Genomic DNA, 57,341 nt, shown 5'->3' on the forward strand with positions numbered 1-57,341 from the left:
TGAGCGAACTGTGAATGCGCTCCGCAGCCCCAAGCAGCACCTTCCGTACTAGGCTGGATGCCAGACCAACCCGCCCTCACAGGGCCCCCAACCTAAGGAGAGTCATGGCAGGCGAATCCACATTCGACGTCGTCAGCAAGGTAGACAAGCAAGAGGTCGCCAACGCACTGAACCAGTCTCAGAAGGAAATCGCGCAGCGATACGACTTCAAGGGCGTTGGCGCGGAGATCGACTTCAGCGGCGAGAAGATCCTCATGAAGGCCAACTCCGAGGACCGCGTCCTTGCTGTCCTGGATGTTTTCCAGTCCAAGCTGATCAAGCGCGGCATCTCGCTCAAGTCCCTGGACCAGGGCGAGCCCTTCCCCTCCGGTAAGGAATTCCGACTGGAGTGCACCATCAAGGAAGGCATTGCCCAGGACATCGCCAAGAAGATCAACAAGATCATCCGCGATGAAGCCCCCAAGTCCGTCAAGTCCCAGATCCAGGGCGACGAACTCCGCGTGACCTCCAAGTCCCGTGACGACCTTCAGGAAACCATGAACATCCTGAAGAAGTTCGACGAGGCCGACCTGCAGTTCGTGAACTTCCGCAGCTAGTCCCAGCACCGTCCGAAAAGCCGGCGTGCAGCCCCACCCAGGGCCTGTACGCCGGCTTTTTGCTGCCCAAAGTACACCGACTGTCGTAATGAGCGCGCGCATTAGCACATGATTACTTTGCGTAATAGTCAAGTCACAGTATTCTTCATCCTTAGGTGAGCCTAAGTACGGCTCCCTTAGCGAAAGAAAATCCATGACCGCCAATTACCTGATCGGCCTGCGTGAAGGCCTTGAGGCATCACTGATCGTGGTGCTCCTGATGGCCTACCTCATCAAGACAGGCAGGCGGCACCTGATCTCCCGGGTGTGGATGGGCGTCGGCCTCGCCATTGCCATTTCGCTTGGCTTCGGCGCGCTGCTGACCTTTGGCCCACGCGGCCTCACGTTCGAGGCCCAGGAAGCGATCGGTGGCGGCTTGTCCATCGTGGCCGTCGCCTTGGTGACCTGGATGGTTTTCTGGATGGCCCGGACCGCTCGCAGCCTCGGCGGTGAACTCCGCTCGCAGGTAGACAAAGCGGCCGACGGCGCCGCCTGGGGCCTTGTGGTAGTTGCGGCACTGGCCGTGGGCCGGGAAGGCCTCGAAACAGCGTTGTTCATCTGGGCTGCAGCCCAGGCTACCGGCGAAACCACTTTGCCCCTGCTCGGCGCACTACTGGGCCTCATCACGGCAGCCGGCTTGGGATACCTCCTGCATCGGGGTGTCCTGAAAGTGAACCTCGGCCGCTTCTTCACCTGGACCGGCGTGGGCCTGATCATCATTGCCGGCGGCGTCCTGGCCTATGGAATCCACGATCTCCAGGAAGCCGGCATTCTGCCCGGATTGAACAACCTGGCCTTCGACGTCTCAGCCGCCATTCCGCCGTCGTCCTGGTACGGCACCCTGCTCAAGGGCACCCTGAACTTCTCCCCCGCCACCACTTGGTTGGAAGCGGCGGCCTGGGTGCTCTACGTCGTCCCGGTCCTGTTCCTCTATCTCAGGGCCAACCGTTCATCGCCGCCCAAGGCCGCCAACACGTCAGCCCCGGCTGTCGCAACGCAGGCCTGAAGCACCCGAGATTTCCGGGTCACTCCGGCAGCCCGCTTACCCTCAACATAAAGGACCCACTCATGCTCGGATCGCCCACACTTCGCCGGACCCTCGCCGTGATCGGCGCGGCCGCAGCTGTGCCCTTGGTACTTGCCGGCTGCACAGACAACACCAAAACCACAGGCGCCACCGACGGGCCCATCCAGGTCAGCAGCACCGCCAACGAGTGCAAGGTGTCTACGGGAACAGCGCCCAGCGGCAACCTCACCTTTGCCGTGAAGAACGAGGGCACGGAGGTCACCGAGTTCTACCTGCTGGCCGAGGACGGCCTGCGGATCCTGGGCGAGGTGGAGAACATCGGTCCCGGCATCACCCGCAACCTGGTGGTCACGGCGCCGGCCGGCAAGTACAACACGGCGTGCAAGCCCGGGATGCAGGGCGAGGGTATCCGCGCTTCCTTCGAGGTCACCGAATCCGGTACCAAGCCCAGCGTGGATGCCGACTTCCAGAAGCTCCTGGACAACGGATCCCAGCAGTACGCCGCCTACGTCAAGGACCAGACCGAGCAGCTGATCGTGGGCACCAAGGCCTTCGCCGAGGCTTTCGCCTCCGGTGACGCAGCCAAGGCCCGCGACCTCTACGCTTCCACCCGCATGCACTGGGAGAGAATCGAACCGGTAGCCGAATCCTTCGGTGACCTGGACCCCAAGCTTGATGCCCGCGAGGCAGACCTTGAGCCCGGCCAGGAGTGGACCGGCTGGCACCGCGCCGAGAAGGACCTCTTCCCGCCGGCCGAGTACACCGCCATGACCCCCGCCGAGCGCACCGCCATTTCCACGCAACTGGTGACCGACACCGAGGACCTGGTCACCCGCACCCGCACGGTGGAACTGACCCCGGACAAGCTCGGCAACGGCGCCAAGGAACTGCTCGATGAAGTTGCTACCGGCAAGGTCACCGGCGAAGAGGAGATCTGGTCCCACACCGATCTCTGGGACTTCCAGGCCAATGTTGACGGCGCCCGCATCGCTTTCGAGAACTTGAGGCCGGCTCTGGAGCAGAAGGACGCTGAACTCGCCAAGTCCTTGGACGAGAAGTTCACGGCCCTGCAATCCGAGCTCAAGAAGCACGCCAAGGGCGACGGCTTTGTCTACTACAACGAGCTGAGCCAGGAGCAGGTCCAGCAGCTCGCGGCCTTGGTCGATTCGCTGGGTGAGCCCCTCTCCAAGCTCACCGCAGCCGTGGTGCTGTGAGCGGCTGCCCCTTCGGGCACGCTGGCGGCAACCCCGGGGACGCTGAACACCCCGGTGAGGCCGTCGGCGTCGAACGTTCCCGCGAGTCGACCGCCGTCGTAACTTCCCGGGAAGCGTCCGACGGCGGTTCGGTAGCTTCCGCTGCTGCGGGCAGTTCCCGTATGTCGCGTCGCGGCCTGCTCTCGCTGGCTGGAGTGGGCGGTGCAGGAGCAGTGGCTGGATTGGCCGCTGGATTCCTGGGGCATGACGCTTTGACGGCAGGTGCCGCGGCTGCGGATACCGGTGCCGGCGAGGCCGTGGTGCCGTTCTTCGGCGATCACCAGGCCGGTATCACTACCCCGGCCCAGGACCGCCTGCACATGGCTGCCTTCGATGTCACCACTGAGGACCGCAAGGAACTCATCAAACTCCTCAAGGACTGGACGGTCGCGGCTGAAGCCATGACCACCGGAAACCCCACGGGCAGGACAGGCGCCGTCGACGGACCGTACGATGCCCCTCCGGAAGACACCGGCGAGGCGTTGGACCTTCCCGCGGCAAAACTGACCCTGACGTTTGGTTTTGGTGCGGGGCTGTTCGAAAAAGACGGGAAGGCACGGTTTGGCTTGGATGGCCGGCGTCCGGAGGCTTTGATCGATCTCCCGCATTTTCCCGGCGACGACCTTCAACCCGGGCGTACTGGTGGCGACATCGTGATCCAGGCGTGCGCGGACGATCCCCAGGTTGCTGTCCACGCCATCCGCAACCTTGCCAGAATCGGTTTCGGCAAGGTGCGGGTTCGGTGGTCGCAACTGGGCTTTGGACGCACCTCTTCCACGTCGCGCGCGCAGGTGACACCCCGAAACCTCTTCGGTTTCAAGGACGGCACCAACAACCTCAAGGTCGAAGACAAAGCGCTGCTTGATGAGCACGTGTGGGTTCCATCCGACTCCCGGCCCAGCGAGCAATGGATGACCGGCGGCAGCTACCTGGTGGCCCGCAGGATTCAGATGCACATCGAAATTTGGGACCGTACGTCGCTGCGCGAACAGGAAGGGCTGATCGGCCGGACCAAGGGTGTGGGCGCCCCACTGTCGGGCGGGGACGAATTCACCACCCCCGATTTCGCGTTGGCGGGCCGCGACGGTGATCCGCTGATCGCCATGGACTCCCACATGCGGCTGGCCCACCCGGACCAGAATGCCGGCGTGAGGATGCTGCGGCGCGGCTACAACTTTACGGACGGCTCGGACGGGCTGGGCCATTTGGACGCCGGGTTGTTCTTCATCGCGTTCGTGAAGGACCCACGGACCCACTATGTCCCGATGCAGCTGGCCTTGGCCAAGAGCGACACCCTGTCCGTGGAGTACTTGAAGCACACGGGCTCTGGACTCTTTGCCGTGCCTCCGGGTGTCCGGCAGGGTGGCTTCATCGGCGAGGGGCTGTTCGCGTAGTCCGGGCGGACCGGTTCACAATGAACCCAGGACAGTGGGGAACCTAGAACAGCGGGCGGCCTAGGACAGCGGGCGGCCTAGGACAGCGGGCGGCCGGCCATCCGTTCCAAGCGGCTGATCCGTTCTTTCATGGGCGGGTGGGTGGAGAACATCCGCCGCATGCCGCCGCCGCGGAACGGGTTGGCGATCATGAGATGCGACGCGTTGACGAGCTTCTGGTCCTGCGGGAGCGGCAGCTGGGTGACGCCGGACTCGATCTTGCGCAGGGCTGAGGCGAGTGCCAGCGGATCGCCGGTGAGCTCGGCGCCGTCCTCATCGGCGTCGTACTCCCGAGTGCGGGAGATGGCCATCTGGATCAGCGAAGCCGCGAACGGCGCCAGCAATGCCATGGCGATCGTGGCCAGCGGGTTGGCGTTGCGTCGGTCCCCGCTGCCGAAGATCAGCAGCATTTGCCCCACGGAGGTAATGACTCCGGCCACGGCAGCAGCCACCGACGAAGTCAGGATGTCGCGGTTGTACACGTGCATCAGTTCATGCCCCAACACTCCCCTGAGCTCACGTGCGTCCAGCAGATGCAGGATTCCTTCGGTGCAGCACACGGCGGCATTTTTGGGGTTGCGGCCGGTGGCAAAGGCGTTGGGGGTCATGGTGGGCGACAAATAGATCCGCGGCATTGGCTTGTTGGCCCTGACGGAGAGCTCCCTGACGATCTGGTACAGCTGAGGGGCCTGGGCTTCGGTGACCGGGTAGGCGGCCATGGAACGGATGGCGATCTTGTCGCTGTTCCAGTATCCGTAGGCGGTGGTGCCGACGCCGATCAAGGCCATGATCCAGATGGGCGTAGTGCTGCGCGTTCCCGCTGCGATGATGGCACCCAAACCCAACAACACCGCCCACAACACACCGAACAGCGCCGCGGTCTTGAGTCCATTGTTGTGTCGATGCACTGTTGTCTTGCCTCTTCCGTCGGCTCCAGCAGGTTCTGTACGGATTAACGCCGACGCCGGTCGTCGTGTTCCGTTCCCAGCCTACGGTGGCGGGGTGACCCGTTAGCGCTAGGGCACCGGATGCTTGGCATCGTAGGCAACAAACCCGGGTTGGAGTCGCGAAGCCACCCACGCCAGGACGATGCAGAGCAGCCCGCCCAGGAGCAGCACGCCGCCTTCGCTCAGGAACTGCGTGACGCCGCCGGCCAGCATGTCCCCCACGCGGGGACCGCCCGCCACCACCACAATGAACACTCCCTGCAGCCGGCCCCGCAGGTGATCAGGCGTGGCCGATTGGAGGATGGTGGTGCGGAATACGGCGCTGACAGAGTCCGAAATGCCAGCCAGGGCACAGCAGAGGGCTGCTGGGACCAACCAGGCGGTCACGCCGTCGCGGCCTGCATCGCCCGCGAGCAGCACCACCAGCCCGAAACCGGCAATGGACGCTCCCCAGCCCACCACGGACCACACCACGGCACTGCCCTGTTTTCGCACCCTGCCCAGCGGGCCGGAGAACAGACCGGCAAGGAAAGCACCGACGGCCGTTGACGCAAGCAGTACACCCACTGTGGCTTCGCCTCCGCCGATCATGACCGCCCCGATGGCAGGCATCAGAGCACGCGGTTGGGCGCAGATCATGGCGATGAGGTCGATGATGAACGTCATGCGGACGTTGGGGCGGGTACCCAGGAAGCGGAATCCTTCCACCACGGATCGCAGCCCGGGCCGCACGGCATCCTTGGACGGCGGCAAGGCCGGAAGCTTGAACAGGCCCCAGAGGGCGAACGTAAAGCTGATGACATCGATCGTGTAAGTCCAGCCGAAGCCGATGGTCGCCACCAGAACGCCGGCCAGGAGCGGTCCGGCGGTCATGGACAGGCCGAAGGTCAGCATGCTCAGGGCGTTGGCGGCAGGGAGCAGGTCCTTACGGACCAGCAACGGAATGATGGCGCTGCGGGCGGGACCGTTGATGCCCTGTGCTCCACTTTGGATTGCCACCAGTGCGTAGAGGATCCAGATGTTGCCGATCTCCAGCCATGCCTGCAGAGCGAGCCCCGCGGTGGTTGCCCAGAGGACGAGGGAGGCGATGATGGCCACTTTGCGGCGGTCATAGGCGTCCGAGATGGACCCACCGTAGAGTCCGGCGAACACCAAGGGAACCAGCGCGAAGATACCTAGAAGGCCCACGTAGAAGCTCTCCTGGGTGAGCCGGTAGACCTCCAGGCTGACTGCCACCAAGGTCAGTTGGGTACCGATGGCAGCCACGGATGCGCCCAGCCAGAGCCGCCTGAATGCCGGGCTCTCCCTCAGCGGGGTGATGTCTGCCAGTAGTTTCGCCACCGTCCTACCTTAAGCGAGCTTTCCGGCGGCCTCCCGTCACCCCGCTTGGTCTCTCACACCTGTGGCGCTCCGCTTGGTAGGCTCACCCGGGGGAAGGAGTTGACATGGTCACATCGCGACAATTGCTGTACCGTTCGGCCTTTTGGGAGATCGCCAGGCCACGTCACCCTCTCACTGCCGCGCATGTGCTGATCAGGCTCTCGGACCCGTCAACAGAGTTCGCACGCCCCTCCGCCGCCGACTGGCTCTTCTGCCACGACCTGGTCCGTGCGGCTTTGGCCGACGTCCTGGGCGCCACCCGGTGCGCCATCATGTTTGCCCACCAATGGCATCCCTTGGGGTCGGCAATCGGGGAGCCGGTGGCGGAATCGTCAACGCCCACGTTCCACCTTTTCGGGCGGTGGGACGGAGAAACCACGACGCCGGGACACCAGCTTTCCCTTCCGGCGCACCGCCGGAAGGGCGAACCGGACCACGATATGGAAGCCACAGACGCCGCCATGCGTGAGGCACTGCGACTGGCCAGGCCGGAGACTGTGGTGGGCTCCGCCGCTGTGGCCGGTGCCGCCGTCGAGCCTGTTTCCGGTCCCGGTCCGCTGGTCCGGGCGGTGGAGGCGGGACCACGCCACACCGTTCTGGAACCTGTCAGGAAGCTGGCAGCCATCAGCGAGGTCCGTCCGGCAGAGTTGTTGGCGATCGGTGCAGCCCTGGCCGCTCTTCCGCCGACCGGTGGGTCCAGTGGATTCAGTTGTGTTGCCTTGGAAGGCGAAGAGCCTGGTGCTCCGTTGCGGGTCCATGCCGTGGGCCGCTCAGCCGCCGAACAGGTCAATCCCTTGGAAGGCCTCTTAAATTTGCCTGAAGTTAGCCTTGCCTTATTGTGAACTCCTCAAAATAAGTGTTTCAATAAATGCATGACAGATCACACAGCCGAGCAAGCAGAATGGGCAGCCGCCCTGCATGCCCACGGCCGGCGTGTGACCAAACAGCGGCTGGCAGTGCTCGCCGCAGTCCAGCACCATCCGCATTCACCGGCAGAAGGCATTCTTGCCGCTGCGCGCAAAGAGCTTCCTGAACTGACGGCGCAGTCCGTTTACGTAGTGCTCAGCGACCTGACGGACCTGCAGATGCTGCGCCGTTTCGAACCCCCGCACTCCCCGGCGCTTTACGAAACCCGGGTTGGTGACAACCACCATCACGCCGTGTGCATCAGCTGCGGCAAGGTCGAAGACGTGGATTGCGCCGTGGGACACGCACCGTGCCTCACACCGCACTGGGATGAGAATTCCAAGCCCATGACCATCCAGATCGCAGACGTCCTGTACCAAGGCATCTGCCAGGACTGCCAGTCCAAACAACAGCTTCCCGTAACTTCCGTAACTCAGAAATAAGAAAAAAGGAGAACAATGACTGCTATTTCAACAACCCAGTCAGGTGCACCCGTTACCTCCGACGCGCACTCGAAGTCCGTCGGCGCTGACGGTGCCATCATCCTCACCGACCACTACCTGGTGGAAAAGCTCGCACAGTTCAACCGCGAGCGGGTCCCGGAGCGTGTAGTGCACGCCAAGGGTGGCGGCGCTTTCGGTACGTTCAAGACCACCTCGGACGTTTCGGCCTACACCAAGGCAGCCTTCCTGCAGCCGGGCACCGAGACGGACATGCTGATCCGTTTCTCCTCTGTTGCGGGCGAGAACGGTTCTCCCGACACCTGGCGCGACCCCCGCGGTTTCGCAGTGAAGTTCTACACCTCCGAGGGCAACTACGACCTCGTTGGCAACAACACCCCCGTCTTCTTCATCCGCGACGGCATCAAGTTCCCGGACTTCATCCACTCCCAGAAGCGCCTCCCGGGCAGCCACCTGCGTGACGCTGACATGCAGTGGGACTTCTGGACCCTCTCCCCCGAGTCCGCACACCAGGTCACCTGGCTCATGGGCGACCGCGGCCTCCCGGCTTCCTGGCGTGAAATGCAGGGCTACGGCTCGCACACCTACCAGTGGATCAACGCCGCCGGCGAGCGTTTCTGGGTCAAGTACCACTTCAAGTCCAACCAGGGCGTCAAGACCATCACCGGTGACCAGGCTGAGCAGCTGGCCGGCTCGGATGCAGACTTCTACATCCGCGACCTCCAGGAAAACATCGCCGACGGCAACTTCCCCTCCTGGGAACTGCACGTCCAGGTCATGCCTTACGAGGACGCCAAGACGTACCGCTTCAACCCGTTCGACCTCACCAAGGTGTGGCCGCACTCTGACTACCCGCTGATCCACGTGGGCACCATGGAGCTGAACAAGAACCCGGAGAACTACTTCGCGCAGATCGAGCAGGCCACCTTCGCGCCGTCGAACTTCGTTCCGGGTATTGCCGCTTCCCCGGACAAGATGCTGCAGGCCCGCATCTTCTCCTACGCCGATGCACACCGTTACCGCGTGGGTACCAACCACGCCCAGATCCCGGTGAACCAGCCCAAGAACCAGGTCAACAACTACAGCCAGGATGGCCAGGGTCGTTTCCTGTTCAACTCCCCCTCCACCCCGGTGTACGCACCGAACTCTGTTGGTGGCCCGGCTGCTGTTGAGCCCACCTCCCCGGCCGGTGGCTGGGAGAACGACGGCGAGCTCACCCTCTCCGCCCACACCCTGCACGCTGAGGACGACGACTTCGGCCAGGCCGGTACCCTGTACCGCGAGGTCTACGACGACGCTGCCAAGGCCCGCCTCCTGGAAACCATCACCGGTGCCGTTGGCGGCGTGAAGACCGCCGACATCAAGGAACGCGCAATCCAGTACTGGACCAACGTTGACTCCGAGCTCGGTGCCAAGCTCCGCGCCAACCTCGGTGCAGGCCAGACCGAGTCCGACGCCGAAGCAGCCAACAAGCTCTAAGCGTCTTTGCTCTACTGCATTTCCTGATCACCCCGCTGCGGATCTCCGCGGCGGGGTGATCTTTTTGTTTTCCACATAGCACTGGTGGCCTATGGTTTGGCCGGCAGTGGCGTCCTTAGGATCCTTCTATGAGCACATTCGAAGGCATCACTACTGCCGCATTCCGCTTTTACGCTGAGCTTGAAGAGAACAACAACCGTGAGTGGTGGCTGGAGCATAAAGAGACGTACGACGCCGAGGTCAAGGAGCCGCTGACAGCTCTCCTTTCAGAGTTGGAGCCGCAGTTCGGGCTGGCCAAGATTTTTCGCCCCAACCGGGACATCCGGTTCTCCCAGGACAAGTCGCCGTACAAGTCTGCCCAAGGTGCCTTTGCCGCCACGCAGGAGGGCGTTGGCTACTACGTCCAGATCAGTGCGGATGGCCTGCTGATCGGCGGGGGCTACCACTCGCACACTCCGGCGCAGCTGGCGCGGTTCCGGGCCGCAGTGGATGCTCCGGACAGTGGATTGGAGCTCCAGGGAATCGTTGATGCGGTGGCAGCGTCGGGCTTCGCCATTGAGGGCGAGAAACTCAAAACCGTTCCACGTGGTTTGGATAAAGACCATCCACGAGCTGAGCTGCTCAAGCACAAGTCCTTGTCAGCCAGCGTAGAGGTGGGTCAGCCGGAGTGGTTGTCCACTCCCGCAGCCCGTGACGATATCGCTGCCCGATGGGAAGTGCTGAGGCCGCTGGTGGAATGGGTCGGTCAGCATGCGGCGCCGTAACTGCGCTGGTGCTGGCGAGAGCACGCAAAAGCGCCCGGAAACCGATGGTTCCCGGGCGCTTCATGGAGCTGACTTCTGGAGCCAGTAAGTGCAGCTGTCTGACAAGCTGCAGCGATTGGTTTAGACCTTCGTGTAGCTGTCTTCGTCCTCGTCGCCGTCGACCTGGCGGCTTTCCGGAGCAGCGTTCACGGAGGCCTTGGCCGCAGCGAACTTCTCGTTCAGCCGTGAGTGGCGCTGGCCGTAGGCGAAGTAAATGCCCATGCCAATGACCAACCAGATCGCGAAGAAGATCCAGGTTTCAACAGCAAGGTTGGTCATCAAGTAGAAGCAGAGCACAGCGGAGACCCACGGCAGGACCTTGCCGAACGGGACACGGAAAGCTGGCTTCAGGTCCGGACGCTTCTTGCGCAGCACCAGGATGCCCAGGCTCACCATCACGAACGCGGAGAGCGTTCCGATGTTGATCATTTCCTCGAGCAAGTCCACCTTGGTGACACCTGCCACTACGGCCACCGCTGCGCCACAGATGATCTGCAAACGGGCCGGAGTGGAACGCTTTTCGCTGGTCTTGGAAAGCGAGCGCGGCAGGAGTCCGTCGCGGCTCATGGCAAGGACCACACGGGACAGGCCCATGAGCAGCACCATGATCACGGTGGTCAAGCCCACCAAGGAACCGAAGGCGATGACCTTGGCAGCATCCGTGTTGCCCACGGCCTCGAAAGCTGTGGTGAGGGTGGGGTTCTTCACCTCGGCCAATTGCGTGTAGGAAACCATGCCGGTCAGCGCAAGGGAGACCAGGATGTACAGCAGCGTCACTACGGCAAGGCCACCAAAGATGCCGCGCGGAAGGGTCTTCTGCGGGTTCTTGACCTCTTCCGCGGAGGTTGCAACCACGTCGAAGCCGATGAAGGCGAAGAAGACCAGGGCTGCGCCGGCGAAGACGCCCAGCGTTCCGTACTGGGCCGGAGCGGCGCCTGTGAGGAAGCCGAAGAAGGACTGCTTCATGACGTCGGCGGCACCGGAATCGGTGGGCTCAGAGGCCGGGACGAAGGGGGTGTAGTTGGAGAACTTCACGTAGCTGAAGCCAACCACAATCACGAACAGCACCACGGCGATTTTGATCAGCGTGAAGACGTTGCCGACGCGGGCGGACAACTTTGTCCCCAGCACCAGCAGCACGGTGAAGATCGCGACAATGAGGAAAGCACCCCAGTAGAGGTCAATGCCGGCGACCTGGATTGACGGTGGCATCTCCACGCCCATCAGGCCAAAGACCGTACTGAGGTAAATTCCCCAGTACTTGGCGATCACGGCAGCGGCGGTGAAGAGTTCGAGGATGAGGTTCCAGCCGATGATCCATGCCAGGACCTCGCCCATGGTGGCGTACGTGAACACGTAGGCGGAGCCGGCCACGGGGATCGCTGTAGCGAATTCGGCGTAGCACATGATGGCCAAAGCACACGTGACAGCGGCGATGGCGAAGGAAATGGTGACGGCGGGGCCGGCAAAGTTTGCAGCAGCCTTGGCGCCTACCGAGAAGATGCCGGCGCCGACAGCAACGGCGACGCCCATGATCATGAGGTCCCAGGTGCTCAAGCTGCGCTTGAGCTTGCGACCGGGTTCGTCGGCATCGGCGATCGACTGCTCGATTGACTTGGTCCTGAAAATGTTCATAAAAATGCCACATTCTGGATGGGAGTGGTATAGGACTCATCAAGAATAGTGTCCGGCCAATGGACGGCCATATTTATCCCAGATAGTGAGACGACCCCGGAATAGGCGTGGCTGCTGTGGCTGGTGTGACGGGGACGCGTTGCCCCCGTCACATCAGGTCAAAAGCTTGGGACGTCCCAGTCCATGAGGGTGGAACGGATCAGGAACCGTTTGCCCTCGGGTGATTCCACCGAGAATCCACTGCCGCGGCCGTCCACTACATCCACCGTCAGATGGGTGTGGGACCAGTAGTTGAACTGCTCCTTGGACATCCAAAAGTCGAGCGGCTGCGGCTCCCCTCCGGCTCCGATATCGAACGTACCGAGGAGGACATCGGAATCACCGGTCAGGAACTCCCCCGCCGGAAAGCACATGGGGGCAGAGCCGTCGCAGCAGCCGCCCGACTGATGGAACATGAGCGGCCCGTGCTGCTTCCAGAGCTTGTGGAGCAGTTCCACGGACACCGCGGTGAGCGCCACCCGGGAGAAATTCTCCCCAGGCAACGTCACCGCGGCTTCCAAGCTGATGTTGTTCATCAGAACTTCAGCACCACACGGCCGTCGATCTTGGCGTGCTTCATCTCGTCAAAAACCGCGTTGACTTCGGAGAGTTCCCTGGTAGAGACCGTCGGCTTGATCTTTCCCTGGGCGTAGAACTCCAAGGCCTCCTCAAGGTCCTGGCGTGTTCCCACAATCGAACCGCGGACCGTGAGGCCCTTGAGGACGATCTCGAAGATCGGCGCAGGGAAGTCGCCTGGTGGCAACCCGTTGAAGACAATCGTTCCGCCACGACGTGCCATACCGATCGCTTGTCCAAAGGCCGAAGGATGCACAGCCGTCACCAGCACCCCGTGGCAACCGCCGGTTTCCCGCTGAATGACTTCCGCCGGGTCCTCGTGCAGGGCGTTGACCGTCAGTTCGGCGCCGTGCTCGCGGGCGAGAGCAAGCTTGTCGTCTGCAATGTCCACGGCAACGACGCGAAGCCCCATGGCCACCGCGTACTGCACCGCGATATGCCCCAAGCCGCCGATGCCGGAGATGGTGACCCACTGGCCGGGCCTGGTCTCTGTCATTTTCAGGCCCTTGTACACGGTGACTCCGGCACACAGCACCGGAGCAACTTCCACCGGGTCCGAGCCTTCGGGAATCCGCGCCGCAAAACGCGTATCCACCAGCATGTATTCGCCAAACGAGCCGTCCACGCTGTAGCCGCCGTTCTCCTGCGACTCACACAGGGTCTCCCACCCGGTCCGGCAGTACTGGCAGTCCCCGCAGGCAGACCACAGCCAGGCGTTGCCCACCAACTGGCCAATGGCAACGTCCGTGACGCCTTCGCCAACGGCCACTACCTCTCCCACACCTTCATGGCCCGGGATAAAGGGTGGCGTCGGCTTGACCGGCCAGTCGCCCTCGGCGGCGTGCAGGTCGGTATGACATACCCCCGAGGTAATGAGGCGGACCAGCGCCTGGCCGGGACCCGGCGTCGGGTGTTCCACTTCCATGACCTTAAGGTCGGTTCCGAATTCCGTAACTACTGCAGCTTGCATGGTGGTCATTGACGATCTCCTTTGATCTGTACGAATGATGGGAGTTCTTGTACAGCTGATACCCCTAAGACCGCTCCATAAGGGCATCTGCTGCACAAAAACTCTTAGAAGAAGCCGAGCTTGTTTTCGTTGTAGCTGACCAGGAGGTTTTTGGTCTGCTGGTAGTGGTCCAGCATCATGGCGTGGTTCTCACGGCCAATACCTGAGGACTTGTAACCACCGAAGGCGGCACCTGCCGGGTAGGCGTGGTAGTTGTTGACCCACACGCGTCCGGCCTGGATTTCCCGGCCCGCGCGGTAGGCGACATTTCCGTTGCGCGACCAGACTCCGGCACCCAGGCCGTAGAGGGTGTCGTTGGCGATGCCGATGGCGTCGTTGTAGTCGCTGAACTTGGTGACGGACACTACCGGGCCGAAGATCTCCTCCTGGAAGACGCGCATCCGGTTGTGGCCTTCGAAAATGGTGGGCTGGACGTAGTAGCCCCCTGCCAGGTCACCGGACAGTTCAGCGCGGGCACCACCGGTGAGCAGCTTGGCGCCCTCCTGCTTTCCGATGTCGATGTAGGACAGGATCTTCTCCAACTGGTCATTCGATGCCTGCGCGCCAACCTGGGTGTCGGTATCCAACGGGTTGCCCTGGATGATCTTGTTGGTGCGGGCCACGACGTCCGTCATGAAGGAGTCATAGATGCCTTCCTGCACCAACGCACGGGAGGGGCAGGTGCAAACTTCGCCTTGGTTGAAGGCGAAAAGCGTGAAACCTTCCTGGGCTTTGTCGTAGAAGGCGTCGTTCTGGGCCGCGACGTCGTCGAAGAAGATGTTGGGGCTCTTGCCACCCAGTTCCAGGGTGACGGGAATCAGGTTGTTGGACGCGTACTGGCTGATGAGCCGCCCTGTGGTGGTCTCGCCCGTGAAAGCGATCTTGCGGATGCGTGAGCTTGACGCGAGCGGCTTGCCGGCTTCTACGCCAAAGCCGTTGACCACGTTCACCACACCGGCAGGGAGGAGATCGCCGATGAGTTCCATGAGGACCAGGATGGACGTGGGCGTCTGCTCGGCAGGCTTGAGGACTACGGCGTTACCGGCGGCGAGCGCGGGGGCCAGCTTCCACACGGCCATGAGGATGGGGAAGTTCCACGGGATGATCTGGCCAACAACGCCCAGCGGTTCCTTGAAGTGGTAGGCGGTGGTGTCCTCGTCCAGCTGCGAGAGGTGGCCCTCCTGGGCACGGACAGCGGAGGCGAAGTAGCGGAAGTGGTCGGCCGCCAACGGGATGTCGGCGTTCAGGGTCTCGCGGACTGGCTTGCCGTTGTCCCAGGTTTCCGCGACGGCGAGCAACTCCACATTCTCGTCAATACGGTCTGCGATCTTGTTGAGGATTGCCGCGCGCTCGGTGGCGGAGGTCTTTCCCCAGGAAGGTGCAATCTTGTGGGCGGCGTCCAACGCCAGCTCGATGTCCTCGGAGGTGCCGCGGGCAACTTCGCAGAAAGCCTTGCCCGTGACGGGGGTGATGTTCTCAAAATAGGCGCCCTTGACTGGTGCAACCCATTCTCCGCCGATCCAGTTCTCATAGCGGTCCTTGAACGTGACCTTCGAACCCTCGGCACCCGGCTGTGCGTAAACAGTCATTGCTAGCTCCTTTGCTGCGAATCGCGGTGGCTGTCGCCATTGATCCGAGCCTAGGAGCGGGGAGGTTGCAGCTAGGTTGCAACCATGTGAGTCACCTCACGCGGTGAGTTCGGTGTCGATCCGTTCAAGATCGGCCACGACGGCGGCCCGCTTGGGTGAGCGGGGCGGCAGCAGCTTGAGGACGGCCAGGCGGAGGTCGACGTCGTACTTCGCCTCCGGCAGCTCAGCGTACTTGAGGAGGGAATCGACGCTGCCGTCGCTGAGCAGAGCCTCGCGCAGCAGGTGCGAAACCTTTTCACGCAACTGCACGATGCCGGGCGCCTCCGAGCGTGGCAGGACCGCACCTTTGTAGATTTCCAGGGCGATGCGGTGGGCGCCACGTTGCAGGCAGTTGAGGACCTGGCCGGAGTCGGGAAGCAATTCGACGGGCAAACGGTAGGGCCGGGACTGGGGAACCGCGTCCGGGCTGAGCTCCTGGATCACCTTGCGGAGCCGCACCATCTCGGCCCGCAAAGTGGCCGAGTAGCCGTCTCCGGGATACAACTGGGCGCAGAGGTCGTCAGCACTGAGCCCGTCGGGGTGGCTGCCCAGGATGGCCAGGATTTCGCTGTGCCGTGCGGACAAGGACACCGTCCTGCCATCAATGCTGAGCAGGGCCTGGTCCCGGCCCAGCAGCTGCAGGCTGTTCCGGTACAGGGCATGGCTGGAGGTGGCAGCCGCGCTCCGGCGTCGAGGCTTTTCACGAACCGCTGCGGCAAGCGTCAGGCGTTCGATCCGCAGTTGCGCCTGGGCGGCGGCAACTGTTGCCTCCACCAGGGAAAGAGTGTGGGCGGCCACGGCGGTTTCGGTGCCGGTGATGTCCACGACGCCCAGCACCGCCCCGGAGTCCGGGTCATGGAAGGGAACCGCGGTGCAACTCCACGGGTGGACCGAGCGTTTGAAGTGTTCGGCGCCGGAGATCTGGATGCTGCGGTCCAGGGCGAGTGCCGTGCCGGGTGCGCTGGTGCCCACGGAGGCTTCGGACCAGTCGGCGCCCGCCACGAACATCATGCTTTCAGCGCGGCGCTGCATCACCGGGTCGCCATCCACCCACAGCAGCCGGCCGACGTCGTCGCCCACCGCCACCAACAGGCCGCTGTCATGGCTGGGTTGGACCAGCAACTTCTTGATCACGGGCATGATAGTGGCCAGCGGATGCTGCCGGCGGTATTCCTCCAGCTCATCCTGGTCCATCGCGAGGGGAGCTTCAGGGACGTCGGGATTGGCTTGCAGGCTGGCCGAACGCTGCCAGGACTCACGCACCAACCGGCGGAGCCCCACGATGTCTTCGGGCACCCCAAGGCGCAACGAATCCAAGCGCTCATGGCCGGTGAGGGCGTGTTTCTGCAACAGTTCCGCGGCCTCGCTGCCGGGAACCGGCGGATGGATTGGATTCCTCATCGAACTCCCTGATAGTCCGCAACAAGAGTGCGCTGCACGTGTGTTGGGCGGGACAGTACCGAGAAGTCTAGTTCGAGGACTGGAGTTTTTGTACAGGTAGTGCCCCTAAAACGGCCGCATAAGGGCATGACCTGTACAAAAACTCACTAGTCAGCCGCGGGAGATCCGGATCATTTCCTCGCGCGGAACAACCTTGATGCGCTCACGGACCACACCGTCACCGTCGCCTTCGCCGGCGGCCCCTTCCGCGGTGGAACCTTCGCCGGCGGACCCTTCGCCGGCGGACCACGCAGCACCCAATGCGGCTTCGTGGGCATCCAGCCGGTTCCAGCCTTCCCAGGTGGTGTACTCGATGCCGCGCTCCTCAAGGAGATCAATGATGGCCTGCGGATCCGGGTTTTCGGCCGGGGGCAGGTTGAGCCTGTCTTCGAGGAGGAAGCCAATGGTCTCCAGGGCATCGCCCTTGGTGTGGCCGATCAGTCCCACCGGTCCGCGCTTGATCCAGCCCGTGGCATAGATTCCCGGCACGGGCTCGCCATCGGCACCCAGGACGCGACCGCCGTCGTTCGGTATGACGCCGCGACGGGCATCGTACTCAAGCTCCTCCAGCGGGGAACCGTGATATCCGATGGCACGGTAGACGGATTGCACCGGGTATTCGATGAATTCGCCCGTTCCCTTGACGTTGCCCGTTCCGTCCAGCTGCATGCGCTCGAATTTGATCCCCGAGACCTTGCCGGGAGTTTCCGGCGAATCGAGGATCTCCACGGGGCTGTGGAGGAAGTGCAGGTGCAGGCGGCGCGAAGATGGCTGCTCGGATTCGGCATGCTCTTCCACCAGCCAGTTGGTCATGGTGTTCACCATGGTCTTGATCTGGTTGTTGGACTTGATGGCTTCATCCGAGGCCTCGTCAAACTCGAAGTCCTCCGGGTACAGGACAATGTCCACGTCCTTGCAGTGGGACAGTTCGCGCAGTTCCAAGGGGGTGAATTTCACCTGTGCCGGGCCTCGGCGGCCGAAGACATGGACGTCGGTGACCGGAGACTTCTTCAAACCGGCGAAGACGTTGTCCGGGATCTCAGTAACCAGCAATTCCTCCGGGTGCTTGACCAGCATCCGGGCCACGTCCAAGGCCACGTTGCCGTTGCCGATCACCGCGATCTCTTGGGCGTCCAGCGGCCAGTCGCGGGGAACGTCCGGGTGTCCGTCGTACCAGGAAACGAAGTCGGCGCCGCCGAAGGAGCCCTCCAGTTCGACCCCCGGGATGTTCAGGTCGGCGTCCTTGATGGCGCCGGTGGAGAAAATCACGGCGTCGTAGAAGGCCCGGAAGTCGTGGAGCGTCAGGTCCCTGCCGTAGGTCACGTTGCCCAGGAACCGGATATCGCCGCGGTCCAGGACTTTGTGCAGGGCGTTGACGATGCCCTTGATTCGCGGATGATCGGGAGCCACGCCGTACCGGATCAGCCCGTACGGTGCCGGGTATGCCTCGAAGAGGTCGATGCTGACCTCCACGTCGCCGTCCTTGACCGCGTTGGATTTGGTCAGGATATCCGCGGCGTACACACCTGCGGGACCTGCACCGACGATGGCAACGCGAAGCGGACGTTGGGGGGTGGTTGCGGCTGAGTTGGACACCGTTAGCCCTTCCGAAGCAGTGAGCCACGCCGTTGTTGGGGCGCGCAGATTCCAATTCTAGAGGTCCACCCCACGCCCGGCCGCTTATATGGCAGGAGTCACGGAAATTCACCAAGATTGCGGAATATTGCGTGCCTGCATGGTGTTGGCGACAATGTGTCGACTCCGGATCAGATAGCTGCCAGCGCTTCCCCTTCAAGCCAGCCCACGACGACGACGGTGGGGGGCGGCGGGCAAAGTACCGGCGGCGTCGGTGGCTCAGTTGGACCGGGCGGCAAGCCCGTGCGGAGCGAGTCGACAGCGGGCATCCTCTTCGGTATCGGCGCTTATGGCCTGTGGGGCCTTCTTCCTCTGTACTTCTTCGTCCTGATGCCGGCCAGCGCAGTCGAAATCGTGGCGAACCGGATTGTCTGGTCCCTGATCTTCTGCGCACTGCTCATCACCATCACCCGGGCCTGGCGGGTTTTCGGTGCCGCGGTGAAGGACCGTAGCGTGTTCGGCCCCTTGGCTCTGGCAGCGGGCCTGATCGCCATCAACTGGCTCACGTATACCTTCGGCGTCACTACCGGCCACGCCGTTGAGACGTCACTGGGATACTTCATCAATCCGTTGGTCTCAGTCCTTTTGGGCGTCTTTGTTCTCAAGGAAAAGTTGCGCCCGCTGCAGTGGGCTGCTGTGGGCATCGGCTTCGTCGCAGTGGGAGTCCTGACCTTCTCCTACGGCCAACTTCCGTGGATTGCCCTGATCCTGGCGTTCAGCTTCGGCCTCTACGGTTTCGTCAAAAAGCGTGTCGGGCCCAAAGTGGACGCCCTCACCAGCCTCAGCGTGGAGACAGTAGTGCTGGCTCCCTTCGCCGCCATCACCATGGTGGTCCTGGGCGTGACGGGCGTTCAAACACTCACCACACTGGGCGCCGGCCACTTCTGGTTGCTGGTGGCCTCGGGTGTCATCACTGCAGTGCCTCTGCTCTTCTTCGGTGCCTCAGCCCGCCGTTTGCCGATGACCACCATCGGCCTGCTCCAATACTTTGCCCCGGTCCTCCAGTTCGTCGTGGCGCTGACGGTGTTCAACGAGACCATGACCACGGCCCGCTGGATCGGGTTCTGCGTGGTGTGGCTGGCACTGATCCTGCTGACCATCGACATGCTGCGGACGACGCGGAAGAACTCTGTGCTGAAGAAGCAGGCCAGGCTGGCTGCTGCTGGCGCCTGAATCCGGCCGGCCCACTCACCGAATTCGCGGGAAAGCTGCCAGATCGCCGAAGCTCTCCGGACGAATCGGCACCGTTCCCGCGAACTCAAAGGCGAAGCCCTAGTCCAGCACGTCCGGGTTGGGCTCCTTTTCGGACGCCGGCCTGGACAGTGTCCCGGCTTCCAGCGCGAACACGAGCGGCCCGGCACCCGAGGCACTCTCAATGTCCAACTCGAACAGCGAGTCCGCAAGCCGTCTGAATGGGTGCTTTCCGGAGCCCACCAACCTCACGCCAGTGAGCGCCATTCCGGCCGGCAACTGCAGCCGGATCCGCCCGGATGCCGGAGCACGCGTGACAATCGCGAAAACGTTGCCGTCGTCAGAGCGGGTGAAGTACCCCCACCCCGGATAGTCCCAGCCCTCGGCGAAACCGCACCCGTAGATCGCCTCCCCGTGGGCTGAGAGCCACTCTCCTACACGGGTGGCAATGTCCATCTCGGCCGGAGCCATGGAGCCGTCGCCGCGGGGTCCGAAGTTGAGGAGGAAGTTGCCGCCCAGTGACGTGCAGTGGGCGATCATGTCCACCACATCCCAAGGGTGCTTCACCGTCGACTGCGCCCATGGTCCCTGGTGATATCCCCAGCTGGCCTGCGGGATGGTCATGCAGGCTTCCCAATCACGCCCGGCCACACTGCTGTCCCACGGCTCCGGCAGCCTGCGCTCGTAACCACTTTCGTAGTCGCCCATGAGGACTCCGTTGGAATCGACGTGCCGGGCGCCGAGGTCGTCCGCCCGGAGCCGGCTATTGACCACCACGCCGGGAATCCGGTCCTTCAGCATCCGCTCGACTTCCCAGGTCCACCACCCGTTGGCTTTCACGGACTCGTCCCACGTGCCATCGAACCAGAAGCCCTTGACGCTCGGATACCGTTCCGCCAGTTCCTCCAACTGCTTCTTCGCGAAGTCCAGGTAGCGCGCAAAAGCCGCATGGTCGGCGTCGTTCTCCAACGTGAAGCGCCAGTCCGGATGCCGCCAGTCCAGCACCGAGTAGTAGAAGTTGACGTCAATCCCCCGGGCTTCATAGGCCTGAATGAGCTCTGCCAGGACATCGCGCCCGGAAGGAGTGTTGCCCATGTGGAAGTCCGTGTGGGCGCTTGGCCATAAGCAGAAGCCGTCGTGGTGCTTGGTGGTGATGGTCAGGTAGCGGGCGCCGAGGGCCACCGCCGTGTCCGCCCACCGCTCGGGGTCGAAATCGGCCAGCGTGAAGTCATTCGCCAAGGCCTCCCAACGTTGCTGGGGAATCTTGGCAACCCGCGGAAGGAACTCAGCAGCGAACTCGACATCTTTACCTTCCCAGCGGCCGGCTGGCAGCGAGTAGAGGCCCCAGTGGATGAACTGTCCAACCCGGTGACCGCGGAATCGCTGCATGGCCGCATCTTGCCGGGGTTCCGCCCGGGAAGCTCCGTACTTGAGCTCGATCACTTTCCCACCTGCCCATCCCACGGCACGAACGTGCGCAGATCAAAAGCTTGCTGGGCACCACCCGCCCACCTGACAAACACTTCAGTACCGGAAACCACGACGGCGGCGGCCGCCTTGAGCGCTTCGGGCACCGGAGCCTGGCCCCGGGTCAGGGTGTGGAGCGCGATGTGGACTGTTTCGTTGGTGCTGCGCTGCGCGCTCAAGGCCGGCACAGCTGAGTGCTCGCCCATGGCGTTGGCTCCCGTGTAGCGGGTGGTCTTTGGCTCCGCCCAGCCATACACGGCGGTGACGGACGCGAAAACGTCGCCGTTGCTGACCCATGCCGTGTCCCCGGTTAAGCCTGCTTGCACGGATTGGGCTCCGGCTACCGAGTGTCCGCCCTCCCTGACGGAATACTCCGCGGGCCCCTGGACCAAGTGGCACCGCAACTCGTGAATTCCGTCCACCACGGAAACGGTGGTGACTGCCGTCCCAGGGAGGGACTTTCCATATTGCTGTGGGACGTGGACGGATCCGCTGGCGAGTCCTTCCGTGCGGGTGGCGCGAAGGGAACACCGGCGGCTCGCCACGCCGTCGGACCCCAACAAAGCAAGGTGACCATCCACGTTGTCCTCCCACGCAGTTCCCGTACCCGGCGCCGTGTGCGTTGAATATGAGAACTTGGCGTAATGGGGATCGTCGGGGTCCGTACCGCCACCCACGGGCAGACCACTATGGTCGCTGCCGTGGTTGGTCAGCCGAACCAGACCGCCGTCAGCGCTAATAGTCCAGCCGATATCAGGCAAGACCCGCACCGCAGCCGGTCCATCGGTGGGCTGAGGCTCGTCCACGTCCTGCCACACCCTGTGCTCCGGCGGCAGCGCCAAGCCAAGGAATCCAATGCCTGCCAGATACGGCGAACCGAACCCGCTGTACGCCTGGCAGGATCCCAGGTGCTCGTCGTACCAGCCCAGGTTCGGCGGTCCATCAACGCCAACGCCTTTCGCGGTGAAGTTGGCCAGTACCCCTGACGCGAGCCGACGCGTGGCCCCTGGGGTCATCGGGTTCACACCCGAGATTTCCGCACACCACAGTGCCGCGAGGACAGCAGTACGGTACGCCAGGGATCGCCCGACATGCAGCACTGCGCCGTCGCTGGCGAACATCAGGCTCTGCGTGCCTACGAACTCACGCAAGCGTTCCAAGTGACGGCGGCCTTCAGGGGTGTCCTGCCGACCGGTCATCGAATACCAAGCCCACAAATAGGGGTGGATGGCCCACGCGTTGTAGTAGTCGATTGAGTGCTCCGGCCCATCCGTGTACCAGCCATCACCCAAGTACCAGGACTCCACCCGCGCCACGTTCCGCGCCCCAATGCAGCCCGACACGTCCTCGCCCACCGAACGCAGGAAACCCTCGGCCATGGCGGGAAAGAGCTGCCAGTTGTTGCCCCACACCTCAAGCCGGGCATGGTGGCGCAACCAGTCGGCAACCTGCTTCTTCTCCCCCGCCGCCAACGGCTCCCACAGCCACTCCCTTGCGATGTGGAGCGAGAAGGCGATGTTGGCCGCCTCCACGATCGAGTTGGTCACCCCCAACAACGGAGACTTGCAGGTAACGCCCAAAGGCCAACTCTCCGGGCCGTCAGGATCAGTGCCCGCCAGCAACGCCTCCCGGTACCAGGCCGCCAAACCCAGCCGGTCCTGGCCACGTGCTCCGGCGATCCGGGGCGCAGCCATCAGCAGGCTGCGGCCAATGGTTTCCATACCCTCCCTGCGCTCGCCGTCGCGGGTCACAGGGCCAGGGAGTCGTGGACTTGCCTTCAACGGGCTGGAATATTCACGGATGTGTTCCAGCCAGTGGTCAGCCGTGGCTTCCCAGTGGTTGCGGGTCCAGCCGGTGAACGGGGATTGGACGGTGTCGGGTTCGGGCAGCCACGACAACTGGGGCAGGGAAGGCGGGCTTGGCAGCTTGGGCAGGGACTGTGTCACGGTGTTCGGGTCCTAAGTTCGAGTCAGATGATGGTGGCCAGCTACTTGGCCAGTGCCGATTCGTATTCGCCGCGGATGGTGTCTCCGCCGTTCTTCTTCCAGTCAGCCACAGCGCTCTTGAGTGCATCCATGGTGCCACGGCCGGCAATGACTGCCGTGGCGGCGTCGGACACGGGCTGGCCCAGTTTGGAGCCCTTGCTGGCGTTCGTGGGGCTGAACAGAGTGCCGCAAGGGTCTTCGACACCCAGCGGAATGAGCTTGGAGTAGGCGTTATGCATGACGTCCACGATGTCCTTGTTGCTGGGATCGTAGACAACCTGCTGCGGAGCGGCGAGGTACTTCCACGGCACGGCGTTGTCCAGCAAGGCACGTTCGGTGACCACCGGGTTGCCGTTGGAATCCAGGGTGTAGTCCGCTCCTACTGCACCGTAGTTGAGCAGCAGGTACTCTTCGCTGCCGAACGGGGCCGCCAGGAAGTTGGCAACGGCCAGGACTTCCTTGAGCTTGGCCTCGTCCGCCTTCTTCAGCATGACGGTGGCGAACGTGATGTTGTCCAGCCAGGTCTGGGCCTTCCCACCATCGTGGCCCACGGGGATGAACGGCACGGCTTTGTTGGCTTTGTTCGCGGCGGGGATGCTGCGGCCGTAGCCGGTGGGTCCGATGTACGCGGGAAGGCCGTCATAGATCATCGCGACTTTGCCGGAGATGAAGGCGTTCACCATCTGGGATTTGGTCCAGCCCTCGGAACCCGGCACGTACAGGCCGTCCTTGTAGAGCTTTGCTGCGAACTCGATGGCGGCCATGTATTCGTCCGTCTCGAACGCTTTGGTGAGTTTGCCGCCGTCGTTCTTCCAGACGTTCGGCGTGCGGAACATGTGGTGGAGCATCGTGAGGCCAAACTTGGTGCTGCCCAATGCCCACTGGTTCTTGGATGGGTTGGTGAGCTCCTTGGCCACCCGGTAGAAATCGTCCTTGTCCTTGATGTCCTCGGTGGATTTGATGCCCACGTTCTCCAATAGGGTCTGGTTCACGAAGCCGGAGCCACCCGTCAGGTTACGCGGGATGGGCAGCGAGAAGAGTTTGCCGGCCTGGACGGTCTGCTTCCAGAACACTTCCGGGATGGCTGCCAGGTTGGGGTAGTCCTTGATCTTGTCGCCGCCCAACAGCGGTGTCAGGTCCGCGCACTTCGCCTGCAGGAACTCCACGATATTGGGCACTGCGGCGCCGTCGTTGAGCATGAGGTCGGGGAGCTCGCCGCCTGCAATGATCGTGTTGAACTTGGTGGCGTAATCATCCGAGGAAACCGAGGTGATCTCCACCTGCCCGCCCAGGCGTGCCTCTATGGCCTGCCACGCCGGGTTGTCCGGCCTGGCGTTGGGCGCCGTGCCGAAGAGGTTGGTGATCGCTGTGATCTTGCCACCGTTGAGCGGCGCAGCCTACACGCTTCGGAACGGTGCAGGGTACTTGTAGAACGCCGCCGGCACGCCCTCCGCCGTGCCGGCGATGTCCGCCGCGGCCGCTTTAAGGGGCATGTGCGTGGGGAGCAGCGCCTCGCTGGCATTCGAGGCCACGCTGGTGGTTCGCTGACCGCAACCCACCAAGGCCCCGCCGCTGAACAGCGCCAGGGCGCCAATGCCCGTGACGGAAAGGAAGTTCCGGCGGCTGGGGCCGGAAGTCTGGATCGATTTCATGGGATGCCCTTTCACAAATGGTTTGACTAGCCTTTGATGGCGCCGGTGAGGACGCCTTTGGTGAAGTACCGCTGAAGGAACGGGAACACGATCACAATGGGGATCAGGGAAATCACGACGACGGCCATCTGGATCGCTTGAGACGGCACCGCGATTTCGGCTACTGCGGAGTCACCCATGGGCTGGCCGAGGAGCACGTACTGGCGCAGGATCATGGACAACGGCCACTTGTCATCGTTCAGGTAGAGCATGGCGTTGAAGAACGCATTCCAGTAACCCACGGCATAGAAAAGCCCGACGACGGCCAGCACCCCGCGGGACAGGGGCAGCACCATCTGGACCAGGATCCGGAAGTCCCCCGCGCCGTCGATCTTTGCGGCCTCGAACAGCTCCTGGGGAAGGTTCATGAAGAAGGACCGGACCACCACCAGGTTGAAGGCACTCATCAAGGTGGGCAGGACCAAGGCTGCGTAGCTGTCCAGCAGTCCAAGCTCCTTGACCATGAGGAAGCTGGGGATGATGCCCGGGCTGAACAGCATGGTGAAGAGAGCGGTCATGAGGAAGAAGCGTCCGCCCACGAGGTCGCGGCGGGTTAGGCCGTAGGCCATCGCCACCGTGACCACCAGGGACAGGGCGGTGCCCACGGTGGTGATGACCAGGGACCGGATCAGCGCGTCAGTGACCACACCGCCGGCGAAGATGGTCTGGTACGCGGCGAAGGTCGGTTCTTTGGGGAACAGGACCAGTCCGTTGTTGTTGGCGATCTCGCTTTGGCTGGAAAGGCTCGTGGCCAGCACTGCCAGCAGCGGATAGAGGGCCAGGAAGCAGATGGCCACCAACGCGATCGCTTTGAAAACCTGCACGGCAGGCTTGGGTTTTTCCATCCAGACGGGCCGGGTGTCTTTGGACTTCGGGCGGCGGCGCGGGCCGGCCACCAACGTGCTATTTGGATTTGCCATTGGAATAGACACCTTCCTGTCCGAAGAAATGCGCGAGCTTGTTGGCGCCGAGGACCAGGAACAGGCCGACGATTCCCTTGACGAGTCCGACGGCGGCGGCCGGCCCCCATTGCCCGTCCTGGATGCCGTGGAAGTAGACGTAGGTATCCAGTACTTCGCCTGCACCGGGTCCCACGTTGTCGCGCTGCAGGACGATCTGCTCGAAACCGACCGAAAGAATGCTGCCCAGGTTGAGGATGAGCAACAGGACGATCACGGGCATGATCCCGGGGAGGGTGATGTGCCAGAGCCGGTGCCGGGCGTTGGCCCCGTCCACCGCTGCGGCCTCGTAGAGTTCCTGGTCCACGTTCATGAGGGCTGCCAGGAAGATGATGGTGCCCCAGCCGGCGTCCTTCCAGATGGACTGGATGGTCACCAGGAAGGGGAAGAACTCCGGCGTGGTCATGGCATCGAAGCGCGGCACGCCCAGGTTTTCCAGCAGGTGCGGAACGGCCCCGGTAGCGCCGAGGACCTCGGAGAAGACCGCCACGATGATGACCCACCCGATGAAGTGCGGCAGGTAGACAACGCTTTGCACGAACTTCCGGATCTTGTTGGACACGATGCTGTTGAGCAGCAGGGCCAGGCAGATGGGAACCGGGAAGAAGAGGGCCAACTGGAGGCCCGTGATCACCAGCGTGTTGCGGAGGGCCTCCCAGAATGCGCCGTCCTGGAACATAGCCGCGAAGTTATCCAACCCCACCCAGACACTGTCCATGAAGCCGAGATACGGCTTGTAATCGAGGAACGCGATGATGTTGCCGGCGAGCGGGACATAGTGGAACACCACGAAGTACACGAAGCCCGGGGCGATCAGCAGCAACATCGCTTTGTCGCGTCGGATCCGTGCCACAAGGCTCTTCTTGCGGGCGTGCTCTGTGGCTGCTTCCTTGAGTGGTCGACCCCGACGGCGACCTTCCGCCACCGTTGCCGGCCCGCCGACGTCGGGCGTCGCCTGCGGCGTGAGTGTCTGGCTGTTGCTGCTCATGTATTTCCTCTGTCTGCGCCGCGGGGGCGGATATGGAGTGGCCCGGCGCCTGGAGCGCTCAGTGGCTAGAAATAGTAAGCGTTTACTATGGAGAAGAAGCTACCCAGTCGCAAGGTGTGATGTCAATAACATGCTCAAAACCATACAAACGTTGATTCCGCGGGATTGACAGGATTTCAAATGGCCGCCTAGGGTGACTGGAAATAGCAAGCGCTTTCTATAGATTTCTATAGACGAACCGGACGGAACCGCAGTGACCACCAACCTCCAGCACGCCGGCACCATCAAGGCTGCGTTCGTGATGGGCCGCAACAACCTGCGCACCCTGTTCAGCGCCGAGGACCTCGCGCGTCTCCGCGGAATGGTTACCCTCCTGGACGCCGAGCCAGTTGCTGACTTCTCAGTCCCCGGTTCATTGGAGAAGCTCGCCGGGGCGCAGCTGCTCATCACAGGGTGGGGCGCACCCATCATCGATGCTTTCGTGTTGGACCGCCTGCCGGAGCTGCGTTGCATCGTCCATGCCGCAGGTACCGTCAAGACCTTCCTGTCCCCCGAGGTCTACGCCCGCGGGATCGAGGTGTCCTCTTCGGCTGCAGCCAACGCCGTGCCGGTAGCCGAGTTCACCTTCGCGGCAATCGTCATGGGCCTCAAACGGGCTCGGCGGTTCAGTGAACAATTGCGCAGCACGGGGGCATCCCGCAACGCCTCCGGCTTCCCCAGTATTGGAACCAACGGCGTGACCGTCGGACTGGTGGGCGCCTCCCGCGTCGGCCGCTTGGTGATCGGGCTGCTCAAGAACCTCGATGCCCGGGTGCTGGTCTACGATCCGTACCTCACCGCCGTCGACGCCTCAGAACTTGGCGTTGAAACCGTCGGACTGGACCAGTTGTGCGCGATGTCCGATGTTGTGAGCGTCCACGCACCGGACATCGCCGAAACGCGGGGCATCATCGGCGCGCAGCAACTTGCCCGCATGAAGGACGGAACCCTGGTCATCAATACGGCCCGCGGCGCCCTCATCGATGCCACCGCACTGACCGCCGAGCTGGTTTCCGGACGGCTGGACGCGTATCTTGACGTCACAGATCCAGAGCCGCTCCCAGCCAGCTCCGTGCTGCACACTCTGCCCAATGTGGTGCTGACACCCCACATTGCGGGGGCGATGGGCAACGAAATCCACCGTTTGGGCAGCCACGCCGTGATGGAAATACGCCGATTGAGCAAGGGCTTGCCCTTGGCCTATCCGGTATTGGCCGCGGATCTTGCGAGAATCGCTTAGTGACTGAGAAAAGCTCCCCCACAGATCCGATCCATGCCCGCGGCGGCGGCGCCACCATTGCCGACGTCGCGCAGGCGGCAGGCGTGTCGGTGGCCACCGTTTCGAGGGCCTTGAGCGGCAACTACCCGGTGGCAAAAGCCACGCGCGAGCGCATCTTCAGGTCCGTGACCGACCTCGGCTACGTGGCCAATGCGCATGCCCGTGCCCTTGCCGGAGCCACCACCCGCACAGTCGGAATCATCATCAACGACGTCGCCGATCCCTTCTTCGCCTACATCGCCCGCGGCGTCGAACGGCAGGCGAGCGCCGAAGGGCGCATGTGCCTGATCACCGCCACTCACGGTGACAAGGAACGAGAACTCGCGCTGGTGGACCTCATGCGCGAGCAGCGCACCGATGCCGTGATCCTGGTGGGTGGCGCTTCGGATGACCCCCGCTACAGGAAGCAAATGGCTGACCGCGCCCGCGCACTGGCGGCGGCCGGCTCCTCGTTGGTCCTCTGCGGACGCCCTTCGTTGGGAGTCGGAGTCCCTACCAAAATGGTCACCTACGACAACGAGGGTGGTGCCTTCGCGATCACGGACTACCTGATCTCCCAGGGACACCGCAGGATCCTTTACGTCGGCGGCCCCCGCGATTTCTCGACGACGGCCTCCCGGCTGGCAGGTTTCTACCGCGCCTTGGATGCGCGCGGGATTGAGAGGGATCCTTCGCTGGTCCACGAGGGCGCATTTGGCCGTGGCTTCGGATACAGCCGCATGCGCGAGCTCCTGGACCAGGCGATCGACTTCACTGCGGTTTTCGGCGCCAACGACCTCGTGGCGGCCGGCATTTTGGAGGCGCTCGAGGAACGCGGAATCCGGGTCCCCCAGGATGTCTCGGTGGTTGGCTACGACGACGTTCCGGTGGCCAGCGAGCTGCGCCCCCGTCTCACCACAGTCCGCGTTCCGCTTGAAGAACTGGGGCGGGAAGCCGTGCGGTTGGCCCTGTCCCAGTCGCCGCACGACGCCGGCGCCTCCTCTGACAACACCCTTACCGTCGGCACCCACATAGTCATCCGGGACTCGGTTTCGGCACCCAACAAGACCTGAGCACTTTTGTTCATTTCTGTTGAGGTGCCCGGGAACCGGACATAAGGTTGCGGAAACTTTCGCCACCCCATCCACCCCCACGCCTGAAACAGTTGTGAACGGAGCAGTTTTGAACGTCAATGGACCCACAGTGAGCCGCAGGACCCTCTTTCGAACCGCCGGTGCAGCCGCCCTCGCGGGTGCTCTTCTTTCCCACGCCGGACCATCCTTTGCTGCCCCGGACGCGGGCTTGAAGGAATTGATCGATCGTCGACGACTGGTGCTCACCGGAGGCCGGAGCGCCGCCGACATCCCCGAGCTCGCAGCTCAACTCGAAGGAATGGGCAAGACCGCCGAAAAGTGGTGGACCTCCATGGACAAGACCGCTGCGCGGACGTCGTTGTGGTCCGACATACCCCTCACTGGCATCGGTCAGTCCACAGCAGCCACGGGCAACATGGGCCTGCACTTCAACCGCCTCTATGACATGGCACTTGGATACGCGGTGCCGGGCAACCCCCTTGCGGCCAACCCTGAGCTGGCCGCAGACATTGTTGCGGGGCTTCAACTTCTCAGCAGCAATGCGTACAAGCCGTCCATCAAGGCAGCAGGAAACTGGTGGTTCTGGGAGATCGGCGTTCCCCGCAAGACCGTGGACATCCTGACACTCCTCCATGACGAAGTCCCGGAGGAACTTCGGACGGCATTGTTGGCAGCTGTCCGCTGGTTCGCTCCCAACCCGAATTGGCGCGGCCGTGCCACATCCTTGGCGGAGACCGGCGCCAACCGCGTGGATAAGTCCTTGGCCTGCTGCATGCGGGGCATCCTGGACAACAACCCCAGCGAGATCGCGCTGGGACGCGATGCCTTGAGCGATACCGTGCGCGGCGGGATCAACAGCGTCTTCACCTACGTCACCAGTGGCGACGGGTTCTACGCCGACGGGTCCTACGTCCAGCACTCCTACCTCCCCTACGCAGGGACATACGGGGTGGTGGCGTTGGCGGGAATCGCCGAGATCATCGCAATGCTCGGCGGAAGCAACTGGGCAATCAACGACCCCAAGCGGTCAGTGCTACTCGACGCCGTAGAGGACACCTACGCCCCGTTCGTGTGGGACGGACGCATCATGGACACCATCCGTGGGCGTGCGGTCTCCCGTCAGCGCGAACCCGACTACGTCAGCGGCTTCGGGCTCATCTCTGCGGTCCTGTTGCTGGCACCGGGCTGCGACGAACCGTACCGTTCACGGTTCCTGGCTCTGGCCAAGGGCTGGTTGGAACGCTGCGCTGACCAAAAGCTCGTGGGACACCCAACGCAGAGCCTGGCCAAGTCCTTGCTCTCGCTCGGTGTCCTGTCAGACGCCGCAGTGGTTGCTGCGCCCGCACCCGTTTACAGCCGTATGTTCGCCGACCAGGACAGGCTGGTCCACCACCGCCCCCAGTGGGGCTGCACCGTGAACCTCTCCTCCAAGCGCATCGGCCGCTACGAGTGGGGCAACAGCGAGAACAACCTCGGCTGGTACCAAGGCGATGGCATGACCTTCCTCTACACGCGAACCGATCCGTCCCAGTTCAGCGCTGACTTCTGGCCCACTGTGGATCCCTATGCCCTGCCTGGCACTACCGTGAATGACCAGGTGCGTGCCAGCGGCGCTGGAGCTGCCGGGACCGGAATCCCCCGTGCCTTCCAGGCTTTCGCAGGCGGACTCACTGTCGACGACCGCTGGGGCGTCATCGGCATGGACCACCTCAATCACAACAAGACGCTGTCCGGCCGGAAGTCGTGGTTCTTCCTCGATGATGCCGTGGTCTGCCTCGGTGCGGGCATTACCGGTACCGGTGGTTCGGCCGTTCAGACCACGGTGGAAAACAGGTCCTTCGCCGCCGGTTCTGTTCCTGCACTGCGCACCGATTCCCGGAACAGGACCATGGCGGCCGGAGACGCGGCGGTGGCTGTGAAAAGGTCCGTGCACCTTGAAGGCCATGGCGGCTACGTGTTCCTGGATGCGCCGGGCGTTTCCGGAGCTCCTGAAGTTGCGGTGGTCCGCCGGACAGGTAGCTGGTTCGACGTGAACTCAGGGGCGGATACCGGTGGCACCACGGATCCCGTCTCCCGGGACTACGTCACCATTACGCATCGGCACGGTACTGACCCGGTGGCGTCCGGCTACGCCTATATGGTCTTACCTGCTGCCGGCCATTCAACCACGTTCTCCCAGTCCGCGAATCCCGATGTAAAGGTCCTGGCCAACTCCGCGGAGGTCCAGATGGTGGAGGTAGCCAAAGACAAGCTGGTCATGGCCAACTTCTTCGCGACAGGTTCAGCCGGCGGGTACACAGCGTCCGGGCCGTGCACCGTGTCCGCGCACCAGACCGGAGACAAGCTCACGCTGTCCGTGGCAGACCCGTCCCGGACGCAATCCTCACTGCGGATCACCCTCGATGACTCGGCGTGGAGCAAGCTGGTGGATTCAGACGCCGGGGTGTCCTTACTGAGCGCCAACCCCCTGGTCATCGAGGTCCAGCTCGATGGACATGGCCACCAGAAGAACCTGACGCTGGGCACCTAGGCGGGTTCCGGCGTCGTGCGTTCCGCGGTCCGCCCGCCGAGAACGCGGGAACGGCGCGAGAACGCCCGGAAAGCTCCCGCGAACTAGGCGCTCTCCGGCGAACTCGGGGGAATAAACGAAGGAGGAGAGCCGGGTCCACGAATGAACCCGGCCCTCCTCCTGTCTACAGCGTGAAGACTTACGCGTGCGCCTTGATGGCTGCGGCGAGGACTTCGAGGCCGTCGATCAGCAGTTCGTCGCTGATGACCAGCGGCGGGAGCAGGCGGATCACGTTGCCATAGGTGCCACAGGTCAGGATGATGACACCTTCCTTGAGGCAGGCGGCAGCAACGGCCTTGGTGAGCTCAGCGTTCGGTTCCTTGGAGCCGGGCTGGACAAGCTCGATGGCCAGCATGGCGCCGCGGCCACGGATGTCGCCAACCACGGAGACTTCCCCGGCCAGTTCGCGGAGCTTGCCCAGGGCGAGCTCTTCGATGTGGCGGGCGCGGCCGTTGAGGTCGTGCTGTTCCATGGTGTCGATGGCCGCCAGTGCTGCTGCGCACGCAACCGGGTTGCCACCGTAGGTGCCGCCGAGGCCGCCGGGGTGGACGGCGTCGAGCAGGTCGGCGCGGCCCGTGATCGCGGACAGCGGAAGGCCGCCGGCGATGCCCTTGGCCATGGTGATGATGTCCGGGACAACACCTTCGTGGTCAACGGCGAACCATTCGCCCGTGCGGCAGAAGCCAGACTGGACCTCGTCAGCGATGAAGACGATGCCCTTGTCCTTGGCCCAAGCCGACAGTGCCGGAAGGAAGCCTTCGGCGGGGACAATGAAGCCGCCCTCGCCCTGGATGGGTTCGATGATGATGGCGGCAACCTGGTCGCCACCGATCTGCTTCTCGATCATGGTGATGGCGCGCTTGGCGGCCTCTGCACCGGTGATCTCCGGGTTCTCTTCGCGGAACGGGTAGCTCATGGGCATGCGGTAGACCTCGGGCGCGAACGGGCCGAAGTTGGTCTTGTACGGCATGGCCTTGGCGGTCAGTGCCATGGTCAGGTTGGTGCGGCCGTGGTAGGCGTGGTCGAAGGCTACGACGGCGTCGCGGCCGGTGGCCAGGCGTGCAACCTTGACTGCGTTCTCCACGGCTTCAGCACCGGAGTTGAACAGAACGGTGCGCTTGGCGTGGTCGCCCGGGGTGAGGCGGTTGAGCTGCTCGGCAACTGCAACGTAGCCCTCGTACGGGGTCACCATGAAGCAGGTGTGCGTGAAGTGCGCGGCAGCTTCCTGGACGGCAGCGACGACGGCGGGGTCGGACGCACCGACGCTGGTCACGGCGATGCCGGAGCCCAGGTCAATGAAGGAGTTGCCGTCGACGTCGCGGATGATGCCGCCGTCGGCGTCTTCAACGTAGACGGGGACGCCGGAGGCGACGCCGGCAGCAACGACGGCGGCGCGGCGCTCAGCCAGTGCCTGCGACTTGGGGCCGGGGAAGGCGCCGTTGATGTTGCGCTTCTGCTCGATGCGGTACGAGAGTTCGTTCGCGGTGGTGGTCATGAGGTGGTTGCCTTTCTGGGAAATTCGTACGGGTGGGGCGAACGCGCTACGCGTCGAGTGCACTCATCACGTGCTTGATGCGCGTGTAGTCTTCCACGCCGTACATGGAGAGGTCCTTGCCGTAGCCGGACTGCTTGAAGCCGCCGTGCGGCATCTCTGCCGTCAGGAGGATGTGGGTGTTGATCCAGACCGCACCGAAGTCAAGGTCGCGGCTCATGCGCATGGCCGTGCCGTGGTCGGTGGTCCAGACGCTGGAGGCCAGTGCGTATTCGACGTCGTTGGCGAGCTCGAGCGCTTCTTCTTCGGTGCTGAACTTCTGGACGGTGATGACCGGGCCGAAGGTTTCCTTCTGCACGATGTCGTCGGTCTGCTTGGCACCGGAGATGATGGTGGGCTCGAAGAAGAAGCCCTTCTCGCCTGCACGGTGGCCACCGGTTTCGATCTTGCAGTTGGCCGGGAGGTGCTCCACTACCGAGGTGACGGCGTTGAAGTGGTTCACGTTGTTGAGCGGGCCGAAGTAGTTGTCTTCGTCGTTCTGCGAACCGGTGTGCAGGGTCTTGGTGTGTTCCACCATGGCTGCCACGACGTCGTCGTGAACGGAGTCCTCCACCAACACGCGGGTAATGGCGGTGCAGTCCTGGCCGGCGTTGAAGAAGGCGAACTCGGCGATGGCCGCGGCGCTCTTCTTGATGTCAGCGTCCTTGAAGACGATGGCCGGAGCCTTGCCGCCAAGCTCCAGGTGTGCGCGCTTGAGGCCCTTGGCTGCGCCGCTTGCCACGGCGATGCCGGCGCGGACGGAACCGGTGATGGAGACCAGGCCGGGAACCTTGTGGTCCACCATCATGGCGCCGGTTTCACCGGTGCCGAGAACAACGTTGAGGACGCCGGCGGGGAAAATCTCACCGGCGAGGCGTGCCAGCACCAGGGTGGATTCCGGGGTGGTGTCGGAAGGCTTGAGGACAACAGTGTTGCCGGCTGCCAGGGCGGGGCCGATCTTCCAGATGGCCATGAGGAACGGGTAGTTCCACGGCGCAACCTGGGCGACGACGCCGATCGGTTCGCGGCGCACGTAGGAGGTGTGGCCTTCGAAGTATTCGCCTGCGGACTTGCCTTCAACGATGCGGGCAGCACCGGCGAAGAAGCGGAGCTGGTCGGCGCCGGCAGCAACTTCCTCGGAGGCGATCAGGGAGCGCACCTGTCCGGTGTTGCGGTGCTGGGCGTCAACGAGTTCGTCGCTGTTGGCCTCCACGGCATCGGCAAGCTTGAGCAGCATGAGCTGGCGCTGGCCCGGGGTAACGTGCTTCCACGTCTTGAAGGCGCCGGCCGCTGCGGTCATGGCAGCATCGACGTCGGCCTGCACCGAAATGGGCGACTTGGCAACGATTTCCCCATTGGTGGGGTTCACGATGTCCAGAAGACCCGTACCTGCCGGCGTAACGAATTCGCCGTTGATGAAGTTCTGCAAGGTTTGAACCACGGTGTGCAACCTCTTTCGGTGTCTGGGCATGGGTTTTAGCTGATCAGAGCCTATGCCAGGGAGGGGGTGCAAGGAATAGTCAGCTGCACACACAAGAAGCCCCGGCTTAGTGCGCTTGACCAGCGCCGGGTTACGCTTTTAAGTATGGCAATGTCCCTCGCATCCCTCGTCGCAGTCCCCTCCCTGAAACTCCGCCAAGCCGGCCTCGCCGAGACGACGTGGAGCCAGGACATCAGCTGGGTTGCCGTGACGGAACTGGAAGACCCGCAGCGCTTCCTCAGCGGCGGAGAGCTGGTACTCACCACGGGGTTGCGCCTCAAGAGCGCCGCGGACCAGCGGCGCTTCGTCCGCCAGGTCCAGCGCGCAGGCGCCGTGGGTATCGGCTTCGGCATCGGCCTCACCCATGAGGCCGTTCCGGAGGCACTGATTGCAGAAGCCAACCGCTGGGGTCTTCCGCTGGTGCAAGTGCCCTACGAAATCCCCTTCATCGCCATTGGAAAACTGGTGGCCGAGTCGCATTCAGCGGACCACTATTCCAATCTGGAACGGCTCCTGGCCGGGCACCAGATCCTGGCCCGCTCACTCCTCACCGGCGGCGGCCTGAACGAACTCCTTAAGCAACTGGGCAGCATGCTCCGCACCGACGTTGTGCTCACCCAGTTCAGCGCGCAGCTCTACAACAGCGTGGCCGGGAAGCCGGCGCCGACGGCGGATGGTTGGGCGTCGTATCCGATTCCCACCGGCCGCAGGGATGCCTGCACGCTCTGGCTCCGGCAGCCGTTCGTGGACTCGGGAATTGTCAGTTACGCGCAGAACCTGATCAGCGTGGAGCTCAACAACATGGTCAAGCAGCGTCAGTCCCAGCGGGCCATGGCGGGCCAGGTGTTGGACGACGTCATCCACGGCACCCTGGAAACCATCGAAGCCGCCCGGCGTTTGGCCGGCGTTGGAATCAACAGCACCAGGAAGAACGTGGTGCTTGTTGCGGAGTCCGCAGCGCACCACAAGCAACTGGTCAGCATTTCGCTGCCCCAAGCAATGGAAGCCGGCGTCAGCGCCGTCGTCGGGAAGGATCTGGTCACAGTCATCAGCGACGACGGCAGTTCCGCCACTGCCTTGGCCAAGAGCCTCAGCGATCACCTCCAGGAGGCCGGAATCCATGCCGTGATCGGCATCGGCGGCGCCTACACGAAGCCGAACGGTTTGCGCTGGAGCTACTTTGAAGCGCGCGACGCCGTGGCGCACGGCTTGCCGGTCAACGAGCCCGAACGCCTGAGCCTGACGTCCCTGTTGCTCGCCAGTGAGGACGTTCCTCTCGCCGACATGGCCAGCGAGTCCCTCACGCCGCTGCGGAAGTTCGACGCCGCCCACGGTGCCGAACTGGTGGCCACACTGGAAAGCTACTTGAACCACAACGGGTCAGTGGCTGCAGTGGCGGAAGCCCTGACATTGCACAGGAATACGGTGCGGTACCGCCTGGCACAGATCACCGAATTGACGGGCTACGACCCCTCCCAGACGCAGGACCGGGTGCAGCTGTGGCTGGCCTTGGCGGTGCAGCGCCTGGGTTCGCGCAACCCTCGCTGAGCGGTCCCGCTCCAGGCAGCCCATAGTCCCCGGCGGAGAGCTTCGCCACAAAACTCTGGACATTAGACGTCAAACGTCTAACCTTTAGATATGGCGACGACTTCTCTGACGACAACTACAGGAAACATCCCTCTGGTCTCCCCCGCGCAGGCGGTCCCTAAGACGCGCGTCGTCGCCGTCGTCGGCATTATTGCCGTTGTACTTATCGGACTGAACTTGCGGGCGGGCATCACCAGCGCCGCCGCACTGTTCCACGAACTGCAGCAGGTGCTGGGCTACGGCGCTCTGGTCGCGTCCATCCTGCCGTCCATCCCGCTGTTGTGCTTTGCTGTCGCAGGCATGGGAACGTCGTGGTTGACCCGGCGTGTGGGCGTCGAGAAAGCCATTGCCATCGCATTGGCGCTGCTGGCCGGCGGCTTGCTGGTGCGTGGCGTTCCGGTGACAGGGGCCCTCCTTGGTGGCACCGTCCTGGCCATGTCCGGACTGGCCGTATGCAACGTGGCCATGCCGTCGTTCATCCGCGAGCACTACTCCGAGCGCACCTCCATGATGACCGGCCTTTACACCTTCACCATGTCCGGCGGCGCCACCTTCGCCGCAGTCGTCAGCGTTCCGTTGGCGCAGGAACTCGGCTCACCCTCCATGGGTCTGGCTGCCTGGGGCCTGCTGGGTGTCGCAGCCCTCCTCGGATTCCTGCCCATAGTCCTGCACACCCACCGGAATGCCACCAAGGCTGATCGGCCGCGGGTCTCCATGTGGCCGCTGCTCCGCACCCGGCTGGGCATTCTGATCACCGCCATCTTCACTTTCCAGGCCTTCCTGGCCTACGCCGTGATGAGCTGGTTCGCCTACATCCTCACTTCCCAGGGCCTCAGCGCTTCAGAAAGCGGCCTGCAGTTTGGTGTCATGCAGCTGGTCTCCGTAGCTGCCGGCATGATCCTCCTTGCGTTCGGCTCCCGGCCCGGCATGCTCCGCCCCGCCCTCTATCTCGCCAGCAGCTCCACGTTGCTGGCCATTGCCGCCATGATCTGGCTGCCGACGTCGTTGGCCGTTGTGCCGGCCGTGTTGTTCGGCCTCGGCTTGGGCATCTTCCCGCTGGTCTTGGTGATCATCAGCCGCAGCGGACGGTCGACGGCGGAAACTACCGCACTCTCCACCATCGCCCAATCGCTGGGATACTTGATTGCGGCCATTGGCCCCTTTGGCATGGGACTCCTCCACAGCGCCACCGGCGGCTGGGTGCTGCCCCTGAGCCTGCTCTCCATTGTGGCCGTAGCGCTCATGGTCACCTGCCACCTGCTCACCAGCAAGCGCACTGCCACCAAGACCGGACCGAGGACTGCATGACCCTGACTCCATCGCATCGCCCGGCTCTGGCCGAGGAGATCACTTCCAAGCTACGGGACATGATCAAGTCCGGCGAATGGCCGCTCCAGGAGCGCATCCCTGCGGAGCCTGAGCTGATGTCCACCTTAGGTGTTTCGCGGGGAACCCTGCGGGAGGCCATCAAGGCTTTGGCGCACTCGGGCATGTTGGAGGTCCGCCGGGGAGACGGCACGTATGTCAGGGCCAACAGTGAAATGTCAGGCGCGGCCCAGCGGATGTACCTGGAACACACGCAGGAACACATTGTGGAGGTCCGTCTCGGATTGGATACCCAGGCTGCCCGCCTGGCGACGAAGCACGCCACCACAGAGGATTTGGCCGAAATGCGCCGCCTCCTGGCGCTCCGCCACGATGCGTGGCAGGCGGAGGATTACCCCACGTGGGCCAGCGCCGACTGGGAATTCCACGAGCGCGTTGCCTTGGCATCAGGAAATCCCCTGCTCCACCAGCTGTATGTTTCGTTCGGCGGCGTGTTCCACAACGACCTCCTCCGGCAGCAGCGCAAGGGCGGCTTCAACGGCATCCCCCGCGAAGGCCACGACGAATTGGTGGACGCCCTTGAGGCACACGACCCCGACGCCGCCGTCAGCAGCGTCTACCGGAACCTGGACTACTGCTCGGACCAGGCGCCGCGGTAGCCCAACTCCTGTTTACGGGGTCGTTTCGACGCCCACCCCCGCCGCGTCCTTGAACCTCGCGTTGATGAGCACAACGTCGCGCCCGGCCCGATCCAGCAGGCTCGCGGCAACACTCGCGCGGTATCCCGTGGCACAGTGCACCCAGATCCGGGCATCCGGTAACTCCGTGATCTTCCCCGGGAGCTCGTAGACCGGGATGTTCCGCGCACCCGCCACGTGCGAGGCCTCAAACTCGTCCGGACGGCGAACATCCAGGACCACGTCCCCCGGCTGCTGCTCTCTCATCAGCAACGTCCAGTCCCCGTGCGGGTATCTCGCCCGGGGAAACTCCGGTGCCAGGGCACCGATGTCCAGACCCGTTGAGTCAGGCCCGACGGCGGCATCCGGGTTGTCGATGCCGATCCGCGCCAGGTCTCGGATCGCCTGATCAACCTCGCCGCGTGGGCCCAGCAACGTGAGCGGCTGGTTCCACGGAATCACCCAGCCGAGGTAACTGGTGAAGTTGTCCCCGCGTCCGTATTCGAAGCTCACGCTCCCTTGAAGGTGGGTATCAGCGAAGGCAACCCGATGGCGCAGATCCACCACCCACTCCCCTGCCCTCAACCGCCGGCTCAGCTCCCCGGGATCAACGGAGTCAGGAACTGTCAGGTCCGGCCGGCCGGGTCCAGCCGCATTCAGTGGGCTCATGTGGGCGTAGTAGGCAGGATAGGCGGAGATATTCTCCAGCAGCTCTGCAACAAAGTGGTCCTCGTGGGGATCCGTCAGGGCGTGGTTGGACTTTGCCTGCTCAGCAATTGTGGACGATTCCTGGCGGCTCGCGGGACCTGTGGAACAGAACGAACCAAATCCATGGGTCGGGTACAGCGCTGCCTCCGGACGGGCCGCGTCCACCAGACGCCGCACGGACGAATACTGGTCATGGGCCAGCTCGGCGGTGTCGTGCGGCGAGACGAGGTCCGTCCGTCCCACTGAGCCGTAGAGCAAACTTCCGCCGGAAAACACAGCCTCGGGGCCGCCGTCGTGCGCGTCATCCCGCACCACATAGGAAAGGTGCGTGTGCGTGTGGCCCGGCGTCGCAACTACCGAGACCGTGAGCCGGCCGACGCGCAGGACCTGGCCGTCAGTGACCGGGACGCGGGAGAAAGAGACGTGATCGTCGGCGTTCACCAGATACGCGGCACCGTGCTTCTCCGCCAGGATCAGCCCGCCGGTGACGTAGTCGTTTTGGAGGTGTGTCTCGGCCACGTGCGTAATTTGCACGCCGGCGTCCAAGGCTGCGGCTTCAACCCGGTCAATGTCCCGTTGGGGGTCGATCACCAACGCAACAGTGCCGTCATGCACCAAGTAGCTGCGGTCGCCCAGCTGCGGAGTTTCGATGACCACGACGTCCATGGTTCAGGGTACCGCCAGCTGAAAAGGACAAGGTGAGAGGCGCCGGGCCAACACTGCGGATCCATCCACTGTGGGGATCCGACTATAGTAATCCCGTTCGACCCGGGACCTCTCCTACGGTTGTGGATCCAACCGATCTCCACGCTTGGCATGTGCTCGGTTCGGCAACCGGTTCCTTGAATTTGCGATGTTCCAGGAAATGAGGATACCGAGAACAGTTGCAGATGCTACTGAGAATGCCCCCTCGACCAGCCACTGCAGCACAATTGTGTTTGTACGCTGGCCCAGCTCAGTTTCTGGTTGCCCGATGATGATCGCGATGATCATCGTCGTGGCTAAGGTCAGTGTTGCGCCCCAAAGTGGTGCCACAGAACCATTCGATTTTTGAGGCGAGAAACGGTCGCGGAAAACCCACCCTATGACTGCACTGAGAATCACCATTGCAAGATGGCATTCCCACGCGACCCTCGGGACGATGGCTTGAACAGGGTTCCCGAGAAAATCCGTAATGATCCCGTCGTGGGCGCTTCGGATTTGGATTATGAGGAATCCAAGAACAAATATCCAAGCAACTGTAACCGTCATTGATGCGAGCGTTCGAATAACACTGGTGTTGGGCACGTTGCCTAGTCCAGTCGATTAAGAACGAACGCACGCGGTGATGTGCTTCGCGGCAGTTCGACCGTGGCAGGCAAGTCATCGGGGCCTTCAACTATGAGTAGGCTGCTTGCCCGGCTACTCATGACCGAATCTGCCCGTAGGGACTTCGCTGTGGGGTTGGCTTCCAGTTCGACATCAGAAGGAACCAGATAGGCGGTAACTCCCTTCGCGTTAGCGGCTGACTGATCGCCCCAGATATGAAGCGAAAGACCGTTCTCATTGAACTGTGCCCGCGTCATGCAAGCCGTTGCGATGTTTCCTGCCGGAGCATCGAGGGACACGACCAGGCAGACTTCTGACCGATCGGAGCTCACAGCCGTGTAGTACGACGCGCTCGTTGTCTTCTTTAGCAGGCGCACGGAATCCGTCGCCAAGTCCGACACGGCGTGGCTCGCTGCTACAGCTGAAGGCGGCAGGTCTTTTGACTGCTGTTCTTGGCCTAACGCAGGGACCAAAGCGTCCGGAGCCAGCGGGCCCTCTTTGGTGGCAAGGGCCGGTGACGCGAAGATGGCCAACGCCAAGCTGGAGATCGCGAGTGTGGCAGCGGCGGTCGATTTTAAGCGCTTTGATGGAAAGGTCATTTACTACTCCTGAAGGAAGAGGGTCGAAAGCCGGGCCTGAAGTGCAAGATGGTCTACTGTCGCGACCTGGCACAGTCAACCCCTGTTGTCCCTGGAATTTGAATCCCATAGCCCCACCAGCAGTCGCCGTGAGTCAACGAGGCGGGCAGGTGTGTAAAACGGACGCGGGCATGGTTTGGTATGTCAATACCGCCATAGACATAACCGCTGTTATCTCCGCGGGTTCGGATGTACAACTTGCCGCCAAAGGTGGAGTTCATGAATCCCTCACCGCCGACATTCGTGCCGCCGTATCCGCTTTCTGCATGCTGCCCTTGCACCATTGGTTTCTGATAAGCGTAGTAGATGTCCGACGCCCCATGGGCCGTAGCGGGAATTCCAAACGATATCACCGCCGCCATTGTCACAACTCCAGCAGCTTTGAGGTTTCCAATCTTCATTACTCCCCCTCAGAAAACGGAGACAACACTGTCTCCTTTGTGAGTGAATAATTGCATCTCTTTGATCATCGAGCCATTTAATTGTTTTCGGGTCGGTAATAATCGTGAAATCGGCGAAATGTTCAATTTTCAGCGTCACGAATGAGCAAATATCGTTTCGCGCGCTGCGATCTGGGTGCTGCTTGGTATGGCGGCACTGATCTTGGCAACCTTGTCTAATCCGTACAGAGAAGACCCAGCCTGGATGGTCCAAGCTGGGTCTTCGATTGGTGCTGAACTGATTTGTAGGCGAAGTGACCGCATCCTTGAACGGTCACTTCGCGTTGCTCCTCGGATAACGAACTACTTCCCTGCATAAAACTGCTCCCCGAAAGTCAGAAGTGATTTCTCAGTCCAACTCTCGGGGAGCAGTTCAAGGGGTGACCCGCGTCGCTCTATCTATGGAGGCTAGACCTGTGCGGCTACGCCATCACGGGAGATGTTGACCATGTCCTCGCGCGGCACAACCTTGATGCGCTCACGCTTGACCTCAACACCGTGGGAGGTACCGGCCTCGGTGGCTGCTGCGCCGAGAGCGAGCTCGTGGGCGTCCAGTGCCAGCCAGCCTTCCCAGCTGGTGAACTTCACGCCGCGGGCATCGAGGAGTTCCACCACGGCGTCTGCTGCAGGAGCCTCGGCAACCGGAAGGTTCTCACGGTCTTCCAGCAAGTACGTGACGGTTTCCAAGGCGTCGCCCTTGGTGTGGCCGATGAGGCCCACGGGGCCGCGCTTGATCCAGCCCGTTGCGTAGAGACCCGGTACGTGCTGGCCGTCGGCGTCCAGGACGCGACCGTCGTCGTTGGTAACGACGCCCTTCTTGTGGTCGAATTCGACGTCCGGCAGGGCCGAACCGAAGTAACCGATGGAGCGGTATACAGCCTGGACCGGGTAATCGATGAACTCGCCGGTGCCGCGGGCGTTGCCCGTGCCGTCCAGCTCGGTGCGCTCGAACTTGATGCCGGCAACCTTGCCCGGAGTTTCCGGGGAGTCCACGATCTCCACCGGGCTGTGCAGGAAGTGCAGGTGCAGGCGGCGGGAGGCCGTGAGCTCGGAGAGGTCCTCGGGCTGCTCGGCGATCCAGTTTGTCAGTGTGCCAACCATGGTCTTGGTCTGGTTGTTGGTCTGGACCTGGCGGTCGGACTCTTCGTCGAATTCGAAGTCTTCGGCGTAGAGGATGATGTCCACGTCCTTGGAGTGCGAGAGCTCGCGGAGTTCCAGCGGGGTGAACTTCACCTGTGCCGGGCCACGGCGGCCGAAGACGTGGACGTCGGTGACCGGGGAGTTCTTCAGGCCGGCGTAAACGTTGTCCGGGATTTCGGTGACCAGGAGGTCTTCGGCGTGCTTTGAAAGCACGCGGGCCACGTCCAGGGCTACGTTGCCGTTGCCGAGGACAGCGATTTCCTTGGCATCCAGCGGCCATTCGCGGGAAACGTCCGGGTGGCCGTCGTACCAGGAGACGAAGTCGGCGCCGCCGAAGGAGCCTTCGAGTTCGATGCCTGGGATGTTCAGGTCCGCGTCCTTGATGGCGCCAGTGGCGAAGATGACGGCGTCGTAGTGCTTCCGGAGGTCCTCGATGGAGATGTCCGTACCGTAGTCCACGTTGCCGAAGAAGCGGATATCGCCGCGGTCCAGCACCTTGTGAAGGGCATTGACGATGCCCTTGATGCGGGGGTGGTCCGGTGCCACGCCGTAACGGATCAGGCCATACGGTGCCGGGTAACGGTCGAAGAGGTCGATGCTGACGTTGAGTTCGCCACTCTTGACGGCCTCGCTCTTGGTCAGGATGTCCGCTGCGTACACGCCGGCCGGGCCGGAGCCGATCACGGCGATGCGAAGCGGACGGTCCGCAGAACCTACGGGGGTGCTAATTGACACGGCTGTGTTCCTTCTTCTTCTCAGTTACTGCGGACGCGGGGACGATTTGGGGTAATAGTGCTGTAGTCAGCGGTCTTGAAGTGCTGCGGTGCAAAGGGGCTGACACGGACAACATCGCCGATCACAATGACCGCTGGGTTGGCCACGCCGACGGCTTCCGCCTGGTCCGCGATGGTACCCAGAGTGCCGATGGTGACGCGTTGGTCCGGCAAATACCCGTTCTCTACGATACCTACTGGTGTGTCCAAAGGCAGACCCGAGCCTGCCAGCGCAGCCGCGGAATCCCGCAATTGCGCTACGCCCATGAGCAACACCACAGTGTGATCGGGGCGTGCGGGGACTTCGGACAGCTCTTCGTGGCCGGTCACCACGCTGAAGCCCTTGGCCAAGCCACGGTGCGTCACGGGAATACCGGCAGCGGCCGGAACGGAAATCGCCGACGTCACGCCGGACACCACTTCAACCTCGACGCCGTTCTGCCGGCAGAACTCGGCTTCCTCGCCGCCGCGACCCAGGACGTAGGGGTCGCCGCCTTTGAGGCGGACCACGCGGTTGCCCTGGAGGGCTTCGTCCACAAGGATCCGGTTGATCTCCAGTTGCGGCACGGGGTGGTGGCCGGGCGTCTTGCCTACCTCGATCACGCGGACGTCCGGGGCGAGTTCCTTGAGCAGCTCACGCGGGCCAAGTCGGTCAGCGACCACGACGTCGGCCTGGCCCAGAAGGCGCCTGCCGCGGACGGTGATGAGGCCCGAGTCGCCAGGTCCGCCGCCTACCAAGGCCACCGAACCAGCAGGCGCCTTACCGGCTGCGTCCGGCTTGCGGTGGCGTCGCAGCGGAAGGTCACCCGTTTCCAGGGCAGTGGCAACAGCATTGCGGAGGGCCATGGCACGGCGCGGGTCTCCGCCGGCGTTGATGGCGATCTTGACGTCATCAACCACAGCAACGGCCGGTGTCCATGCTGCTGATGCTTCGTGGTCCGAGGCATTGACGCACCAGAGGCGCTGCGCCTCGGCGTCGGCCGATACCTGGGTGTCCACAGCGGCAGTGCCAGTAGCGGTCTGAACGAACCAGACGCCGTCGAGGTCTGACGTGCGGTACTCGCGCGGCTCCCAAGTGAGGAGGCCGGAAGCAGCGAGTCCGCGAAGGTTTTCGGTGGCAACGGGCGCGACCACGGTGACTTTCGCACCGGCGTCGAGCAGTCCCTTGGCACGGCGTTCCGCGACGGGGCCGCCGCCCACCACCAGCACCGGGCGGCCGAGCAGCCGCAGCGCGGTGGGGTAAATGTCCTGTATTGCCATGAAAAAACTGTAGGGCGGCTCCGTAACATGCTTCAAAGGCTCAGAAACACCCGGTAACGCTGGGTAATCCAACGTCATATACAGTGGCTGCTCACTGCCGACTTTGGGCCTGATTTTGCGCGGATCAGTTAGGGGAAACCCTGTCTTTGAGCGTCAGGTAATGGGCCCGCTGTTCCTTGCCCAGGTGCTCAATCGCGTAACGAAGCGCCGTCCGCGGCATGGTGGCGGCGTGTTCGTCCAGGAAGGCGAGAAGCCGTTCGCGGCTGCTGCGGCCGGCGTCACGGACCCAACCACCTACAGCTTTCTGGATGAGGTCCTCTTTGTCATGAAGGAGGATCTCGGCGATGGCGAAAGTGTCATCCAATTGGCCTTCGCGGATGAATGCCGACGTGGCAACAATGGCGGTCCGGCGCTCCCACATGCTCTCTGAGCGGGCCAGTTCGTACAGGGGGTCGCGCGGCTTATCCATGAGCCAACCGCCCACCACACGCCCGGCTCCCAAGTCCACCAGGTCCCAGTTGTTGATGCGGTCGTGCCTGCGGAGATACAGCTTGTAGAGGCTTTGGCGCCTATCGTTGGTGGTCTTCTTCTTCTGAGCCTGCAAGGACATGATCTTCACGGCACCCGCCCGGGCCTCGTGGATGTCCTTCTCCAGCAGCGTCTCGAGATCGTCCAAAGTCATGGCCGCGAATTCCTTGGCCAGCGTGAAAACCTCGCCCATCCGGACGCCAAGGAAGAAGTCCCCCTCGGCGTAATCACCCTTGCCGGTCTTGAAATACCGCTGGTACTTTGCCTGCTCCACCGCGGACTGCCGGATTTCCAGGCGCTCCAAAAACGCGACGGCGGTGGGTTGGGTTCCCGGCGCCGGCGCCGCAGGCTTGCGGTTCTTGGGGGCCTTTCCGTCTTTGGGGGTCATGTCTCCATCATGCGCCTAAAAGACCGACCAGCCAGTACGCGTGGTGAATTCGTCCAGCGCTGCGACACCCGCCACCGAGTTTCCGGACCTTCCAAGTCCTGGGCTCCACACGCTGATGGAGCACTTGTTCGGAACCACGGCCACAATGCCGCCGCCCACGCCGCTCTTGCCCGGAAGGCCCACGCGGTACGCGAATTCGCCCGCGGCGTCATAGGTTCCGCACGTGAGCATGACCGCGTTGATCCTCTTGGTTTGCGCCGGTGACAACAGCAGGGTCCCGTCTGCGCCCAGGCCGTTGGAGGCGAGGAACCGGGTTGCTAGCGCAAGGTCCTCACATGTCATGGCCAACGCGCATTGCTTCGCATAGGAGTCCAGGACGTCGTCCACCGGGTTCTCCAAGTTGCCGCAGCTTGCCAGGAAGTGGGCCAGCGAGGCGTTGCGGTGTCCGTTGGCCAGTTCGGAGCCAGCCACGTGGTGATCAGTGTCAACGCTTCGGTTGCCTGTCTCTTGCCGCATCAAGTCCCTGACGGAGTGCGCGGCGCTACCCGTCAGGCTGAGGAGCCTGTCCGTCACAACAATTGCACCGGCATTGATGAAAGGGTTCCGGGGAATGCCCTCCTCGCTTTCCAACTGGACCAAGGAATTGAAGGGGTTACCCGAGGGCTCCCGGAACACCCGCTTCCAGATGCGGTCGCCGTCAGAAGCCAGCACCAAGGCGAGGGCGAAGACTTTGGAGATGCTCTGAATGGAGAACTCCACGTGGGCATCTCCGGCCGAGAATACTTCCCCGTCCCGGGTCACCACCGACACTCCGAACTGGTGCGGGTCCACTGCCCCGAGTTGGGGGATGTAGTCGGCGACTTTTCCTTGGCCGACGTGCGGTTGAACTGCTCCCACGATGTCGTCGAGGAGGTTCTGAATGTCCATGGGGCAACCTTTGCTTTCTGTGTAGTCCCCTCGTCGTTGAAGGGACTGACACGTGCTCCTGTGTTGTTGGCGCAGTAATGCACAGCCAGCAACACTACCGGGCCTACACCCCTTGGTTTGCCCTCCACCCGAAGGCTGGTGCAATGTGCTTTGCCACGTTCCCCAGTAGCTTGGCGTTGTACTCCACGCCCAGTTGGTTGGGCACCGTGAGCAGGACGGTGTCCGCTGCTTGGACCGCAGCATCCTTGGCCAGCTCCTCAGCCAACTGATCCGGCTCCCCGATGTAGCTCTTACCGAAACGGGACAACGCGCCGTCGAGGACGCCCACCTGGTCCTGGCTGTCTGCCTGGGCGCGGAGGCCGAAGTAGTGGTTGTCTATCTCGTCCACAATCGGGATCACGCTGCGGCTGACGGAGATCCTCGGCTCAAAGTCGTGCCCGGCTGCCGCCCATGCTTCGCGGAACATATGGATCTGTTCGGCCTGCAGCTCATCGAACGGCAGGCCTGTGTCCTCGGTGAGGAGCGTGGAGCTCATAAGGTTCATGCCTTGTTCCGCTGCCCACACGGCGGTTTTCCGGGTGCCGGCTCCCCACCAAATTCTTTGCGGGAGGCCGGGTGACTGAGGCTGGATGGGCAGCAGACCCGTCGCCCCACCCGCGTAGTGCGGATCTGCCTCGGCCACGCCATGCCCGGCGATGGCTTTCCGGAACAGTGCGGTGTGACGGCGTGCCATGTCGCCGCCGTCCTCGCCGTCTGCAGGGACGTAGCCGAAGTTTGCGGCACCGTTCCGTGCTGGCTCGGGTGAACCACGGCTCACACCGAGCTGCAGTCTGCCATCACTGATGAGGTCCGTGGCAGCGGCTTCCTCGGCCATGTAAAGGGGGTTCTCGTAGCGCATGTCGATCACGCCTGTACCCATTTCGATCCGGCTGGTCCTCGCTGCGATCGCGCTCAGGAGTGGGAAGGGAGAGGCCTGCTGCCGGGCGAAGTGATGGACCCGGAAGAAGGCGCCGTCCATGCCCAGTTCCTCCGCAGCAACAGCGAGTTCAATCCCCTGTTTCAGGGCCTCGCCGGCCGTGGGAACCAGCGATCCTGGTACGCGGGCCCAGTGGCCGAAGGACAGGAAGCCGATCCGTTTTTTGTGCATGTTGAGAACAACCCCGCGAGAGGGACGGGAATTCCACATACGCGGATTCCTCATTGGATTCCATACCCTGCAGGGGTATGGTTTTGTAAGTGTACCCCCAGCGTATAGTCGGCGGAAGGAGGCCCAAAGTGAGCAAATCAGCATTTCCACTGCCCCTTCGTAGGGCTTCCCTGTTCCTGCTGGTGCTGGGCGTCATTGCTGGAATTTTCGGCATGCACGTAGTGATGGGTTCCCATACGACACATTCGGCTCCCGCTACTCAGGCGTCAACGCTGCACAGTGAGCATCACGGGCATTCAACAGCCGGATCCCAGTCCGCCAGCACTCACCACCACCCGCTGTCCTCCAGCATCGAAGCAGAGTCCTGCTCCACGGGTAGCTGCTCATGTGCAGAATCAACCGCTGAACACTGCATCCCGTCATTGAAGACAGGTTCCCTGCTCGCTCCGCTTCCGGGCAGCGGAGTTGGGGGCCTGGCTGATGGTCTGTGGGCCACAGTTGAAGCACCGCGAACGTGGACCTATACCCCGCCCAGGCCTTCCCTGAGTCAACTTTCGATCAGTAGAACGTAAGCATTTTGCCTTGGCGGCCCCAATTTTGCCGCCTATGCAGTGCCTCGTATCCCTCCACTCGGGCTCTCGAGGCCACCATCATGCTTATCACCAGGATGGCTCGCGCCCCGGGCCGCCCCACAATCGAAAGACCACAACCCTGATGAACAAAACCCAGCTCACCCTTAGCGCCGCCGCTTTTGCGGGGCTCCTTGCCGTAACCGGCTGTGCTTCTCCCGCAAACCCTGGCTCCATGCCGGGAATGGACCACGGAAACTCCGGCACCAGCGCGCCCTCCAACATCACTTCTGCAGACCACAACGCTGCTGACGCCATGTTCGCCCAAGTGATGATTCCCCATCACGCCCAAGCCGTGGAGATGTCCGACGCCATGCTCACCAAGGCTGACATCCCCACCGCGGTGACCCAGTTAGCCGTAAAGATCAAAGCAGCTCAGGCACCCGAAATCGAGAAGATGACGGGCTGGCTCAAGGGCTGGAGCATGCCAGTGATGGGGTCCTCCGGGCACAGCGGTCACAGCATGGACGGCATGCTGACCGACGACGATCTCAAGAAACTCAGCGAAGCCAAGGGCACAGAGGCTGCCAAGCTCTTCCTGACCCAGATGATCGCGCACCACGAAGGCGCGGTCACCATGGCAAAGACTGAGATCACCCAGGGCAGTAACCCCGAAGCCGTCCAACTCAGCAAGGACATCGTCACTTCCCAGGAAGCGGAGATTCAGGAAATGCGGGATCTCCTGGCCACCCTCTAGCACTCGGGTTCAGAACAGCTAACGCACGACGGCGGCAGGTCGCCGTCGTGCGTTCGCTCACCTTTCCCCAGCGCACCGCAAGCGTTTCCGCCAATCGCGCCCATAAGCACTGGTGCGTAAGGCGCGAAAGGGAGCGAATCAGGCGCCGAAAGGGTGCCTCCGGCGGCAACGGGCGCATGAGGCAGAGTGCGTGCTCAGCCCTTAGTCAATGCGTCGATAGTGCATGGATACCACGCCGTTGCTGAGCGGCTTCGCCGAGACCAGCTCGAGGCGCCGGGTGGCGGGCAGCCCGCCCTGGTACAGGGTGGGACCGTGGCCAGCGATCATGGGGTGGACGAGGAACTTGTACTCGTCGATCAGATCCAGTCGGTCCAGTTCCGTGGCTAATTTTCCGCTGCCTATCAGCACCCCGTCGGGGGTCCGGTCCTTGAGTTCCTGCACCGCCGTGCGCAGATCTCCAACAAGGTGGTGGCTATTGGTCCAGGGGAAGTCGGTGCGCGTCGTCGAGACGACGTACTTGGGCATTGCTTCCAACGTCAGCGCCCACTCAAGCAACGCCGGCGGGGCGTCCACCTCGCCGCTTGCCACGAAAGGCCAGTAGCTCTCCATCATTTCGTAGGTTGTACGGCCCCAGAGCATTGCCCCGCTCTGCTCCAGGAGGTGGGTGAAGAGGGCATGAGTCTCGTCGTCGGCGATGCCCTCCTGGTGGTCGACGCAACCATCAAGAGTGACGTTGATGCTGAACGTTAGAAGGCCCATTCGACGATTCTAGGTGCGCGCGGAGAGCGGAGGAAGGGCGCCAGAAGCTGCCGCACCCCTTTCCGCCGATCGCCCCCGTAACCACTGGGGCGGATGGCGCGACAAGGTGCGACCCCGACGCCGATGGGGCGCGCACGGCGCAAACGGGCGCGAAACCGCGAACAAGGCCAGCCGGAGTTTTTGTACACGTAATGCCCCTAAGAAGCACTCTTAAAGGCATTACGTGTACAAAAACTCCAATGGTTAGCGGCTGCTGCCCGCCAGCAAGCCCCGGCGCTGAAGCAGTCGCTTCTCGATCGGCCCGAACACCAGGAGTTCGATCAAGATGCCTACGAACAGGATCAGCAGGATCGCGGACATCACGATGGTCATATCGGAGAGCAAACGGCCCTGATCCAACAATGAGCCCAGCCCGAACCCGATGGTTCCGCCGACTGCGATGATTTCCGCGGCCATCAGGGACCGCCAGGAGAAAGCCCAGCCCTGCTTCAAACCGCCGATGTAGCCCGGAAGCGCGGCGGGCAGGACAATCTGCAGCGCCATCTGGAGCCGGTTGGCACCAAGGACTGTGCCCACGCTGCGGTACTGCGGCGGGATCTGGTCCACGCCGGAAATGAGTCCGTTAATGATGGACGGGATGGCGCCCATGAACACCACGAAGTAGACGGTTGCGTCGGTCAGGCCGAACCAGATGATGGCGGCAGGAACCCACGCCACGGAGGGGAGTACCTGCAGGCCGGAGATCAGAGGTCCAAACGCACGGCGCAAGGGAGCAACCTGAGCCAGGATCAGACCCACGGGCGTTGCGATGACCACCGAAATCAGGAAGCCGATCACACCACGCTGCAGCGATGTCCACACCGCTTCCTGGACTTTGCCTTCACCCCACATCGTCACGAACTGGGTGAGGACGTCAAGGGGCCCGGGGACGAGGTCGCGCCGTTTGAATTCAAGCGAAACGTAGAACTGCCACGCGAGGATCAGGACCACCAGCGCGGCAACGGGAAGCAGCACCCGCTTCCATTCGATGCCGGTTTTGCGGCCGCTGTCCGACTGGAGGTTATCCAGGCCCGCTTCAAGGTCCCGGAGCTCCGAGGCGTTGCCCTTCAGCGACGGTGAAGTGATGTGCTCTTTGGATTCAGTCACGGGAAGGGTCCGCTCTTCGGTGGTGATGGGGTTACTTGGCATGGCGGCGGATCTCCTCGCGAAGACGGCGGGTAATGACACCGGTCAGCTCCCCGGCACGGCCGGCATCGGTACGGTGTTCCTCGGTGACGTCCCATTCGGCCACCACACGGCCGGGACGCGAGGACAACAGCAGCACGCGCTGCCCCAGTCGTACGGCTTCGCGCACGTTGTGGGTGACGAACACGATGGTCCGGCCCGTTTCCTTCCAGATGCGCTCAAGCTCGTCATGCAGAAGATCGCGGGTGATCGCATCGAGGGCAGCAAAAGGCTCATCCATCAGCAGCAGCTGCCGGTCCTGGGCCAAGGAACGGGCCAACGCGACGCGCTGCCTCATGCCGCCGGAGAGTTCGTGGGGACGCTTATCCCCCGCGCCGCCCAAGTGCACCAGTTCCAACAGCTCGGTGGCACGGGCGCGCCGGCTCGCCTTGGAGCTGGACTTGTCTGCCAACTGCAAGGCCAACTCAATGTTGCCGCGCGCGGTCAGCCACGGGAACAGGGCCGCGTCCTGGAACATGAAGGCCGCGCCGTCGCTGGGTACTTCAAGAGCGCCCGACGTCGGCGGTTCAAGTCCCGCCATGATGTTCAGCAAGGTGGACTTACCGCAGCCGGACGCACCGAGGAGGGCGACGAACTCGCCTTGAGCGATGGTGGCGTTGACGTCGTCCAGCACCGGGGCGCCGTCGCCGAAGCGCTTGCCCAGGTTCTCGAGTACGACTGGCATGGTCCCGTCCTTCGTGTTGATTGGTAGAGCTGATGTGGCCAAAGGCCGGCCCGCTCCCCCGCGTGAACCGCAAGGGGAAGCGGACCAGCCTGTTACTGCTTAGTCCTGGCCAAGGCCTGCTGCCGAGGTTTTCTTGCCTTCAACCTCGTTCAGCGTGCGGAGGTCAAAGATGCCGTTGATGTCGGCCTGCTTGGTGGTGCCGGCCTTCACACCGTCTTCGAGGAGCTTGTTGTACGTCCCGGCCAGCGGGTCGGTGGTGAACTTGATGTTCTGCAGAGCGCGTTCGATCACGTTCGCCGGAAGCGGCTTGCCTGCAGTGTCCTTGAGGACCGCGTTGATGGTGGTCGCCTTCTCCTCAGCCGAGGCGGAGTTGAGCCAGTTCACGGATTCCACGTGACCCTTCAGGAGGGCCTTCACGGTTTCCGGGTGTTCGGCGGCGAACTTCTTGTTCACGATCAGGATGGTGGTGGTGAAATCACCGTTCTCCCACAGGTCCTTCTCATCCACCAGGACCTTCGCACCGGCTTCGAGCACCAGGCGGGAGGCCCACGGCTCAGGCAGCCACGCGCCGTCGAGCTTTCCGTCTTGGAACAGCTTCAGCGACTGGGCGTTTTCGGTGGGGTTGATGTTGACGTCGCCGCTGCCATCAGTGTTGGTCTTGAATCCCTGGTCACCGAGCCAAGCGCGGAGAGCCACGTCCTGGGTGCCACCGAGCTGCGGGGAGCTGAGGATTTTGCCCTTGAGGTCCGCTGCGGAGTTGATCTCCGGCTTGACCACCAGCTGGGCACCGCCTGCTGCTGCACCGGCGATGATGCTGATGGACTCGCCGTTGCTCTTGACGTAAGAGTTGATGGCCGGGTTCGGGCCGATGTACGTGGCGTCGATGGCGCCGGCGTTCAGGGCTTCGATCGCGGCGGGCCCGGCGTTGAAGACCTGGGTGCTGAGCTTGGTATCGCCGAGTTCCTTGGCGATCAGGCCCTTGCTGGTGCCTACCAGCGCCGGGCCGTGGGTGACGTTGCTGAAGTAGCCGAGCTTGAGCTCAGCGGCCGGCGACGTGGTGGGGGCCGGGGCAGCCTGGTTGTTCTGCGAAACAGCGGAAGCAACGGCGGCGCCTGCACCGATCAGCAGCACCAGGCCGACGGCCAGGGCGATCTCCACAGTGCGGCGGCGCTTGGGCTTGGATGCGGTCTCACCGGCGACGATGCGGGTGGTACCGGAATCAGGTTTCTGTGACTCGGGAGTGTTCGACATGAGGGTGGGTCCTTAGAAGATGTGGGATGCAGAGGGGGCGAAGATCAGGCCCCGTGACATCGCCCGTTGAGGGCAAGCAAGGACCATTCCGGAGAGGTCATGCCTTCACAGTAGGGACTGTCATATTTCGGCTTCAATCCCGCAGAAATCAAGGTTCACGCAGGTTCACGTGGCGTCATATTCGCCGCGAGGGCTTCAATGTCATGCGGAGTTGTGCGGCAGCAGCCTCCTATGAGATGGGCGCCGCGGTCTTGCCAAACGGCTGCGTTGCCGGCCAAGGTTCCGGTGCCCTGAACGCCCTCCGACGGACCCCACGTTTTGGTCACGGCATCGTAGGTTTCACCGGAATTCGGGTAAGCCACCAGCGGCTTGTCGGAGGACTGCTGCAGAGTGCCCAGCGCGTCCGTCACCAGTTCCAGCGGCACACAATTAACCCCGACGGCGGCCACGCGCGGTTCCGCGCGCAGCAGCGCAGCGACGTCCGCAAGGGGCGTTCCATCACTGATGTGGCTGCTGTCCCGCAGCGTAAACGTAAACCAGGATTCGACGTCGAACTCTGCCACGAGCGCCAACAGAGCCTCCGCTTCGGCGTAGGACGGCAGGGTCTCGCACGCCAGGAAATCCGCGCCGGCCTCCACCAGCGCCGCAATACGCGGGCGGTGGAAGTCCCGGAATTCCGCGGCGGAAAGCGTGTAGTCGCCGCGGTATTCGGAGCCGTCGGCAAGGTAGGCGCCGTAGGGCCCCACGGATCCGGCCACCAGCAATGGGCCGCTCACTGAACCTTCTGCCAAGGCTTCCGCGCGGGCTTCGTCGGCCAATCGGACGCTCAACGCCACCAACTCCAACGACTCATCAACGGACAGGCCGCGCCGTGCAAAACCCTGCGGAGTGGCCTGGTAGCTGGCCGTGATGGCGACGGAGGCACCGGCGTCGAAGTAGTCGCGATGGACCTGCTTGATCAAGTGCGGCTGCTCCAGGAGGACCTTGGCGGACCATAACGAATCCTCAAGGTCGCAGCCATGCGCCTCGAGTTCAGTGGCCAGGGCGCCGTCCAGGACCAAGTCCTTACCGGCGTTAAGGAGAGTGCTGAGCGTGGTGTTCTGTGCCATGGGTCCTTCCCCAAAAAGAAAACCGCAGCTTGTCCGAAATTCCCGCCGTACAACGTGAGGAGTCGCGAACAAGCTGCGGTTTTGTGACTACGTGTGACCCTAGATGACGTAACGTTCGTCTTCGTGGTCGCCCGGGTGGTCCTTGACCAGGCCGGCGGCAAGGGTGTTGCCGTCGATGGGGTCGATCACCAGGAAAGCGCCGGTGCGGCGGTGGTGCAGATAGTTCTCCAACGGCAGCGGAGCAGAGAGCCGGAGCTGTGCATGTCCGATGTCGTTGAGTTCCAAGTTGGACGCCGGCTCCACGTTGAACGTGGCCAGGTCCAGCTTGCCGGTGACGTTGCGGACCAGTGCCTGGACCGTACGCGTACCGTGCTTCACCAGGACCTTCTGGCCTTCGCGGAGCGGCTTGGGCGAGAGCCAAGCCAACGACGCGTACAGGTCAGCGGTGCTTTCCCGGACGGTGCCTGCAGCAGCGATGGTGTCGCCACGGGCGATGTCGATCTCATCAGCCAGGCGAACAGCCACCGACTGCGGAGCTGCGGCCTCGTCCAACGACTGGCCGGCAAAGTCGATGCCGATCACCGTGGTGGTGCGCGGTTCGTGGCCCGGGCTGATGACACTCACTTCGTCCCCGACCTTCACGGAGCCCTCGGTGATCTGGCCGGCGTAGGCACGGTAATCGCGGTACGCCTCCACATCCAGCCCGGCAGCAACAGCATCCGGCGCCAGGGCGCCCTGCGGACGGATCACCAGCTGAACCGGGAAGCGGAAGCTCTCCAGTTCGGCCTCAAGCTCGTCAGCAGCCGGGAGGGTTTCGAGGACCTCAAGCAGTGCCGGGCCGGTGTACCAGGGGGTGCGCTCGGAGCGGTCCACCACGTTGTCGCCATCAAGGGCGGACACAGGAACCACCAGCAGGTCAGCCACGCCGTCCGAACCAAGTCCGAGCTCGCGGGCAACCTTCTGAACGTCGGTCTCGATGTCGCGGAACACCTGTTCGCTGAAGTCCACCAGGTCGATCTTGTTCACAGCCACAATCACGTGGGCAACGCGCAGCAACTGCAGAACGGACAGGTGACGGCGGGTCTGCTCCAGCACACCCTTGCGGGCGTCAATGAGTACGACGACGGCATCCGCAGTGGACGCGCCGGTCACCGTGTTCTTGGTGTACTGAACGTGGCCGGGGCAGTCCGCCAGGATGAAGCTGCGGCGGTCCGTAGCGAAGTAGCGGTAGGCCACATCGATGGTGATGCCTTGCTCGCGCTCGGCTCGCAGTCCGTCGGTCAGGAGGGCGAGGTCGATCCCGCCCTTCTCGCCGCCGAAGCCGCGGTCCGCAGAAGTGCGGGCAACGGCGTCGAGCGTGTCAGCAAGAATCGCCTTGGAATCGTGCAGGAGGCGACCCACCAGGGTGGACTTGCCGTCGTCCACCGAGCCGGCGGTAGCGAAACGGAAGAGGGTTGTGGGCAGGGCTGTTTCCAGTCCGGCAGCCAGTGTTTCGGTGCTCATTTAGAAGTAGCCGTCCTTCTTGCGGTCTTCCATGGCTGCCTCGGAGATGCGGTCATCTGCTCGGGTGGCGCCACGTTCGGTCAGGGTGGAGGCAGCGACTTCAACAACGACGTCGGCCACGGTGCGGGCATCGGATTCCACAGCACCTGTGCAGGACATGTCGCCCACCGTGCGGTAGCGCACCAGTTTGGTGATGACATCCTCGTGAGGCAGCGGCTGGGATACCTCGCCCACCGCGCGCCACATGCCGTCGCGGGCGAAAACTTCGCGCTCGTGGGCGTAGTAGAGGCCGGGGAGCTCGATGTTCTCGCGCTCGATGTAGCGCCAGATGTCCAGCTCGGTCCAGTTGCTGATGGGGAACGCGCGGACATGCTGGCCCACCGTGTGGCGGCCGTTGTACAGGTTCCACAGCTCGGGGCGCTGGTTGCGCGGATCCCACTGGCCGAACTCGTCACGGAGGCTCAGGATGCGCTCCTTGGCGCGGGCCTTGTCCTCGTCACGGCGGCCACCGCCGAAGACGGCATCGAACTTGTTCTTCTGAATCGCATCAAGCAACGGAACAGTCTGCAGCGGGTTCCGGGTGCCATCGGCTCGCTCAGCCAGCTCGCCGCGGTCGATGAACTCCTGGACGGAGCCAACAACCAGCTTCAGGCCAAGACGCTCAACGGTGCGATCCCGGAAGTCGATGACCTCGGGGAAGTTGTGGCCCGTGTCCACGTGGAGAACGGGGAACGGAACCTTGCCCGGCCAAAACGCCTTGGTGGCCAGGTGCAACATGACCACCGAATCCTTGCCGCCGGAGAACAGCAGCGCAGGCTTCTCAAACTCGGCAACGACCTCACGGATGATATGGATGGCCTCGGACTCGAGGGTGTCCAGTGACGAAAGGCGAGTCGACTGCAGAGCCGAAGCAGCAGATGCCGCCCCGGGAGTGGCATCGGGCCTGTCGTAGCTGGACGCAATGCTGCTTGCAGCATTGCCGTCCAGCGAAGGGGCGGGGGCGGCATCTGCTGCGTAGGCGTCCGTGGTTGTTTGGGTGCTCATGTGTGTAGTCCGCATTCTGTCTTGTCGGAACCTGCCCAGCGGCCGGCGCGGGGGTCTTCACCCGGGGCCACTTTGCGGGTGCAGGGCTGGCAGCCGATGGACGGGTAGCCCTGGCTCAGGAGGGGGTTGACGGGAAGGATGTTGTCCTCGGAGTACTCGATCAGCTGATCGAAGGTCCAATCGACCATCGGGTTCACCTTGACCAGGCCGAAGCCCTCATCCCAAGTGACCACCGGTGTGTTGGTACGTGTGGGTCCCTCGTCGCGGCGGACACCGGTGAACCACACCTCGTAGCCGGCCAGCGAGCGGCGCAGGGGCTGGACCTTGCGCAGTGCACAGCACTGGGCGGGGTCGCGGGCGAACAGGTCCTTGCCCAGGAGGCGGTCCTGCTGCTCCACGGTGCTTTCCGGAAGGACGTCCACCACGTTGACGCGGAGGTTCGCTGCGACTTCGTCGCGCGTCTCGTACGTTTCCTTGAAGTGGTAGCCGGTTTCCAGGAACAAGACGTCGACGCCGGGAAGCTGGTCCGCCACCAAAGCCGGCAGGACGGCGTCGGCCATGGAGCAGGCGACCGTCACCGTGGGCAGCTCGAAGTTGCGGGCTACCCAGGCGATGATGTCCGAGGCAGGGGCGTTCCAGCCAAGCTCAGCGGCGCCTTGTTCAGCAAGGGCCTTGAGCTCCTCATGGGACCGCAGCGCCGGACGGGCTGCTGCGCTGGCGAGGTTGGTAATGGTGACGTGGTCTGTCATTGGAGGTCTCCTTCATCGGCGGAGTGTGCCCACTCAGCGAAGGTCTGGCCCTCAGCGCCAACGGCGACGAACTTACGGACCACACGCTCCACATAGTCGGGCAGGTCATCCACGGTGACCTTGAGGCCGCGGACCGTACGTCCCAAACCGGCTTCCTCGCGCTCGTTGTTCGCCAGCCCGCCGCCAAGGTGGACCTGGAAACCCGGGGTGGGGTCGCCGTCGGGCGTTGGCAGCATCATGCCCTTCAGGCCGATATCGGCCGTCTGGATGCGTGCGCAGGAGTTGGGGCAACCGTTGATGTGGAGG

Annotated in this window: 51 protein-coding genes (1 of these 51 only partly in view); 17 read left to right on the forward strand and 34 right to left on the reverse strand. The window is 63.1% G+C overall.

Annotated features, from left to right (window positions below; all coding sequences use genetic code 11):
• Positions 1 to 104 precede the first annotated feature (104 nt).
• The 4 genes from AB4Y77_RS03645 to efeB all read left to right on the forward strand — a co-directional run bounded on the left by AB4Y77_RS03645 (position 105) and on the right by efeB (position 4,309).
• Complete coding sequence (locus AB4Y77_RS03645; RefSeq protein ID WP_311214629.1) at positions 105 to 596, forward strand: YajQ family cyclic di-GMP-binding protein; 492 nt, start codon at positions 105 to 107, stop codon at positions 594 to 596.
• 193 nt (positions 597 to 789) lie between these two features.
• Positions 790 to 1,641, forward strand: a complete 852-nt coding sequence (gene efeU, locus AB4Y77_RS03650) for an iron uptake transporter permease EfeU (RefSeq protein ID WP_311214630.1) — start codon at positions 790 to 792, stop codon at positions 1,639 to 1,641.
• Positions 1,642 to 1,703: 62 nt separating this feature from the next.
• Complete coding sequence (gene efeO, locus AB4Y77_RS03655; RefSeq protein WP_311214631.1) at positions 1,704 to 2,876, forward strand: iron uptake system protein EfeO; 1,173 nt, start codon at positions 1,704 to 1,706, stop codon at positions 2,874 to 2,876.
• Complete coding sequence (gene efeB, locus AB4Y77_RS03660; protein WP_442012983.1) at positions 2,873 to 4,309, forward strand: iron uptake transporter deferrochelatase/peroxidase subunit; 1,437 nt, start codon at positions 2,873 to 2,875, stop codon at positions 4,307 to 4,309. Before efeO ends, efeB begins: the two co-directional genes overlap by 4 nt.
• A gap of 77 nt (positions 4,310 to 4,386) precedes the next feature.
• Here the strand turns inward: efeB and htpX are convergent, their stop codons facing one another.
• Complete coding sequence (htpX, locus tag AB4Y77_RS03665) at positions 4,387 to 5,256, reverse strand: zinc metalloprotease HtpX (RefSeq protein ID WP_311214633.1); 870 nt, start codon at positions 5,254 to 5,256, stop codon at positions 4,387 to 4,389.
• A 108-nt stretch (positions 5,257 to 5,364) separates the two neighbouring features.
• Positions 5,365 to 6,636 (reverse strand): MFS transporter, encoded by a 1,272-nt coding sequence (locus AB4Y77_RS03670; protein ID WP_442012984.1) that lies wholly within the window; start codon positions 6,634 to 6,636, stop codon positions 5,365 to 5,367.
• Between the two features lie 104 nt (positions 6,637 to 6,740).
• Between AB4Y77_RS03670 and AB4Y77_RS03675 the strand changes: the two genes are divergently transcribed.
• From AB4Y77_RS03675 to AB4Y77_RS03690, 4 genes are all read left to right on the forward strand, one after another.
• The gene (locus tag AB4Y77_RS03675) at positions 6,741 to 7,517 is read left to right on the forward strand and encodes a hypothetical protein (RefSeq protein WP_311214635.1); all 777 of its coding nucleotides are present in this window, start codon (positions 6,741 to 6,743) and stop codon (positions 7,515 to 7,517) included.
• Positions 7,518 to 7,547: 30 nt separating this feature from the next.
• Entirely contained in the window at positions 7,548 to 8,024 is a 477-nt protein-coding gene (locus AB4Y77_RS03680; protein WP_017199873.1) for a Fur family transcriptional regulator, read from the forward strand.
• Between the two features lie 15 nt (positions 8,025 to 8,039).
• Positions 8,040 to 9,521, forward strand: coding sequence for a catalase (locus AB4Y77_RS03685; protein ID WP_311214636.1), 1,482 nt, complete (start codon positions 8,040 to 8,042; stop codon positions 9,519 to 9,521).
• A gap of 128 nt (positions 9,522 to 9,649) precedes the next feature.
• Positions 9,650 to 10,285: a DUF2461 domain-containing protein gene (locus AB4Y77_RS03690; protein WP_442012985.1), complete on the forward strand. Its 636-nt coding sequence runs from the start codon at positions 9,650 to 9,652 to the stop codon at positions 10,283 to 10,285.
• 120 nt (positions 10,286 to 10,405) lie between these two features.
• Here the strand turns inward: AB4Y77_RS03690 and AB4Y77_RS03695 are convergent, their stop codons facing one another.
• The 6 genes from AB4Y77_RS03695 to AB4Y77_RS03720 form a co-directional block, all read right to left on the reverse strand.
• Positions 10,406 to 11,959 (reverse strand): APC family permease, encoded by a 1,554-nt coding sequence (locus tag AB4Y77_RS03695; protein WP_311214638.1) that lies wholly within the window; start codon positions 11,957 to 11,959, stop codon positions 10,406 to 10,408.
• Between the two features lie 158 nt (positions 11,960 to 12,117).
• Positions 12,118 to 12,534 (reverse strand): DUF779 domain-containing protein, encoded by a 417-nt coding sequence (locus AB4Y77_RS03700; protein ID WP_311214639.1) that lies wholly within the window; start codon positions 12,532 to 12,534, stop codon positions 12,118 to 12,120.
• Positions 12,534 to 13,544: an alcohol dehydrogenase AdhP gene (adhP, locus tag AB4Y77_RS03705; protein WP_442013058.1), complete on the reverse strand. Its 1,011-nt coding sequence runs from the start codon at positions 13,542 to 13,544 to the stop codon at positions 12,534 to 12,536. Before adhP ends, AB4Y77_RS03700 begins: the two co-directional genes overlap by 1 nt.
• A 104-nt stretch (positions 13,545 to 13,648) precedes the next feature.
• On the reverse strand, positions 13,649 to 15,172 hold the full coding sequence (gene exaC / locus AB4Y77_RS03710; protein WP_311214640.1) for an acetaldehyde dehydrogenase ExaC: 1,524 nt from the start codon (positions 15,170 to 15,172) through the stop codon (positions 13,649 to 13,651).
• A 96-nt stretch (positions 15,173 to 15,268) separates the two neighbouring features.
• Positions 15,269 to 16,612 carry a GAF domain-containing protein gene (locus AB4Y77_RS03715; RefSeq protein WP_442012986.1) on the reverse strand — a complete coding sequence of 448 codons (1,344 nt, stop codon included), beginning with the start codon at positions 16,610 to 16,612 and terminating at the stop codon, positions 15,269 to 15,271.
• Positions 16,613 to 16,762: 150 nt separating this feature from the next.
• The gene (locus tag AB4Y77_RS03720; RefSeq protein ID WP_442012987.1) at positions 16,763 to 18,247 is read right to left on the reverse strand and encodes an FAD-dependent oxidoreductase; all 1,485 of its coding nucleotides are present in this window, start codon (positions 18,245 to 18,247) and stop codon (positions 16,763 to 16,765) included.
• Positions 18,248 to 18,364: 117 nt separating this feature from the next.
• Here AB4Y77_RS03720 and rarD point away from each other — a divergent pair, with 117 nt between their 5' ends.
• Positions 18,365 to 19,459: an EamA family transporter RarD gene (gene rarD / locus AB4Y77_RS03725; RefSeq protein WP_442012988.1), complete on the forward strand. Its 1,095-nt coding sequence runs from the start codon at positions 18,365 to 18,367 to the stop codon at positions 19,457 to 19,459.
• Between the two features lie 99 nt (positions 19,460 to 19,558).
• On the opposite strand, the gene AB4Y77_RS03730 is transcribed toward rarD, so the two are convergent.
• From AB4Y77_RS03730 to AB4Y77_RS03755, 6 genes are read right to left on the reverse strand one after another with little or no spacing between them, the layout of a single operon-like run.
• A complete protein-coding gene (locus AB4Y77_RS03730; RefSeq protein WP_442012989.1) occupies positions 19,559 to 20,866 on the reverse strand; it encodes an alpha-L-fucosidase in 1,308 nt (435 codons plus the stop codon).
• Between the two features lie 50 nt (positions 20,867 to 20,916).
• Positions 20,917 to 22,890, reverse strand: coding sequence for a DUF2264 domain-containing protein (locus tag AB4Y77_RS03735; protein WP_442012990.1), 1,974 nt, complete (start codon positions 22,888 to 22,890; stop codon positions 20,917 to 20,919).
• Between the two features lie 41 nt (positions 22,891 to 22,931).
• Complete coding sequence (locus AB4Y77_RS03740) at positions 22,932 to 24,302, reverse strand: extracellular solute-binding protein (RefSeq protein WP_442013059.1); 1,371 nt, start codon at positions 24,300 to 24,302, stop codon at positions 22,932 to 22,934.
• Positions 24,303 to 24,326: 24 nt separating this feature from the next.
• Positions 24,327 to 24,581, reverse strand: a complete 255-nt coding sequence (locus AB4Y77_RS03745) for a hypothetical protein (RefSeq protein ID WP_442012991.1) — start codon at positions 24,579 to 24,581, stop codon at positions 24,327 to 24,329.
• Between the two features lie 26 nt (positions 24,582 to 24,607).
• Complete coding sequence (locus AB4Y77_RS03750; protein ID WP_311214647.1) at positions 24,608 to 25,540, reverse strand: carbohydrate ABC transporter permease; 933 nt, start codon at positions 25,538 to 25,540, stop codon at positions 24,608 to 24,610.
• Entirely contained in the window at positions 25,524 to 26,567 is a 1,044-nt protein-coding gene (locus AB4Y77_RS03755; RefSeq protein WP_442012992.1) for an ABC transporter permease, read from the reverse strand. The genes AB4Y77_RS03750 and AB4Y77_RS03755 overlap by 17 nt, the downstream gene beginning before the upstream one ends.
• Before the next feature lie 253 nt (positions 26,568 to 26,820).
• On the opposite strand from AB4Y77_RS03755, the gene AB4Y77_RS03760 reads away from it, so the two are divergent.
• From AB4Y77_RS03760 to AB4Y77_RS03770, 3 genes are all read left to right on the forward strand, one after another.
• Positions 26,821 to 27,846 carry a hydroxyacid dehydrogenase gene (locus AB4Y77_RS03760; RefSeq protein ID WP_311214649.1) on the forward strand — a complete coding sequence of 342 codons (1,026 nt, stop codon included), beginning with the start codon at positions 26,821 to 26,823 and terminating at the stop codon, positions 27,844 to 27,846.
• Positions 27,846 to 28,937, forward strand: a complete 1,092-nt coding sequence (locus AB4Y77_RS03765; RefSeq protein ID WP_442012993.1) for a LacI family DNA-binding transcriptional regulator — start codon at positions 27,846 to 27,848, stop codon at positions 28,935 to 28,937. The genes AB4Y77_RS03760 and AB4Y77_RS03765 overlap by 1 nt, the downstream gene beginning before the upstream one ends.
• A gap of 130 nt (positions 28,938 to 29,067) precedes the next feature.
• Complete coding sequence (locus tag AB4Y77_RS03770) at positions 29,068 to 31,488, forward strand: polysaccharide lyase 8 family protein (RefSeq protein WP_442012994.1); 2,421 nt, start codon at positions 29,068 to 29,070, stop codon at positions 31,486 to 31,488.
• 178 nt (positions 31,489 to 31,666) lie between these two features.
• Here AB4Y77_RS03770 and gabT read toward each other — a convergent pair whose 3' ends face one another.
• The gene (gabT, locus tag AB4Y77_RS03775; protein WP_442012995.1) at positions 31,667 to 33,022 is read right to left on the reverse strand and encodes a 4-aminobutyrate--2-oxoglutarate transaminase; all 1,356 of its coding nucleotides are present in this window, start codon (positions 33,020 to 33,022) and stop codon (positions 31,667 to 31,669) included.
• 46 nt (positions 33,023 to 33,068) lie between these two features.
• Positions 33,069 to 34,499 carry a gamma-aminobutyraldehyde dehydrogenase gene (locus AB4Y77_RS03780; RefSeq protein WP_311214653.1) on the reverse strand — a complete coding sequence of 477 codons (1,431 nt, stop codon included), beginning with the start codon at positions 34,497 to 34,499 and terminating at the stop codon, positions 33,069 to 33,071.
• A 144-nt stretch (positions 34,500 to 34,643) separates the two neighbouring features.
• Here AB4Y77_RS03780 and AB4Y77_RS03785 point away from each other — a divergent pair, with 144 nt between their 5' ends.
• The 3 genes from AB4Y77_RS03785 to AB4Y77_RS03795 all read left to right on the forward strand — a co-directional run bounded on the left by AB4Y77_RS03785 (position 34,644) and on the right by AB4Y77_RS03795 (position 38,110).
• Positions 34,644 to 36,086 carry a PucR family transcriptional regulator gene (locus AB4Y77_RS03785; protein ID WP_311214654.1) on the forward strand — a complete coding sequence of 481 codons (1,443 nt, stop codon included), beginning with the start codon at positions 34,644 to 34,646 and terminating at the stop codon, positions 36,084 to 36,086.
• Between the two features lie 90 nt (positions 36,087 to 36,176).
• Complete coding sequence (locus AB4Y77_RS03790; RefSeq protein WP_442012996.1) at positions 36,177 to 37,433, forward strand: MFS transporter; 1,257 nt, start codon at positions 36,177 to 36,179, stop codon at positions 37,431 to 37,433.
• Entirely contained in the window at positions 37,430 to 38,110 is a 681-nt protein-coding gene (locus tag AB4Y77_RS03795) for a FadR/GntR family transcriptional regulator (RefSeq protein ID WP_311214656.1), read from the forward strand. The genes AB4Y77_RS03790 and AB4Y77_RS03795 overlap by 4 nt, the downstream gene beginning before the upstream one ends.
• A gap of 12 nt (positions 38,111 to 38,122) precedes the next feature.
• Here AB4Y77_RS03795 and AB4Y77_RS03800 read toward each other — a convergent pair whose 3' ends face one another.
• The 9 genes from AB4Y77_RS03800 to AB4Y77_RS03840 all read right to left on the reverse strand — a co-directional run bounded on the left by AB4Y77_RS03800 (position 38,123) and on the right by AB4Y77_RS03840 (position 47,385).
• Positions 38,123 to 39,502, reverse strand: a complete 1,380-nt coding sequence (locus tag AB4Y77_RS03800; protein WP_442012997.1) for an MBL fold metallo-hydrolase — start codon at positions 39,500 to 39,502, stop codon at positions 38,123 to 38,125.
• A gap of 114 nt (positions 39,503 to 39,616) precedes the next feature.
• Positions 39,617 to 40,087, reverse strand: coding sequence for a hypothetical protein (locus AB4Y77_RS03805; protein WP_442012998.1), 471 nt, complete (start codon positions 40,085 to 40,087; stop codon positions 39,617 to 39,619).
• 41 nt (positions 40,088 to 40,128) lie between these two features.
• Positions 40,129 to 40,743 (reverse strand): hypothetical protein, encoded by a 615-nt coding sequence (locus AB4Y77_RS03810; protein ID WP_442012999.1) that lies wholly within the window; start codon positions 40,741 to 40,743, stop codon positions 40,129 to 40,131.
• 53 nt (positions 40,744 to 40,796) lie between these two features.
• Entirely contained in the window at positions 40,797 to 41,183 is a 387-nt protein-coding gene (locus AB4Y77_RS03815) for a hypothetical protein (protein ID WP_311214660.1), read from the reverse strand.
• A gap of 447 nt (positions 41,184 to 41,630) precedes the next feature.
• On the reverse strand, positions 41,631 to 43,097 hold the full coding sequence (locus AB4Y77_RS03820; protein ID WP_442013000.1) for an FAD-dependent oxidoreductase: 1,467 nt from the start codon (positions 43,095 to 43,097) through the stop codon (positions 41,631 to 41,633).
• A gap of 20 nt (positions 43,098 to 43,117) precedes the next feature.
• The gene (cobA, locus tag AB4Y77_RS03825) at positions 43,118 to 44,395 is read right to left on the reverse strand and encodes a uroporphyrinogen-III C-methyltransferase (protein ID WP_442013001.1); all 1,278 of its coding nucleotides are present in this window, start codon (positions 44,393 to 44,395) and stop codon (positions 43,118 to 43,120) included.
• Positions 44,396 to 44,519: 124 nt separating this feature from the next.
• On the reverse strand, positions 44,520 to 45,311 hold the full coding sequence (locus AB4Y77_RS03830) for a DNA alkylation repair protein (protein ID WP_442013002.1): 792 nt from the start codon (positions 45,309 to 45,311) through the stop codon (positions 44,520 to 44,522).
• A 15-nt stretch (positions 45,312 to 45,326) separates the two neighbouring features.
• Positions 45,327 to 46,238, reverse strand: coding sequence for a glutaminase (locus tag AB4Y77_RS03835; RefSeq protein ID WP_442013003.1), 912 nt, complete (start codon positions 46,236 to 46,238; stop codon positions 45,327 to 45,329).
• A 103-nt stretch (positions 46,239 to 46,341) separates the two neighbouring features.
• Positions 46,342 to 47,385, reverse strand: a complete 1,044-nt coding sequence (locus AB4Y77_RS03840; RefSeq protein WP_311214665.1) for an LLM class flavin-dependent oxidoreductase — start codon at positions 47,383 to 47,385, stop codon at positions 46,342 to 46,344.
• A gap of 182 nt (positions 47,386 to 47,567) precedes the next feature.
• Here AB4Y77_RS03840 and AB4Y77_RS03845 point away from each other — a divergent pair, with 182 nt between their 5' ends.
• Positions 47,568 to 47,957, forward strand: coding sequence for a DUF6153 family protein (locus AB4Y77_RS03845; RefSeq protein ID WP_396136331.1), 390 nt, complete (start codon positions 47,568 to 47,570; stop codon positions 47,955 to 47,957).
• A gap of 142 nt (positions 47,958 to 48,099) precedes the next feature.
• Entirely contained in the window at positions 48,100 to 48,711 is a 612-nt protein-coding gene (locus tag AB4Y77_RS03850) for a DUF305 domain-containing protein (RefSeq protein WP_311214666.1), read from the forward strand.
• A 201-nt stretch (positions 48,712 to 48,912) separates the two neighbouring features.
• Here the strand turns inward: AB4Y77_RS03850 and AB4Y77_RS03855 are convergent, their stop codons facing one another.
• From AB4Y77_RS03855 to AB4Y77_RS03895, 9 genes are all read right to left on the reverse strand, one after another.
• Entirely contained in the window at positions 48,913 to 49,470 is a 558-nt protein-coding gene (locus AB4Y77_RS03855; RefSeq protein ID WP_311214667.1) for a dihydrofolate reductase family protein, read from the reverse strand.
• Positions 49,471 to 49,713: 243 nt separating this feature from the next.
• Positions 49,714 to 50,658 (reverse strand): ABC transporter permease, encoded by a 945-nt coding sequence (locus AB4Y77_RS03860; RefSeq protein ID WP_311214668.1) that lies wholly within the window; start codon positions 50,656 to 50,658, stop codon positions 49,714 to 49,716.
• On the reverse strand, positions 50,648 to 51,379 hold the full coding sequence (locus tag AB4Y77_RS03865; protein WP_311214669.1) for an ABC transporter ATP-binding protein: 732 nt from the start codon (positions 51,377 to 51,379) through the stop codon (positions 50,648 to 50,650). Before AB4Y77_RS03865 ends, AB4Y77_RS03860 begins: the two co-directional genes overlap by 11 nt.
• Positions 51,380 to 51,478: 99 nt before the next feature.
• Positions 51,479 to 52,630 (reverse strand): ABC transporter substrate-binding protein, encoded by a 1,152-nt coding sequence (locus AB4Y77_RS03870; protein ID WP_442013004.1) that lies wholly within the window; start codon positions 52,628 to 52,630, stop codon positions 51,479 to 51,481.
• A gap of 155 nt (positions 52,631 to 52,785) precedes the next feature.
• Complete coding sequence (gene mmuM, locus AB4Y77_RS03875) at positions 52,786 to 53,739, reverse strand: homocysteine S-methyltransferase (protein ID WP_442013005.1); 954 nt, start codon at positions 53,737 to 53,739, stop codon at positions 52,786 to 52,788.
• A 99-nt stretch (positions 53,740 to 53,838) separates the two neighbouring features.
• Complete coding sequence (locus AB4Y77_RS03880) at positions 53,839 to 55,242, reverse strand: sulfate adenylyltransferase subunit 1 (protein WP_311214672.1); 1,404 nt, start codon at positions 55,240 to 55,242, stop codon at positions 53,839 to 53,841.
• Complete coding sequence (cysD, locus tag AB4Y77_RS03885; RefSeq protein ID WP_442013006.1) at positions 55,243 to 56,286, reverse strand: sulfate adenylyltransferase subunit CysD; 1,044 nt, start codon at positions 56,284 to 56,286, stop codon at positions 55,243 to 55,245.
• Positions 56,283 to 57,035 carry a phosphoadenylyl-sulfate reductase gene (locus AB4Y77_RS03890; protein ID WP_442013007.1) on the reverse strand — a complete coding sequence of 251 codons (753 nt, stop codon included), beginning with the start codon at positions 57,033 to 57,035 and terminating at the stop codon, positions 56,283 to 56,285. The genes cysD and AB4Y77_RS03890 overlap by 4 nt, the downstream gene beginning before the upstream one ends.
• Positions 57,032 to 57,341 carry the 3' end of a nitrite/sulfite reductase gene (locus tag AB4Y77_RS03895; RefSeq protein WP_442013008.1) on the reverse strand. The gene runs 1,433 nt beyond the window's last position, so 310 of the gene's 1,743 nt are visible here — the last part of the coding sequence; its start codon lies beyond the right edge, outside the window; it ends in the stop codon at positions 57,032 to 57,034. The genes AB4Y77_RS03890 and AB4Y77_RS03895 overlap by 4 nt, the downstream gene beginning before the upstream one ends.

Origin of the sequence: Paenarthrobacter sp. YAF11_1 (assembly GCF_052113445.1) — a bacterium.
GTDB lineage: Bacteria > Actinomycetota > Actinomycetes > Actinomycetales > Micrococcaceae > Arthrobacter.

What these genes read in the sequence shown, in the direction of transcription:
- exaC (WP_311214640.1), bottom strand. Translation starts at nt 15,172, where the DNA reads ATGACTGTTTACGCACAGCCGGGTGCCGAGGGTTCGAAGGTCACGTTC.
- efeO (WP_311214631.1), top strand. Translation starts at nt 1,704, where the DNA reads ATGCTCGGATCGCCCACACTTCGCCGGACCCTCGCCGTGATCGGCGCG.
- AB4Y77_RS03810 (WP_442012999.1), bottom strand. Translation starts at nt 40,743, where the DNA reads ATGACCTTTCCATCAAAGCGCTTAAAATCGACCGCCGCTGCCACACTC.
- AB4Y77_RS03890 (WP_442013007.1), bottom strand. Translation starts at nt 57,035, where the DNA reads ATGACAGACCACGTCACCATTACCAACCTCGCCAGCGCAGCAGCCCGT.
- AB4Y77_RS03835 (WP_442013003.1), bottom strand. Translation starts at nt 46,238, where the DNA reads ATGGACATTCAGAACCTCCTCGACGACATCGTGGGAGCAGTTCAACCG.
- AB4Y77_RS03840 (WP_311214665.1), bottom strand. Translation starts at nt 47,385, where the DNA reads ATGCACAAAAAACGGATCGGCTTCCTGTCCTTCGGCCACTGGGCCCGC.
- cysD (WP_442013006.1), bottom strand. Translation starts at nt 56,286, where the DNA reads ATGAGCACCCAAACAACCACGGACGCCTACGCAGCAGATGCCGCCCCC.
- AB4Y77_RS03750 (WP_311214647.1), bottom strand. Translation starts at nt 25,540, where the DNA reads ATGGCAAATCCAAATAGCACGTTGGTGGCCGGCCCGCGCCGCCGCCCG.
- AB4Y77_RS03805 (WP_442012998.1), bottom strand. Translation starts at nt 40,087, where the DNA reads ATGACGGTTACAGTTGCTTGGATATTTGTTCTTGGATTCCTCATAATC.
- AB4Y77_RS03870 (WP_442013004.1), bottom strand. Translation starts at nt 52,630, where the DNA reads ATGTCGAACACTCCCGAGTCACAGAAACCTGATTCCGGTACCACCCGC.
- AB4Y77_RS03880 (WP_311214672.1), bottom strand. Translation starts at nt 55,242, where the DNA reads ATGAGCACCGAAACACTGGCTGCCGGACTGGAAACAGCCCTGCCCACA.
- AB4Y77_RS03830 (WP_442013002.1), bottom strand. Translation starts at nt 45,311, where the DNA reads ATGACCCCCAAAGACGGAAAGGCCCCCAAGAACCGCAAGCCTGCGGCG.
- AB4Y77_RS03800 (WP_442012997.1), bottom strand. Translation starts at nt 39,502, where the DNA reads ATGGACGTCGTGGTCATCGAAACTCCGCAGCTGGGCGACCGCAGCTAC.
- AB4Y77_RS03715 (WP_442012986.1), bottom strand. Translation starts at nt 16,612, where the DNA reads ATGAGGAATCCAATCCATCCGCCGGTTCCCGGCAGCGAGGCCGCGGAA.
- AB4Y77_RS03695 (WP_311214638.1), bottom strand. Translation starts at nt 11,959, where the DNA reads ATGAACATTTTCAGGACCAAGTCAATCGAGCAGTCGATCGCCGATGCC.
- AB4Y77_RS03815 (WP_311214660.1), bottom strand. Translation starts at nt 41,183, where the DNA reads ATGAAGATTGGAAACCTCAAAGCTGCTGGAGTTGTGACAATGGCGGCG.
- AB4Y77_RS03685 (WP_311214636.1), top strand. Translation starts at nt 8,040, where the DNA reads ATGACTGCTATTTCAACAACCCAGTCAGGTGCACCCGTTACCTCCGAC.
- AB4Y77_RS03645 (WP_311214629.1), top strand. Translation starts at nt 105, where the DNA reads ATGGCAGGCGAATCCACATTCGACGTCGTCAGCAAGGTAGACAAGCAA.
- AB4Y77_RS03860 (WP_311214668.1), bottom strand. Translation starts at nt 50,658, where the DNA reads ATGCCAAGTAACCCCATCACCACCGAAGAGCGGACCCTTCCCGTGACT.
- cobA (WP_442013001.1), bottom strand. Translation starts at nt 44,395, where the DNA reads ATGGCAATACAGGACATTTACCCCACCGCGCTGCGGCTGCTCGGCCGC.
- AB4Y77_RS03790 (WP_442012996.1), top strand. Translation starts at nt 36,177, where the DNA reads ATGGCGACGACTTCTCTGACGACAACTACAGGAAACATCCCTCTGGTC.
- AB4Y77_RS03690 (WP_442012985.1), top strand. Translation starts at nt 9,650, where the DNA reads ATGAGCACATTCGAAGGCATCACTACTGCCGCATTCCGCTTTTACGCT.
- AB4Y77_RS03855 (WP_311214667.1), bottom strand. Translation starts at nt 49,470, where the DNA reads ATGGGCCTTCTAACGTTCAGCATCAACGTCACTCTTGATGGTTGCGTC.
- AB4Y77_RS03850 (WP_311214666.1), top strand. Translation starts at nt 48,100, where the DNA reads ATGAACAAAACCCAGCTCACCCTTAGCGCCGCCGCTTTTGCGGGGCTC.
- AB4Y77_RS03730 (WP_442012989.1), bottom strand. Translation starts at nt 20,866, where the DNA reads ATGCAGCGATTCCGCGGTCACCGGGTTGGACAGTTCATCCACTGGGGC.
- AB4Y77_RS03785 (WP_311214654.1), top strand. Translation starts at nt 34,644, where the DNA reads ATGGCAATGTCCCTCGCATCCCTCGTCGCAGTCCCCTCCCTGAAACTC.
- AB4Y77_RS03675 (WP_311214635.1), top strand. Translation starts at nt 6,741, where the DNA reads ATGGTCACATCGCGACAATTGCTGTACCGTTCGGCCTTTTGGGAGATC.
- AB4Y77_RS03755 (WP_442012992.1), bottom strand. Translation starts at nt 26,567, where the DNA reads ATGAGCAGCAACAGCCAGACACTCACGCCGCAGGCGACGCCCGACGTC.
- AB4Y77_RS03745 (WP_442012991.1), bottom strand. Translation starts at nt 24,581, where the DNA reads ATGAAATCGATCCAGACTTCCGGCCCCAGCCGCCGGAACTTCCTTTCC.
- AB4Y77_RS03700 (WP_311214639.1), bottom strand. Translation starts at nt 12,534, where the DNA reads ATGAACAACATCAGCTTGGAAGCCGCGGTGACGTTGCCTGGGGAGAAT.
- AB4Y77_RS03795 (WP_311214656.1), top strand. Translation starts at nt 37,430, where the DNA reads ATGACCCTGACTCCATCGCATCGCCCGGCTCTGGCCGAGGAGATCACT.
- adhP (WP_442013058.1), bottom strand. Translation starts at nt 13,544, where the DNA reads ATGCAAGCTGCAGTAGTTACGGAATTCGGAACCGACCTTAAGGTCATG.
- AB4Y77_RS03865 (WP_311214669.1), bottom strand. Translation starts at nt 51,379, where the DNA reads ATGCCAGTCGTACTCGAGAACCTGGGCAAGCGCTTCGGCGACGGCGCC.
- efeU (WP_311214630.1), top strand. Translation starts at nt 790, where the DNA reads ATGACCGCCAATTACCTGATCGGCCTGCGTGAAGGCCTTGAGGCATCA.
- AB4Y77_RS03680 (WP_017199873.1), top strand. Translation starts at nt 7,548, where the DNA reads ATGACAGATCACACAGCCGAGCAAGCAGAATGGGCAGCCGCCCTGCAT.
- gabT (WP_442012995.1), bottom strand. Translation starts at nt 33,022, where the DNA reads ATGACCACCACCGCGAACGAACTCTCGTACCGCATCGAGCAGAAGCGC.
- mmuM (WP_442013005.1), bottom strand. Translation starts at nt 53,739, where the DNA reads ATGGCACAGAACACCACGCTCAGCACTCTCCTTAACGCCGGTAAGGAC.